The organism is Halobellus captivus, from assembly GCF_003697845.1.
Classification (GTDB): domain Archaea; phylum Halobacteriota; class Halobacteria; order Halobacteriales; family Haloferacaceae; genus Halorubrum; species Halorubrum glutamatedens.
Genome location: NZ_RDQE01000013.1, coordinates 1 through 55712, shown reverse-complemented (window position 1 = coordinate 55712; position 55712 = coordinate 1). Strand labels below are relative to the sequence as shown.

Annotated in this window: 52 protein-coding genes, 2 tRNA genes and 1 pseudogene (1 of these 55 running past the window's edge); 27 read left to right on the top strand and 28 right to left on the bottom strand. The window is 68.9% G+C overall.

The features are described 5' to 3' along the window. From EAO78_RS17940 to EAO78_RS18235, 6 genes are all read right to left on the bottom strand, one after another. Positions 1-149, bottom strand: the 5' portion of a protein-coding gene (locus EAO78_RS17940) for a hypothetical protein (protein WP_162498080.1). Its footprint begins 13 nt before the window's first position; the window shows 149 of its 162 coding nt (coding positions 1-149); it begins with the start codon at positions 147-149; its stop codon lies off the left edge, out of view. Beyond that, positions 146-427, bottom strand: a complete 282-nt coding sequence (locus tag EAO78_RS14620; protein WP_122106573.1) for a hypothetical protein — start codon at positions 425-427, stop codon at positions 146-148. Before EAO78_RS14620 ends, EAO78_RS17940 begins: the two co-directional genes overlap by 4 nt. Further along, complete coding sequence (locus EAO78_RS14615; RefSeq protein WP_238987715.1) at positions 424-876, bottom strand: hypothetical protein; 453 nt, start codon at positions 874-876, stop codon at positions 424-426. The genes EAO78_RS14620 and EAO78_RS14615 overlap by 4 nt, the downstream gene beginning before the upstream one ends. Positions 877-878: 2 nt before the next feature. After that, positions 879-2999 (bottom strand): minichromosome maintenance protein MCM, encoded by a 2121-nt coding sequence (locus EAO78_RS14610; RefSeq protein WP_122106571.1) that lies wholly within the window; start codon positions 2997-2999, stop codon positions 879-881. A 182-nt stretch (positions 3000-3181) separates the two neighbouring features. Then, entirely contained in the window at positions 3182-3685 is a 504-nt protein-coding gene (locus EAO78_RS14605; protein WP_122106570.1) for a hypothetical protein, read from the bottom strand. Next, positions 3678-3818: a hypothetical protein gene (locus EAO78_RS18235; protein ID WP_203227899.1), complete on the bottom strand. Its 141-nt coding sequence runs from the start codon at positions 3816-3818 to the stop codon at positions 3678-3680. The genes EAO78_RS14605 and EAO78_RS18235 overlap by 8 nt, the downstream gene beginning before the upstream one ends. A gap of 125 nt (positions 3819-3943) precedes the next feature. On the opposite strand from EAO78_RS18235, the gene EAO78_RS14600 reads away from it, so the two are divergent. Further along, a tRNA-Val gene (locus EAO78_RS14600) sits at positions 3944-4017 on the top strand. Positions 4018-4534: 517 nt separating this feature from the next. Here EAO78_RS14600 and metX read toward each other — a convergent pair. Both metX and EAO78_RS14590 read right to left on the bottom strand, forming a co-directional pair. Further along, a complete protein-coding gene (metX, locus tag EAO78_RS14595; protein WP_122106569.1) occupies positions 4535-5827 on the bottom strand; it encodes a homoserine O-acetyltransferase MetX in 1293 nt (430 codons plus the stop codon). 2 nt (positions 5828-5829) lie between these two features. Next, complete coding sequence (locus tag EAO78_RS14590) at positions 5830-7179, bottom strand: O-acetylhomoserine aminocarboxypropyltransferase/cysteine synthase family protein (protein ID WP_122106568.1); 1350 nt, start codon at positions 7177-7179, stop codon at positions 5830-5832. A 190-nt stretch (positions 7180-7369) separates the two neighbouring features. Here EAO78_RS14590 and EAO78_RS14585 point away from each other — a divergent pair, with 190 nt between their 5' ends. Further along, positions 7370-9622: a beta-glucosidase family protein gene (locus tag EAO78_RS14585; RefSeq protein ID WP_122106567.1), complete on the top strand. Its 2253-nt coding sequence runs from the start codon at positions 7370-7372 to the stop codon at positions 9620-9622. A gap of 108 nt (positions 9623-9730) precedes the next feature. Beyond that, entirely contained in the window at positions 9731-11152 is a 1422-nt protein-coding gene (locus EAO78_RS14580) for a DHH family phosphoesterase (protein ID WP_122106566.1), read from the top strand. A gap of 13 nt (positions 11153-11165) precedes the next feature. Here the strand turns inward: EAO78_RS14580 and EAO78_RS14575 are convergent, their stop codons facing one another. Then, the gene (locus EAO78_RS14575; RefSeq protein WP_122106565.1) at positions 11166-11729 is read right to left on the bottom strand and encodes a HalX domain-containing protein; all 564 of its coding nucleotides are present in this window, start codon (positions 11727-11729) and stop codon (positions 11166-11168) included. Positions 11730-11908: 179 nt separating this feature from the next. Here EAO78_RS14575 and EAO78_RS14570 point away from each other — a divergent pair, with 179 nt between their 5' ends. Further along, the gene (locus tag EAO78_RS14570; protein WP_122106564.1) at positions 11909-12637 is read left to right on the top strand and encodes an RAD55 family ATPase; all 729 of its coding nucleotides are present in this window, start codon (positions 11909-11911) and stop codon (positions 12635-12637) included. A 1-nt stretch (position 12638) separates the two neighbouring features. On the opposite strand, the gene EAO78_RS14565 is transcribed toward EAO78_RS14570, so the two are convergent. Then, positions 12639-12980 carry a helix-turn-helix domain-containing protein gene (locus EAO78_RS14565; protein ID WP_122106563.1) on the bottom strand — a complete coding sequence of 114 codons (342 nt, stop codon included), beginning with the start codon at positions 12978-12980 and terminating at the stop codon, positions 12639-12641. 214 nt (positions 12981-13194) lie between these two features. Here EAO78_RS14565 and EAO78_RS14560 point away from each other — a divergent pair, with 214 nt between their 5' ends. From EAO78_RS14560 to EAO78_RS14545, 4 genes and pseudogenes are all read left to right on the top strand, one after another. Next, positions 13195-13533: a hypothetical protein gene (locus EAO78_RS14560; RefSeq protein WP_122106562.1), complete on the top strand. Its 339-nt coding sequence runs from the start codon at positions 13195-13197 to the stop codon at positions 13531-13533. Between the two features lie 198 nt (positions 13534-13731). Next, positions 13732-14331, top strand: a complete 600-nt coding sequence (locus EAO78_RS14555) for an archaellin/type IV pilin N-terminal domain-containing protein (protein WP_122106561.1) — start codon at positions 13732-13734, stop codon at positions 14329-14331. A gap of 2 nt (positions 14332-14333) precedes the next feature. Then, positions 14334-15020 (top strand): annotated as a pseudogene (locus EAO78_RS18750) (archaellin/type IV pilin N-terminal domain-containing protein); the annotation flags it as partial. 328 nt (positions 15021-15348) lie between these two features. Further along, positions 15349-15975 carry a DUF7500 family protein gene (locus EAO78_RS14545; RefSeq protein ID WP_122106559.1) on the top strand — a complete coding sequence of 209 codons (627 nt, stop codon included), beginning with the start codon at positions 15349-15351 and terminating at the stop codon, positions 15973-15975. Between the two features lie 422 nt (positions 15976-16397). Here the strand turns inward: EAO78_RS14545 and EAO78_RS14540 are convergent, their stop codons facing one another. Beyond that, entirely contained in the window at positions 16398-16880 is a 483-nt protein-coding gene (locus tag EAO78_RS14540) for a zinc ribbon domain-containing protein (protein ID WP_122106558.1), read from the bottom strand. A gap of 231 nt (positions 16881-17111) precedes the next feature. On the opposite strand from EAO78_RS14540, the gene EAO78_RS14535 reads away from it, so the two are divergent. The 10 genes from EAO78_RS14535 to flaJ all read left to right on the top strand — a co-directional run bounded on the left by EAO78_RS14535 (position 17112) and on the right by flaJ (position 28872). Then, a complete protein-coding gene (locus EAO78_RS14535) occupies positions 17112-19520 on the top strand; it encodes a BGTF surface domain-containing protein (protein WP_122106557.1) in 2409 nt (802 codons plus the stop codon). Between the two features lie 89 nt (positions 19521-19609). Beyond that, positions 19610-19966: a chemotaxis protein CheY gene (cheY, locus tag EAO78_RS14530; protein WP_122106556.1), complete on the top strand. Its 357-nt coding sequence runs from the start codon at positions 19610-19612 to the stop codon at positions 19964-19966. After that, complete coding sequence (locus tag EAO78_RS14525; protein ID WP_122106555.1) at positions 19966-21165, top strand: chemotaxis protein CheC; 1200 nt, start codon at positions 19966-19968, stop codon at positions 21163-21165. The genes cheY and EAO78_RS14525 overlap by 1 nt, the downstream gene beginning before the upstream one ends. Continuing rightward, on the top strand, positions 21162-21713 hold the full coding sequence (locus tag EAO78_RS14520) for a chemotaxis protein CheD (protein ID WP_122106554.1): 552 nt from the start codon (positions 21162-21164) through the stop codon (positions 21711-21713). Before EAO78_RS14525 ends, EAO78_RS14520 begins: the two co-directional genes overlap by 4 nt. Before the next feature lie 98 nt (positions 21714-21811). Continuing rightward, the gene (locus EAO78_RS14515) at positions 21812-23677 is read left to right on the top strand and encodes a FlaD/FlaE family flagellar protein (protein ID WP_122106553.1); all 1866 of its coding nucleotides are present in this window, start codon (positions 21812-21814) and stop codon (positions 23675-23677) included. Next, positions 23667-24134 carry an archaellum stator protein ArlF gene (gene arlF / locus EAO78_RS14510; protein ID WP_122106552.1) on the top strand — a complete coding sequence of 156 codons (468 nt, stop codon included), beginning with the start codon at positions 23667-23669 and terminating at the stop codon, positions 24132-24134. Before EAO78_RS14515 ends, arlF begins: the two co-directional genes overlap by 11 nt. Continuing rightward, positions 24135-24629, top strand: a complete 495-nt coding sequence (gene arlG, locus EAO78_RS14505; protein ID WP_122106551.1) for an archaellum stator protein ArlG — start codon at positions 24135-24137, stop codon at positions 24627-24629. Continuing rightward, positions 24630-25382 (top strand): archaellum protein ArlH, encoded by a 753-nt coding sequence (gene arlH, locus EAO78_RS14500; protein WP_122106550.1) that lies wholly within the window; start codon positions 24630-24632, stop codon positions 25380-25382. Positions 25383-25457: 75 nt separating this feature from the next. Continuing rightward, positions 25458-27131 (top strand): type II/IV secretion system ATPase subunit, encoded by a 1674-nt coding sequence (locus EAO78_RS14495; protein ID WP_122106549.1) that lies wholly within the window; start codon positions 25458-25460, stop codon positions 27129-27131. A 4-nt stretch (positions 27132-27135) separates the two neighbouring features. Then, complete coding sequence (gene flaJ / locus EAO78_RS14490) at positions 27136-28872, top strand: archaellar assembly protein FlaJ (protein ID WP_122106548.1); 1737 nt, start codon at positions 27136-27138, stop codon at positions 28870-28872. A gap of 374 nt (positions 28873-29246) precedes the next feature. Here flaJ and EAO78_RS14485 read toward each other — a convergent pair whose 3' ends face one another. Beyond that, positions 29247-30170, bottom strand: a complete 924-nt coding sequence (locus tag EAO78_RS14485) for an NAD-dependent epimerase/dehydratase family protein (RefSeq protein ID WP_122106547.1) — start codon at positions 30168-30170, stop codon at positions 29247-29249. Positions 30171-30296: 126 nt separating this feature from the next. Between EAO78_RS14485 and htpX the strand changes: the two genes are divergently transcribed. After that, positions 30297-31172: a zinc metalloprotease HtpX gene (gene htpX, locus EAO78_RS14480; RefSeq protein ID WP_122106546.1), complete on the top strand. Its 876-nt coding sequence runs from the start codon at positions 30297-30299 to the stop codon at positions 31170-31172. A gap of 577 nt (positions 31173-31749) precedes the next feature. Here htpX and EAO78_RS14475 read toward each other — a convergent pair. Continuing rightward, complete coding sequence (locus tag EAO78_RS14475) at positions 31750-33396, bottom strand: alpha-amylase family protein (protein ID WP_122106545.1); 1647 nt, start codon at positions 33394-33396, stop codon at positions 31750-31752. Positions 33397-33504: 108 nt separating this feature from the next. Between EAO78_RS14475 and EAO78_RS14470 the strand changes: the two genes are divergently transcribed. Next, complete coding sequence (locus EAO78_RS14470) at positions 33505-33816, top strand: hypothetical protein (protein ID WP_122106544.1); 312 nt, start codon at positions 33505-33507, stop codon at positions 33814-33816. Between the two features lie 87 nt (positions 33817-33903). Here EAO78_RS14470 and EAO78_RS14465 read toward each other — a convergent pair. Then, a tRNA-Ser gene (locus tag EAO78_RS14465) sits at positions 33904-33988 on the bottom strand. Between the two features lie 343 nt (positions 33989-34331). Here EAO78_RS14465 and EAO78_RS14460 point away from each other — a divergent pair. Then, positions 34332-35294 carry an AAA family ATPase gene (locus EAO78_RS14460; protein ID WP_122106543.1) on the top strand — a complete coding sequence of 321 codons (963 nt, stop codon included), beginning with the start codon at positions 34332-34334 and terminating at the stop codon, positions 35292-35294. Positions 35295-35317: 23 nt separating this feature from the next. Here the strand turns inward: EAO78_RS14460 and pyrE are convergent, their stop codons facing one another. The 9 genes from pyrE to EAO78_RS14415 all read right to left on the bottom strand — a co-directional run bounded on the left by pyrE (position 35318) and on the right by EAO78_RS14415 (position 46326). Beyond that, entirely contained in the window at positions 35318-35875 is a 558-nt protein-coding gene (gene pyrE, locus EAO78_RS14455) for an orotate phosphoribosyltransferase (protein WP_122106542.1), read from the bottom strand. Positions 35876-35949: 74 nt separating this feature from the next. Then, complete coding sequence (locus tag EAO78_RS14450) at positions 35950-39162, bottom strand: PAS domain-containing protein (protein WP_122106541.1); 3213 nt, start codon at positions 39160-39162, stop codon at positions 35950-35952. Between the two features lie 233 nt (positions 39163-39395). After that, complete coding sequence (gene kdgK1 / locus EAO78_RS14445) at positions 39396-40361, bottom strand: bifunctional 2-dehydro-3-deoxygluconokinase/2-dehydro-3-deoxygalactonokinase (protein ID WP_203227904.1); 966 nt, start codon at positions 40359-40361, stop codon at positions 39396-39398. A 104-nt stretch (positions 40362-40465) separates the two neighbouring features. Further along, on the bottom strand, positions 40466-41047 hold the full coding sequence (locus EAO78_RS14440) for a DUF7519 family protein (protein ID WP_238987714.1): 582 nt from the start codon (positions 41045-41047) through the stop codon (positions 40466-40468). Further along, positions 41044-42501, bottom strand: coding sequence for a DUF58 domain-containing protein (locus EAO78_RS14435; protein WP_122106540.1), 1458 nt, complete (start codon positions 42499-42501; stop codon positions 41044-41046). Before EAO78_RS14435 ends, EAO78_RS14440 begins: the two co-directional genes overlap by 4 nt. Beyond that, positions 42498-43112, bottom strand: a complete 615-nt coding sequence (locus EAO78_RS14430) for a DUF7269 family protein (protein WP_122106539.1) — start codon at positions 43110-43112, stop codon at positions 42498-42500. The genes EAO78_RS14435 and EAO78_RS14430 overlap by 4 nt, the downstream gene beginning before the upstream one ends. After that, the gene (locus tag EAO78_RS14425; RefSeq protein WP_122106538.1) at positions 43112-44068 is read right to left on the bottom strand and encodes a DUF4129 domain-containing protein; all 957 of its coding nucleotides are present in this window, start codon (positions 44066-44068) and stop codon (positions 43112-43114) included. Before EAO78_RS14425 ends, EAO78_RS14430 begins: the two co-directional genes overlap by 1 nt. 92 nt (positions 44069-44160) lie before the next feature. Beyond that, complete coding sequence (locus EAO78_RS14420; protein ID WP_122106537.1) at positions 44161-45207, bottom strand: MBL fold metallo-hydrolase; 1047 nt, start codon at positions 45205-45207, stop codon at positions 44161-44163. Between the two features lie 96 nt (positions 45208-45303). Further along, positions 45304-46326, bottom strand: a complete 1023-nt coding sequence (locus EAO78_RS14415) for a two-component system sensor histidine kinase NtrB (protein WP_122106536.1) — start codon at positions 46324-46326, stop codon at positions 45304-45306. Positions 46327-46506: 180 nt separating this feature from the next. Here EAO78_RS14415 and EAO78_RS14405 point away from each other — a divergent pair, with 180 nt between their 5' ends. Further along, a complete protein-coding gene (locus EAO78_RS14405; RefSeq protein WP_122106534.1) occupies positions 46507-46884 on the top strand; it encodes a hypothetical protein in 378 nt (125 codons plus the stop codon). A 31-nt stretch (positions 46885-46915) separates the two neighbouring features. Here EAO78_RS14405 and EAO78_RS14400 read toward each other — a convergent pair whose 3' ends face one another. Next, positions 46916-48781, bottom strand: coding sequence for an acetyl-CoA carboxylase biotin carboxylase subunit (locus EAO78_RS14400; RefSeq protein ID WP_122106533.1), 1866 nt, complete (start codon positions 48779-48781; stop codon positions 46916-46918). A gap of 66 nt (positions 48782-48847) precedes the next feature. Beyond that, entirely contained in the window at positions 48848-50077 is a 1230-nt protein-coding gene (locus EAO78_RS14395) for an RNA-guided endonuclease InsQ/TnpB family protein (RefSeq protein WP_122106532.1), read from the bottom strand. 332 nt (positions 50078-50409) lie between these two features. Between EAO78_RS14395 and EAO78_RS14390 the strand changes: the two genes are divergently transcribed. After that, positions 50410-50634 (top strand): hypothetical protein, encoded by a 225-nt coding sequence (locus tag EAO78_RS14390; protein WP_122106531.1) that lies wholly within the window; start codon positions 50410-50412, stop codon positions 50632-50634. A 36-nt stretch (positions 50635-50670) separates the two neighbouring features. Here the strand turns inward: EAO78_RS14390 and EAO78_RS14385 are convergent, their stop codons facing one another. Then, a complete protein-coding gene (locus tag EAO78_RS14385) occupies positions 50671-51006 on the bottom strand; it encodes a hypothetical protein (protein ID WP_238987713.1) in 336 nt (111 codons plus the stop codon). Between the two features lies 1 nt (position 51007). Then, positions 51008-52552, bottom strand: a complete 1545-nt coding sequence (locus EAO78_RS14380) for an acyl-CoA carboxylase subunit beta (RefSeq protein WP_122106625.1) — start codon at positions 52550-52552, stop codon at positions 51008-51010. Between the two features lie 328 nt (positions 52553-52880). Here EAO78_RS14380 and EAO78_RS14375 point away from each other — a divergent pair, with 328 nt between their 5' ends. From EAO78_RS14375 to EAO78_RS14360, 4 genes are all read left to right on the top strand, one after another. Next, a complete protein-coding gene (locus tag EAO78_RS14375; RefSeq protein ID WP_122106530.1) occupies positions 52881-53519 on the top strand; it encodes a 50S ribosomal protein L1 in 639 nt (212 codons plus the stop codon). Further along, positions 53516-54556, top strand: coding sequence for a 50S ribosomal protein L10 (locus EAO78_RS14370; RefSeq protein WP_122106529.1), 1041 nt, complete (start codon positions 53516-53518; stop codon positions 54554-54556). Before EAO78_RS14375 ends, EAO78_RS14370 begins: the two co-directional genes overlap by 4 nt. Before the next feature lie 15 nt (positions 54557-54571). Then, positions 54572-54901 carry a 50S ribosomal protein P1 gene (gene rpl12p / locus EAO78_RS14365; RefSeq protein ID WP_122106528.1) on the top strand — a complete coding sequence of 110 codons (330 nt, stop codon included), beginning with the start codon at positions 54572-54574 and terminating at the stop codon, positions 54899-54901. 131 nt (positions 54902-55032) lie between these two features. Then, the gene (locus tag EAO78_RS14360) at positions 55033-55224 is read left to right on the top strand and encodes a hypothetical protein (protein WP_122106527.1); all 192 of its coding nucleotides are present in this window, start codon (positions 55033-55035) and stop codon (positions 55222-55224) included. Between the two features lie 25 nt (positions 55225-55249). Here the strand turns inward: EAO78_RS14360 and EAO78_RS14355 are convergent, their stop codons facing one another. Continuing rightward, complete coding sequence (locus EAO78_RS14355; protein WP_122106526.1) at positions 55250-55579, bottom strand: ATP-binding protein; 330 nt, start codon at positions 55577-55579, stop codon at positions 55250-55252. Positions 55580-55712 lie beyond the last annotated feature (133 nt).

The window sequence follows — 55712 nt, the reverse complement described above, 5'->3', positions numbered from 1 at the left end:
CCCGGTTCATTTCCGCCGAACCACTGGATCTCTTCCCGGCCGAAGAAGTACGCACCACACTTCGGGCACTGCTTCCTGTGAGGGTTGATCTTGTCACTACCCGACCGCTGCCAGCCGCAATCAGAGCAGATCTGAACGTCGGTCGTCATGGAGCCGGCACCTCGCACTCAGGACACTCGTCGGGGAGATCTGCCGGTGGTCCGTGAGCGTAGTGGCCGCAACCGTACTGACGCCCCATCTGCCGCTTGAACGGGTACTCGTCGAGGAGATCGAGGACCTTCGACGGCTCTCCCTCCTCGAAACACACCGAGTGAACGAACGTCTCGTCGTCCGCGCTCTTGTAGTGCCCCGGTTCGGTCGGGTCGATCGGACCCCCGCACTCGGCACACTCTTCGCGTTCAAGTCCTCCGTCGGATTGATCACTCATCGGCTCGCCCCCACGGACGCGCCACGCTGTCGACTCCACGAGACTTCCTCGCCATCCTCGTCGAGGAGCACGGCGGCCGACTCGCTGTCGCGGTCGGCGGCAGCCTCTCGACGTTCGGCGGACGTCATCCCGGCCTGCGGCAGCCCCTCGCCGTGTTCCTCCAGGTGCGCCTTCCGCTCACGGATCGCGCGCTCGACACGGTCGCGAGGCTCCCGGCCCTCCTTGTTCGCGAGCGCTCGCTCGACGGCGAGCCAGAACCCACACAGTTCGATGGTTTCGAGCCCGCGGATCCGCGCGAGCATGAGCTCGCCCCTCGTGCCATCGCCATCGTCGACGACGCGTTCGTTCGCGAGGAACCGCGCCGGGTTCTCGCCGTACTCTGCGGCCGGCCCGGGGAACGGGTTCGGCGTCGTGGCCGCCTGCTCGTTGTGTTGGCTCGTGGCAGGCATGGTCACGCCCTCCCGAGCCACTTGAGCGTCCCATCGGTCGGCTCGTACAGCGACCCGATCTCTTCTTTGATCTTCCGGAGCGTCTTCTCTGCCCGGTTGCGGTCGATCCCCTCGGCCTCTGCCTCCCCGAGGACGTCCTCGACAGCGGTGCCGTTGGTGTCGCCCGAAGCACACTGCTCTTCGACGATGTCCTCGAGCACGGTGATACGGTCACGCTGGGTCTTCGACGTCCCCGACTCCCGCATGTCGGCGTCGAACTCACCGTCCTCGTTCATCCCGAAGTCCCGCATCGACCGCATCGTCAGCGAGAGCGCCGTCCTGAAGTGCCGCTCCTCGATCGTCTCGGAGAACTCCAGTTTCGCGGCTGCCTCGGCGAGCCGGAGCTGTGCCTCCAGGTCGCGCCACGTCGCCGGGACGGGCGCGTCCTCGCCCATGTGCTTCGTCTTGAAGTCAGAGAACTCGTCGGCGATCCGTTGCTCCAGCTCCTCGCTCGCGATGACGGGTGACGGCTGATCGCTCGCGAGTGCCAGCCACTTCCGGAGGAGTTCGCTGCGTACGGGCGGGTCGTACTTGTCGGTCTCCCCCGGCTCGATCGTCTCGGGGGCGACGTCGAGGCGCTTCTTGTGTTCGCGACGGCCGACGATGTCCCGAGCGACCTGTTTGACGGTGTCGACCTCGTCCGTCTCGGTGACAGTGAACCCGAGGTCGAACCGTGAGATGAGCGTCGAGCCGAGCTCGACCTGCTCGACCACCGGCTCGTACGGGTCGAACCGACCATACTTCGGGTTGGCTGCGGCGACGACGCCGACGCGCGTCTGGAGCGTCGCGTTGATCCCGGCCTTCGAGACGTTGATCTTCCCGTTCGCCATCGGCTCCAGCATCGCCGACCGGACGTCCGGCGGCATGTCGTCGAGCTCGTCGATCCGGACGATCCCGCCGTTCGCCTTCACGAACGCACCCGCTTTGAGTGTCCACTCACCATCGGAGAAGTCGTCGCGGACGGCCGAGGCGGTGATGCCGGCCTCGCGAGCGCCCTTCCCTGAGACACCGACGGCCCGCGGCGCGTTCGACTCGGCCTGGTTGATCAGCGCGGACTTCCCCGTCGACGGATCACCCACGAGGAGCATGCTGATTGAGCCACGCTCGACGCTCCCGTCCTTCCCCTCGACCCAGTCGCCGCCGACCACGGTGAGGACGATCGCCCACTTCATGTGGTCGTACTGCTCGCCGAACACACCGGGCGCGATCGACTGGGCAGCGACCTCGAGAGGATCGCCCAGCTCGCCGTCGACGATGTCGGCGATCTCCTCGCGCTCGCTCGGCGAGACCTCGACCGTCGTCTGATCCGACTCTTGGATCTCGATGGCGTGGCCGTTCAGATACGGCTCGAACGTCGACTTCTTCTCGTTGCCTTTGGTGCGCTGCTCGAGGTGGAGGTGTCCAGTGATAGCGACGCGGTCTCCCGTCGTCACCTCGCCGGCGAGGTCATCCTCGACGAAGATGTCGATCGTCTGCCCGTCACCGCCAGCGACCTCCGGCGGCTCCGAGAGACGGATCTTCTGGGCGTCGATGAACTCCGACTCCTCGAAATTGACGCGGAACGGCCCTTGCCGCTCACATCCCTGACACTCGTGTGGTTCCTGGTAGCCACGATCCGTCTGCGGGACGTAGGTCTTCGTCCCGCAGCGCTTGCACTCGAACGCGGTCTCTGTCACCTTCGGGTGGACGTCGCTCGCCGCGACGATCTCACCCTCGACGCTGATGTACGGCTCGTCGCGGTGAATCTTGGTCGGACTGAAGTGCCCTGGATAGTGCGTGTACTCAGCCGGGAGGTTCGCCACGCGCACGTGAGCTCGATCGAGAGACACGTCGGCCGGGAGGTCGTACTGCCGGAGCGCCTCCTCGAAGTACTCACGTGTCTGCTCGGGCTCCGCGAGGTAGTCCTCGGCGATCGTGTGGTCGAACTCGTAGAGCTCGTCGTAGTCGATGACGAGCGACCGCTGCTCATTCGGGTAGCGCTGGGCGAGCGTCCCGAGCTCGTCACGGCACCGCTCCCGCATGAATCGGATCAGCGTCTCGGTCAGTGTCTCGGTCTCCTTGCGTCGGTCGTGGGTGGTGGACATCGTGTGGTCTTTTTCCCGAGAACAAACGCCACCGCGGCGTTGTCCGCGACCGTCGACGTCGGCCAAACGTCGGCCTAAACGACGGCCTCTCGGCTAGCGGACAGTTGTTTACAGACTGATCTACAACGGGATCTTCATCCAGTACAACGGAGGTGGGATACCGCGGGCGAACGAGGGCATGCTCAGGCCACCCCCTCCCCGTCGGGTTTTGTTCTCGGGAAAAAGACCTCGCCGCGCTTGGCTTCGACAGCGTCGACGGCGAGGTGGTAGTTGCCGCTCGAGGGGTCGCGAGCGGTGAACCCCGGGATCGTCCCGCCGGTCTTCTCGTCTGCGTCGAGTCCCGCTGCGAGCCGGATGAGCTTGTAGCAGTGCTTCGATCCGGGCTTCCCGTCGAACACCTCGTACATCACGTCGTCGTAGTCCAACTTCGCGCGTCCGTTGCGGTCGGTCGCCTTCCGAAACGCGTGCTCGCGGACCATGCCGACCTTCTCGTTGATCGACAGCGATTCGTACGGACGATCCTCGTCGATCTCCGAGAGCCGGAGCTTCACCGCGGTGAGGTCTTCCTGGAGCTCTCCACGCGACGCTTCGAGCTGATCTATCCGCTCTTCGAAGTCGTTGACACGAGCGAGCGCTCTCTGGGCGACGGCGAGGGCGTCACGCGCGGAGATGTCGTCTTCAGACATCGCGGATCACCGTCCCGTCGCGAGCGTCCGACGCACACGTCGGACGCTCGCGACCGTCCTCGAGGCGGATGACGTGGTCGGCCTCGTCGCGACAGCCGAGCGCTCCGCAGAACGGCCCGGACGCGACCGCCATCAGGCCGTCACCCCGTGTCTCGAGACGCCGGTAGCAGGCTGATCGGACGGCGTTCGGGCGGTCTTACGAGTTCTGTCGACGTTGAGTAGAAACCGTTTTCCGCTCGCGGCGGCTTCCCTCGACGGGGGCTCGTGGTCTAGCTGGTTATGACGCGGCCTTTACAAGGCTGAGGTCGGCGGTTCGAACCCGCCCGAGCCCACTGTCGCTGTCGCGAGCGATCCGCGAGCGACGGCGACGTGATGCGAGGGCGGGTTCGAAGCAGGGAACGAAGCGAGCGGAGTGAGTGAGGTTCGAACCCGCCCGAGCCCATCTCTGGGACGCGATCGCTTCGAGTGTACTCCGGCCGTTTAATAATCGTCGCTGGCGCGGAGAACACCTCCAAAGCCCCAGCCGCGAGGAGCGCGCACGCTCGCTGTGCGCTTCAGTCGCTCACTTCGTTCGCTCCTTCCAGTGCTTGCGTCGCCTGCGCGCTCCTCGCGGCTGCCCCTTTGAATCCCACCCAACTGCACAGCCCCGCACCTCACACCTCCCCAACCTCGCGGCTCGTTGCTCGCGGTTTCACCGCTCGCAACCGAGGTGCTCGTTCCACTCGCACCTCCCTCGCCGCGTCCCTCGCGTTCTGCTCGCACCCTTGCGGGCGCTCGCAGGCGCGCCACCGCGAGACGTCGATCGTTACGATGGTTTCACCACCGAATCCGACTCGCCATCTGCCAGCGTTACCCGCCGAACAGGCTGGAGTGGACGGGGGCGTGGTCCGGGTCGCGGTCGGGTTCGTCTCGCGGGGAGCCGTCGCCACCCTGGTCGTCGACCGCGTGCCCCTCGACCCCGTCCGCGAGGAAGTCGCGCAGCGGGGGGCCGACGTGTTCGGGCTCGACGAGGAACGCGTCGTGCCCGTGGTCGGAGTCGATCACGTGGTGGGCGACGGGGACGTCGCGCTCGCGGAAGGCGGTCGCGACGGAGGCGGCCTGCTCGACGGTGAAGTGCCAGTCGCCGGTGAAGCTCACCACGAGCGCCTCGCCCTCGAAGGCGGCGAGCGCGTCGGCATCGGAGCCGTAGCCGGCGGCGAGGTCGTACTCGTCCATCGCGCGCGTGAGGTAGAGGTAGCTGTTGGCGTCGAACCGCTCCGCGAACCCCTCCGCCTGATAGTCGAGATACGACTCCACCTCGCGGTACGGGAAGAAGGCGGCCGCGGGATCGGCCGCCAGTCCGAGGTCACCCTCCTCCCGGCTCAGCGAGTCCCGGCCGGCCGAACGTCGGCCGAACTTCCGCTCCATCGACGCCTTCGAGAGGTACATCACGTGGCCGATCTGCCGGGCCATCGCGAGCCCGGTGTCGGGCGACTCGCGACCCTCGCCGTAGTAGTCGCCGCCGTTCCAGTTCGGGTCCGACCGGATCGCCCGGCGGGCGATGGCGTCGAGCGCGAGACACTGCGCGTCGAGCCTGGCCGCGGCGGCGACGGGAACGATACGGTCGACGTCGTCGGGGTAGCGTTTCGCCCACTCGAGGACGTTCATCCCGCCGACGCTCCCGCCGACGACCGCCCGGAGCCGGCCGACGCCGAGGTGGTCGAGCAGGCGGCGCTGTGCGCGCGTCCAGTCCTCGACTTGAACCGGCGGGAACGCCGTCCCCCAGCGGTCGTGGTCGGGCTCGTCGCCGGGGAGGTTCAGATCGGCCGGGCGCTCGCTGGCCGGCCCCGAGGTGCCGTAACAGGAACCGGGAACGTTCGCACAGACGACGTAGTACTCGGTCGTGTCTATCGCCTTTCCCGGGCCGACCACGTCGTCCCACCACGCGCGCGCCTGTCCGGCCTGTCCCGCGTCCGCGTCGCGCTCGGGCGTCCGGGCGACGTTCTGGCTGCCGGTGAGCGCGTGACACACGAGGACGACGTTGTCGCCGTCGAACTCGCCGTACGTCTCGTAGCCGACGTGCAGCTCGGGGATCGACTGCCCGCACTCGAAGGTGAACTCCCCGAGGGTCGCGACGCCGGCGTCGGTGGGCGTGGCCGCCATCCTCACTCCCTCCCCGTTCCGTCGTCCGTCCCCGAGGCGTTCACCGCCCCCGACAGCGCCGCGTCGAGGTCGGCGATCACGTCGTCCGGGTCCTCGATGCCGACCGAGAGCCGGACCATGTCCTCCCGGACGCCCGCCGCCGCCCGCGCCTCCGCGTCGAGCTGTGCGTGGGTGGTGGAGGCGGGATGGATGACGAGCGTCTTCGCGTCGCCGATGTTCGCGAGGAAGCTCGCGAGGTCGACCGACTCACAGAGCGTCTTCGCGGCCGCGTAACCCCCCGCGGCCCCGAAGGTGATCATCCCGCCGTAGCCGGACCCGGGGTCGTCGCCGTCGTCGGGGTCGTCCCCGCCGTCGAGGTACTCGTTCGCGTTCGCGTGAGTCGGGTGCTCCTCGAACCCTGGATACGTCACCCAGTCGACCCGGTCGTCCTCGCGAAGGAACTCGGCGACTCGTCGGGCGTTCTCGCAGTGGCGCTCCATCCGGAGCGGGAGCGTTCCCACGCCCTGGAGGGTCTGCCAGGCGTCGAAGGGGGACTGCTGGCTCCCCGTCGGACGGACCGCCCGCTGGCGGACGACGTTCGCGAACGCGGCGTCGCCGAACCGCTCCACGAAGTCGATCGGGAACGCCGGCGACTCGCCCGAGAGTTCCGCGTACTCCGCCTCGGGGTGGTCCCACGGGAAGGTGCCGCCGTCGACGACGACCCCGCCGACGGTGGTGCCGTTGCCGGTGATCCACTTGGTCGTCGACTCCCAGACGACGTCCGCGCCGTGCTCGATCGGCCGACAGAGGTGCGGCGTCGCGAACGTGTTGTCGACGACGAGCGGGACCGCGTTCGCGTGGGCGATCCCCGCGAGACGCTCGAAGTCGGGCGTGACGAGGGAGGGGTTCGCGATCGTCTCCACGTGGACGAAGGCGGTGTCGTCGTCGATGGCGTCGTCGTACGCCTCGTAGTCGGTCGTGCCGACGAGGCGGGCCTCGACCCCGCGGCGGTTCGCGACGCTCGTGAGGTGGGTCGCGGTGCCGCCGTACATCTCCTCGCTGGCGACGACGTTGTCGCCCGCGCTCGCGAGAACCGTCGTGATCGCGTCGAACGCCCCCATTCCGGAGGCGGTCGCGACCGCTCCCGACCCGCCCTCCAGGTCGGCGAGGCGGTCCTCGAGCGCGCGCACGGTCGGGTTCGAGACGCGGGAGTAGACGTCCCCGTCCGCCCGGAGCGCGTACAGATCGGCCGCCGAGTCGGCGTCCTCGAACTCGTAGGACGTCGTCTGATGGATCGGCGTCGCGCGAGCCCCGGTCGCCGGATCGGCGGACGATCCGGCGTGGAGACTCCGGGTGTCGAACCCACGTGTCATGTATGTAGCGCATATATCTTTAGGCGTCTATAACTGTCAGTTACGGCAAGGTCTGCCGGACCCGGCCGCGGTCGGGGTCGAGCGCGGTTCGCGTTCTGGTGGCTACGGTCTGCTGGCCGCGTTCCGCCGGCCACGAGCTTCCGTCCGCCGTCGACCGAACGCCTTTGGGCCGGGCGACCGACGGTCAGTCATGACCGAGGACACGCCGGTTCGCGGGCTGGTCGAGGCGCTCACGCTCGAGGAGACCGTCCGTCTCGTCTCCGGAACGACGGACCCGACCGGGCGCGCGACGGGATACCTCGCGGGCGTCGAACGGCTCGACGTCCCCCCGCTTTGCATGGTCGACGGGCCGCTCGGCGTCCGGATCCCCGACGAATCGGCGACCGCGTTCCCCGCTCCGATCGCGCTGGCAGCGACGTTCGACGACGAGTTGGCCCGCGAACACGGAGCCGCGCTCGGTCGCGAGGCCCGGGCGGCCGGGGCCGACGCCCTGCTCGCGCCGGGGACGAACCTGATCCGCGTCCCGCAGGGCGGGCGGAACTTCGAGTACTTCTCCGAGGACCCCGTGTCGTCCGCCGCGACCGCCGCGAGCGTCGTCGAGGGGATCGAGTCCGAGGGCGTGATCGCGACGCCGAAACACTACGTCGCGAACGCCCAGGAGACGGACCGTGCGACGGTCAGCGCCGAGATCGACGAGCGGGCGCTCCGTGAGCTGTACCTCCCGTCGTTCCGCGCCGCGGTCGCGGCCGGTGCCGGGTCGGTGATGTCGGCGTACAACCGCGTGAACGGGACCCGGATGAGCGACCACCGGCGACTGCTGACGGACGTGTTGAAGCGGGAGTGGGGGTTCGACGGCTACGTCGTCTCCGACTGGTACGGGACCGAGGGCGCGGTCGACGCCGCGGCCGCCGGCCTCGACGTCGAGATGCCGGGCGTCCCGATGGGGGGGACGTCGGATGCGATGGCGGACGACGGCGATGACGACGCCCCCGCCTCCGACGACCCGATCCCACCCGAGATCGCTCGCGGGATGCCCGACTCGGAGACGTGCGAGCCGTTCGACGAGACGCTCCCGGCGGCGGTCCGGGACGGGTCGCTCCCGCGGGAGCGGCTCGACGACATGGCAACGCGCGTCCTCCGGACGATGGACCGGGCCGGGGTGTTGGACGGCGACCGCTCTCCCGTCGAGGTCGACGCGAAGGCCCACCGCCGGACCGCGTTCGAGGTGGCGACGCGCGGGTCCGTCCTGCTGAAGAACGAGGGATCCCTCCCGCTTCCGGCCGACGCCGACGTCGCGCTCGTCGGCCCCACGGTGGACGAGCCGGTCCTCGGCGGGGGCGGTTCCTCGGAGACGACACCCGAGACGAGCACCGCGCCGCGGGAGGGCCTCGAGGCGCGCGCCGACGGAGCCGTGACCGTCGTCCCGGGTCACCCGCCGATCGAGGGCGTCTCGATGCTCGACCTCGTGACGGGCGGAGAGGAGGAGACGGGAGAGAGCGCCGACGGGATCGACCCCGTCGGCGTGACCGATACCGACGATGTGGCCGATCCCGTCGACGCGACGGATACCGAGGACGACTCCACGACCGACGACCTCGACGACGATATCGACTCGGCGGTCGCGGCCGCCGAGGCCGCGGACGTCGCCGTCGTCGTCGTCCGCGACACCACGACGGAGGCGCTCGACCGGGACGAGCTCGGCCTCCCCGGCAGCCAGGACGAACTGATCGAGGCGGTCGCCGCGGCCGCGGACCGGACCGTCGTCGCGATCGCCGCGAGCGGCCCGGTGGAACTCCCGTGGGGCGGCGCGGTCGACGCGGTCCTCCTCAACTGGTACCCCGGGCAGGTCCACGGCGACGCGCTCGCGGCGCTCCTGTACGGGGACGTCGACCCGGGCGGTCGGCTCCCGGTCACGTTCGCGCCGCAGTCGGCGTATCCGACGGCCGACCGCCGGCGCTTCCCCGGCGTCGACGGGCGCGTCAGCCACGACGAGGGCGTCCTCGTCGGCTACCGCTGGTTCGACGCCCGCGACCCCGAGCCCACCTACCCGTTCGGCCACGGCCGCTCGTACGCGGAGTTCGAGTATCGCGACGCGAGCTTCGAGGTCGTCCAGGAGGGCGATGGCGGCGATGAGCGTTTCGACGACGTCGCCGTCACGGTCACCGTCGCGAACGTCGCAGACCGCGACGGCCGCGAGGTGGTCCAGACGTACGTCCGTCCGCCGGACGTCGCGGGCGTCGACCGCCCCGTCCGCGAGTTCGCCGGAGCCGAGAGCGTCGCCGTCGCCGCCGGCGAGAGCGAAACCGTCACCGTGCGGCTCGACGACCTCGCGTTCTCCCGGTACGACCCCGAGGACGGCTGGACCGTCGACGCCGGGGAGTACGCCGTCGAGGTCGGACGTTCCGCACGGGACGCCCGGCTCGAGCTGACGGTGGAACGGTGAGGTCCCTGACGGTGGAACGGTGAGATTCGAGGAACCCGGGACGGATCGACACGGTAACGCGTCGAGCGAAACGTGCGTTTATCCCCCATGACGACCCATCGGCCGGTAATGGCAGCCGCCGACATTCCGGTTCCCGCTCTCGGCGAACGGGCCCGCGCCTGCGCCGACCGGCTACGTGAGGCCGACCGCGTCCTGCTCGCTTCACACATCGACGCCGACGGGCTCACGAGCGCCGCCGTCGCGTCGTCGGCGCTCGCGCGGGCCGGGATCGACCACGAGGTCGTCTTCGAGAAGGGGCTCGACGCCGAGTCGGTCGCGGGGATCGCCGCCCGCGAGTTCGAGGTCGTGCTCTTCACCGACTTCGGCTCCGGACAGCTCGACGTGATCGCCGACCACGAGGCCCGCGGCGACTTCGTTCCCGTGATCGCCGACCATCACCGGCCCGCCGACGACGACACGGAGTTCCATCTCAACCCGCTTCTCGAGGGGATAGACGGCGCGAGCGAGCTCTCGGGGGCGGGCGCGAGCTACGTCCTCGCCCGGGCGCTCGAGGACGCCGACGGCGACAACCGCGACCTGGCGGGGCTGGCGGTCGTCGGCGCGGTCGGCGACATGCAGGACGGCGGGGGCGGGCTCGTCGGCGCGAACGAGGCGATCGTCGCCGACGGCGTCGACGCGGGCGTCCTGGAGGAGCGCACCGACCTCGACCTCTACGGCCGACAGACGCGTCCGCTCCCGAAGCTGCTGGAGTACGCCTCGGACGTTCAGATCCCGGGGATATCCAACGACGAGGCGGGCGCGATCGGGTTCCTTCGGGACCTCGACGTCGAGGTGAAACGCGACGGAGAGTGGCGGCGCTGGGTCGATCTCGACGGCGACGAGCGCCGGACGCTCGTCTCCGCGCTGATGCAGCGTGCCGTCGCCTCGGGCGTTCCGGCCGACCGGATCGAGACGCTCGTCGGCACCTCCTACACGCTGCTCGGAGAGGAATCTGGCACCGAGCTTCGGGACGTCAGCGAGTTCTCGACGCTGCTCAACGCGACCGCCCGGTACGAGCGTGCGGACGTGGGGCTGGCGGTCTGTCTCGGCGACCGCGACGCGGCGCTCGCGGAGGCACGACGGCTGCTTCGGAACCACAGACGGAACCTCTCGGAGGGACTCCAGTGGGTGAAATCCGAGGGCGTGACCCACGAGGAGCACCTCCAGTGGTTCGACGCCGGCTCGCGGATCCGCGAGACCATCGTCGGGATCGTGGCCGGAATGGCCGCCGGGTCGCCAGCCGTCGACCGCTCGAAGCCCGTCGTCGCGTTCGCGGAGAAGAACGCGGAGGAGCTGAAGGTCTCCTCGCGCGGGACCGGGCGGCTGGTTCGACAGGGACTCGACCTCTCGGCCGTGATGCGGGAGGCGAGCCGGTCCGTGGGCGGCGACGGCGGCGGCCACGACGTCGCCGCCGGCGCGACGATCCCGATCGACGAACGCGACGCGTTCCTCGCGGCGGCGGACGCGCTGGTCGGCGATCAGCTCTCGTGAAGCAGGGGGGACGTCAAGCTTCGCCGATGTCCCGGAACATCGCGCGGTAGTCGTCCGTCGAGAGCGACTCGGCGATGGCGTCCATGTCGGCGTTGAGCTCGTCGAGCCGGGAGACGAGTTCGTCGAACGCCTCGTTCCCGTCGAGCTGGGCGGTCGGTTTCTGTGCTTTGAGGACCGCACGTTTGCTCGCCAGGGCCGCGGCCTCCTGGAGGAGGTCGTCGTACTCGTCGCGGGTCAGAAGCGTCTCGAGCGCGGCCAGGAGGTTCGCCCGGCTCACCGGCTTCGTCAAGTAGAGGTCGAATCCCATGCCGATGATGTCGAAGTCGGGCTCGACCGCGGTCACCATCGCGACCCGGCAATCGAGGTCGTTCTCTCGGATGTATTCGAGCACGTCGTCGCCGCTCCCGTCGGGGAGCCGCCGGTCGAGCAGGACGGCGTCGACGGTCTCGTCGACGGTGTCCATCGCCTCGGCGGCCGTTTCGGCCACGGTAACGTCGTAGCGCTCCTCGAGGAAGCCGGCGTACAACGCCGAGATGTCCGGCTCGTCCTCCACGACGAGGACCGTCGCTTCGCTCACCGTCGATCACCGTCGAGGGCGACGGGGTACGTTTCACCGGGCATACTGGACGTGGCGGCGTGTCGACGAATAAAGCTATCGCCGTCCCCTCCGTCACGGAGACCGGGTCGTCCTCGCGTTCGGTACGGCGGTTCGAACGGACCGTCTTTTATATGTTCCCGACGCGAAGGCCAAGGCGAATGTCAGAACTCGTCTCTACCGGAGTCGAGGGGCTCGACTCGATCCTCACCGGCGGCATCACGGAGCGATCGACCGTCCTGATCTCCGGGAACCCCGGCACCGGAAAGAGCATTTTCGGGATCCAGTACCTCTACACGGGCGTCACCGACCACGACCAGCGCGGCGTGTACGTCTCCTTCGAGGAGGACGAAGCCGACATCCGCGCCGCCGCCGAGTCGGTCGGGTTCGACGACTTCGGCGAGTTAGTCGACGACGGCGAGATCGTGATCCTCGACAAGCGCCAGATGCTTCGAGAGACGGACTTCTCGACGGCCGTCGACAAGCTGCTCGACACGATCGAGGGCGAGGAGTTCGACCGGCTCGTGCTCGACTCGCTGTCGATGTTCCAGCTGTTCTTCGACGACGAACAGGAGAAACGGACGTACCTGCTGAAGTTCTCGGACATCCTCAAGGCGAACGGGCTCACTTCCCTGCTGATCAACGAGCAGGGCGCGGTGTTTCCCGACACCGAGGTCGGCTTGGAGAACTTCCTCACCGACGGCAACATCTACTTCATCCAGACGCCGACGGACTCGGGGGTCAACCGCTACGTCTGGGTCGCCAAGATGCGCAAACAGGACATCGACACGGACATCTTCCCGATGGACATCGGACAGGGCGGGATCACGGTCCACGAGCGCGCGGGCGGGTTCTCGATGATGAGCCGGTCGGACGAGCCGTCGTTCTGACTCAATCTCCCCTCGCGGAGAGGTCGCGCCACACGTCGTCGAGACGGTTCTTGACCGCGGAGCGCTCCTTGATCTCGACGGTGAGCCCGTCGCGGAAGTCGACGTCGACGCCGTCCACCTTCCGGCGGTACACCTTCACGCGGCGGTGCTCGTCCGAGAGGGGCCGGTCGTGGAGCTCGAGCAAGTCCGCCTCCTCCAGCTCGTTGATCCGCCGGTAACACGTCGCGATGGGGACTTCCAGCTCCTCGCTCAGGTCCTGAGCCGACTTGGCGTCCCCCGTCGCGCTCAGGATGTCCGTGTTGTATTTGTTCCCGAGTACCGTGATCAGGTCGTCCCCCGCCATTATCGTTATCAAATATGAGTCTTTCACGCAAAAAGATATCGGTGCTGGGTTCGATCGCGGGAGCCGATCCCCGTCGAAGGCGCGGGGAATGCGGCTCTGGGCACGTCCCGTTCGCTCGGCTCTCGGTTCCGATCGAGCGTCCGGCATCCGTCCGGAGTATCGGTATTGATACCGCACACCGGAGGTTTATCGTGTCCGGACGGACAGGCCGCGTATGGACCTCATCGAAGGGCTGTACCTCGTGACGACCACCGTGCTCGCGGGGGCGGGCGCGACGCTGTCGGCGTTCGCGGTGACGGCGTACCGCTCCTCGGGACGGACGGCGATGGCGTACCTCGCCGTCGGGTTCGGGCTGGTCGTCGTCGCCGCGCTCGCCACCCCGTTCGCCGCGTTCCGGACCGCGTTCGCGAACCCCCCGGCGCTCCTCCTCGTCAACACCGGCCTGCTCGCGGGATCGATGGCGCTCGTCGCCGGCAGCCTCGCCGTCTATGAGCCAGGCACGCGGGAGTTCGTGATCTCCGAGGTCGACGTGGCCGAGCTTCGCGAGCGGTGACCTCTCGGATCCAGATCTGATAGCCAGGTCGGCTCGTCGTTGTTGAATTCTGTAACTAACTAGTAGAATTAATCCCGAAAAACGCATGACAGCAGTCGTTTATCAACATAGATAACCCGCCCCGTGTCTTTAATAGGGAATTCCCGCTCCGTAGCGATAACGCCCGTCGGGCAGGCCGCGGGCCCACACAACAAACCAATGTTCGAAACCATATTCGACGAGGAAGAGCGCGGTCAAGTGGGGATCGGGACGCTCATCGTGTTCATCGCGATGGTACTGGTGGCGGCGATCGCCGCCGGCGTCCTGATCAACACGGCCGGCTTCCTCCAGACGCAGGCGGAGGCGACGGGACAGGAGAGTACGAGTCAAGTGAGCGATCGACTTCAGGTCGTCAGTACCTCCGGCGAGGTGAACACGGCGAACTACGACGAGATCGAAGCGGTCAACTTCGTCGTGGCGCTCGCACCCGGGTCGAGCCCGGTCGACCTCCAACAGACGACGGCCGAATTCATCGGCCAGGGCGGACAGGCGACGTTCGATCTCCACGAGACGGACGTGAGTGAAGTCACGACGGACGACATCATCGGCACCGACAGCGGACACATTCTCACCGACAACAGCGACCGCGTCAACGTTCGAATCCTTCTCGACGGTAATACGGGAGACATCGACTACAACGTCCTCAGCGAAGGTGAGCGACTGACGGTGACGTTCACGACGGCTGCGGGCGCGACGACGACGAAGGAGATCCGTGTCCCGACGACCATCACGAGCGAAGACAACTCGGTGAGGCTGTAACGATGTTCGAATTCATCACTAACCCCGAGGATCGCGGTCAAGTGGGGATCGGGACGCTCATCGTGTTCATCGCGATGGTGCTGGTGGCAGCGATCGCCGCTGGCGTGCTGATCAACACGGCCGGTTTCCTCCAATCACAGGCGGAAGCGACCGGGCAGGAGAGCACGGACCTCGTGTCCGAGCGAATTGAAGTCGGGAGCACGGTCGGTATCGTCGCTTCGGGAGCCGACACGCTCAACGAGATCCGCGTCTCAGTCTCTGGAGCACCTGGATCTGACAACATCGACTTAACTGAAACGACCATTCAGGCAGTGGGCCCGGGTGGACAGGAGAATCTCGTCTTCAAGGCGGGTGGAACTCTTGATGAGTCGACATCCATCCCGAGTGGAGACGATGAGATCGATGCGCAAACCCAAGTTGACCCGGGAGATACGACCGTTGATGTGGCCGTGAGCACCCTCTCGGGAACTGAAACCGACTACGAGATCGAATTCGAAGACGCTGATGGAACGACTACGAGAGCGACTTCCATTACGGCGGATTCCGTCAACAGTGACCTCGATATCTCGACACTCACCATCGATGACGGTGAGACTATCGACGTGACGCTCATTGATACGACGGGACCGACTGAGTACGGTACCGATACTATCGAAGTCATCGATCTGGCCAGTAGTACGAGCGATCTTACCGGTACTGAGTTTGCTGTCCGTGACGACGGTACGCTCCAGGAAACTGCCGTCCTCGACAGCGAGTCGCAGTTCCAGATCCTCTTGAACCCGAACGCGGGCGCGTTCCAAGAGAGCGGTACTGCCTTCGGTGAGGGTGAGCAGGCCACGCTCGACATCGTCTCGCCCGCCGGTGCGACGACGCAGGTTGAACTTCGTGCGCCTGATCTGTTCAACAGCCAGGACGAAGCCGTCAGGCTCTAACGAGCCACGAACCGCCCGCTAACCGCTTTTCCGGCGGATCCGGTCGCCCGGAACACCTATTTTCTCGCGCGACCACGCTTTCCCCATGAGTGACCACGACGCACCGCCGGCCGACCCCGACGACCTCGATTTCACCGACGACGAGAGCGTCGTCGAGATCGGGCAGGGCCGGTACGTCGTTGGGACCGACGGCCGCCCGAACGTCCGGCGGCGATCACGGGCGTCCGCACCGGACCCCGAGCCGGTCAACGGGTCGGGGTTCCAGTCGGCGACGAACCCCAGCCCCGCCGCCGAGCGCGAGCCGGTCGCCGGTGATCGAGGCGGTGCGGGCGGCACGAGTAGTGCGGGTGAAGGCGACGTCGACCGCCGCGCCGTGAGCCGGTGGCTGGCGAACTCTTTCGACGATGACGGCTTCGATTACGGGGTGGACATGACGCTCCACGCGAAGGGCTCGACCGCGCGCAATCGCATGGTCTCGAACGACGTGACCGCCACCTTCGACAACACCCTCTCGTGGTTCGTCGCCAACGCCGGCCCGGGAACGGACCCCGCCGAGGCGCTCGGGCTGCTGCTCGTCGCCGCCGACAGCCCGGTCGACGTGCCGCCGGTGGCGATCAAACGCTTCGCCGCGAGCCAAGGGCTCTCCGCGAACGACTCCATCGCGGACCTGATCCGCGCCGCCGAGGACGCCGGCGGCTTCCGGATCGAGTGAGAGACATATATCGTTTGGAGCCGAAGAGTTCGGTACGTTCGTGACCGCGGACCATGTCTTCAAAGCCCCAGCCGCGACGACTCGCGCGGCTCGCTGTGCTCCTCACTCGGTCGCTATCGCTCCCTCGTTGCGGTGCTTGCTGCGCCGTGCGTCGTCCTCGCGACTGTTCCTTTGAGCCCCACCCAAACCGCACAGCCCCGCACCTCACGCCTCCCCAGACTCATCACCGGACTGCGTCCGGTTTCAAGCGAGAGCTTCGCTCTCCCCCTGTCGAGCGGTCTCCGCTTCCCTTCGACCACTCGACTCCCTCGTGCGGTCGGTTCGCGCCCTGACGGTCGCTCACCGGCGCACGCCACCGCAGTCGAACGAACGGGATCGCAGACGGATCGGCCACGGATCGACGGAGCTCGGCGGTTCCCACGCTACAACACGAAGAACAGCACCGCGCCGAGTACCACGAAGACCGCGTACAGCCCCGCCATCGCCTCCCGTTTGAACGTCCCGCCGACCGGCAGTCCGAGCAGTCGCCGGGTCGGCGGCAGGATCGCGATCCCGCCCAGGAGGAGGAACCACGCGCCGGGGTTCGCGATCTGCGTGAGCGCGATCACGACGGTGGCGTACCCGAGGACGTAGGTCCCGCGCCGCCACAGCTGCTCGCGTTCGGTCAGCTCCTCGGCGGCGACGCCGAAGACGTCGGCGGCGGTGACGTCTCCGGACCCGGTTCCCCCGCCGGTCGACCCGCCGTCGCCCCTGATCCCTCCCGACTGCGCGGCCACCTGCTTCGCCTGGCGCTGTACGTACTGGTCGAGCTCCTCGGCCGCCTCCTCGGTCTGCGGCGCGCCGCACTCCGAGCAGAACCGGGCGGAGTCGTCCATCGACGCCTCACAGCGGGGACAGGACTTCATCCTCATCGAAACGGCACCGCGAGCGGGCTTAACTCTTCGGTCCGCTACCCGATCCGACGCGGATCTCGACGTCCGGATAGCCACACACAGGCCCTCTAAAGAAAAATATCGATAGTTCCGAATATTTTCTACATTGATAATCAGGGGCGCACGTTTTAGTCGGCGTGCGATGGAGTCGAGGCCGAACGACGACGGTCCGTCCCTGGACGGACCTCGCGGACGAGCCACACGATGCCACAGCACTCCCCCTCACCGTCGACGAACGACCCCCTCCTCCCCGCGATCCCCGCCCGCCGAGCGGTCGCGTGTCTCCTCGGCGTCCTCCTCGTCGGGTTCCTCATCGTGAGCACGCTTCCCGCGGTCGGCACGGCGACCGCGGGGGACTCACCCGTCTCCGTCGAGACGGCGGCGATCGACGCCGGACCGGTCGGGGAGGCTCCCGCCGCGGTGAACGCGTCCTTCGGATCCGATACGTACACGACGACCGCCGGCGACCTCGCCGAGGTGACCGTGAGCGTCGAGAACGGACCCAAGTATCTCCTCGTCGGCGGGAACCGCCTCAGCGATTCGGGGGGTCCGGTGGGGTTCGTCGACGTCGTCGAGGTCGACGGCGAGGGCTCGGTCACCCTGACCCTCAACACTCGCGTGGCCGGCACGGGAGTGGACTACGTCTCCGTCACGAGCGAGGAGGGAAGCGCGACGAGCTGTGCGGCGACCGGCTGTTCGCTCGACTTCGTCGACGAGGAGGGCGAGTCAGTCGCGAGCGGTCTCGGAGGACTCCCGTCGAACACGGGCGCGGACGGGACGGTCCGGCCGCTCGCGCCGGAGCGCTATCGGCTCTCGCTCGTCGACAACGCGACCTTCACCGTTGGCGGGGACGGCACCGTCGCCCCAGCGGCCGAATCCGAGCGCTCGGAACTCGTCTTGACCGAGCCGGAGCACCGGGTGGCAGAGGAGGTGGAGGTGTTCACGACGATGCCGGCGGATCCGGACTCGGATCCCGAGGGGATCGAGCCGGTCGGCTCGCTGCGAAGCGACGGGCTCGAGCGCTCGGCCGTCACGAAGGGGGACCGGCTCGTGATCGGCGTCGAGGCGGCCGGGATCTGGGGCGCGCTCTCGCACCTCGCCGACGAGCACGAAGCCGGCACGGTCACCGCCGGCGAGAACGCGACCGGTGCGGTCCTCGGCGACCTGCTCGCCGCGGAGGAGGGGGTGTTCCTGGAGATCGAACAGACGAACCCCGGCCGGAACAGCGCGCCGACGCGGATCGGCCCCGACGAGCTCGAGGACGCCACGCTGATCTTCGAGTCGGCGAGCGAGCTCGAGAGCGCGCCGGACGACCCGACTGCCGGCCGCTTCTACCTCGTGATCGACACGAGCGACGGGAACGCGATCGGCGACCGGCTCGATCCCGGCGAGGAGTACCGCGTCGAGTTCGGCCTCGACGGAGCGGACGGCGAGCGGTATCGGTTCGCCGAGGATCCGGACGCCGTCGACGCCGACGCGCCCTTCGCTGCCGCCTCCGTCGGCGACGACGGGGTGCCCGAGCAGTTCCCGTACCTCTCGACCGACGGGACGGGCGTCTCCGTCGACTCGACGTTCTCGGTCAGCGAGCGATACCTCCGATACGATCACGTCACCGACGACGGCGAGATCCTCGTCGACGGTGACGGAGTCACCGGAACCACGACGCTTCTCCCCGCGACCGAGTTGACCGCCGTGTTCGCCTACGACGGCGGCGAGACGCCGCGGACCGCGGAGTCGACGGTCCGCATCGACGACGACGGGAACTTCAGCATCGATCCCGGGATCGGCGAGGCGCAGCCCGGCGATCGACTGACGGTCGACCTGTACGCCGATTCGGGACCCTACGACAGCCGGACGGCGATCGTGGTCGCGGACGCCGACGAGCCCGACCGGCTCCGGCTCGACGACGAGACGACCGAGCTCAACGTGACCCGCGGCGACACGCTCTCCGAGCTGTCCGTGACGGTTCGCAACGCCGGCGTCGTCGAGAACCGGGAACCGCTGTCGCTCGAGGTCGCCGGCGGGGAGCTATACGAGGAACGGTACGTGACCGTCGCCCCGGACGAGCCACGGAACGAGACGTTCGACGGGACGACGGTCGACCTCGATCCCGGGACGTACTCGTACACGCTGGCGATCGACGGCGACGAGACGACGGGCACGCTCACGGTCGAGCCGGACCCGGCCGTGACTCAGATCGACGACGAGGCGGCCGGAGACGACGAAGCGGACGGAAACGACGGGGACGACGGGAGCGGAACCGAAAACGGAACCGAGGTCTCGAACGGAACGGAACCCGGGAACGAAGCGGGATCGACGAACGGAACGGAAACCGAGGACGACACGGGGAACGGAGGCGACGCCGGGGCTGGAAACGGCACGGACGGTGGAGGCGACACGGAAACCGCGAACGGGACGGACGCCGGAGAGGAAACCGACACCGCGAACGGGACGGAGAGCGGGAACGGGTCCGACCCCGACGGAAACGGCGGTAACGCTCCCGACGAGACCGACACCTCGTCGACGCCGGCGCTCATCCCCGTCGGAACCCGCGAGGCGTTCGGCGGGACGGTCGTCGTGGGCGCGACGTACCTGATCGGCCACTGGGTCTGAGTTCCGATCGCATGCCCGACGGAGAGCGTTCTCAACGGTGAGAACCGCGGGCGAGCGGTTAAGTGGACGCCCGCTCCGGGTTCGTGTATATGGCGAAGCGCGTGCTCATCGCGGACGATTCGGAGTTCATGCGGAACCTGCTCCGTGAGATACTCGAGGGCGAGTTCGAGGTCGTCGGCGAGGCGGAGAACGGGGTGGAGGCGGTGAACATGTACGACGAACACGGACCCGACCTGGTGATGATGGACATCGTGATGCCGATCCGCGACGGGATCGAGGCGACGACGGAGATCAAGGGCGACGACCCGGAGGCGACGGTGATCATGTGCACGAGCGTCGGCCAGGAGGAGAAGATGAAGGCGGCGATCAAGGCCGGCGCGGAGGGGTACATCACGAAGCCGTTCCAGAAGCCGAACGTCCTCGACGCCATCGGGTCGGCGGTCTGATGCGCGTCGACGTTCGAGCGCTCGGCGCGTGTAACCGGCTCGCGGAGCGCGGTGCCGAACGCGCCGCCAACGCGCTGGGCGAGCTGACGGGGTCGGACCTCGCGGTCGAGGTGACGGGCGCGAGCGTCGCCACCGGCGAGGACCTCGCGGAGGCCTTCTCCGGCCGCGAGTCGATCGGCGTGCGCGTCGGACTCGACGGCGGCCTGGAAGGATCGGCCGTGCTCGCGTTCGACGCCGACCAGGTCGACGGGCTGCTCTCGGTGTTGCCCGGCGGCGCGTCGATGGGTCGGAGCGCGGTGACGGAGGTCGGCAACATCGCGCTCGGCGGGTTCCTCGACGGCTGGGCCAACTACCTCGGTCGGGCGATCGACATGACCCCGCCGCGGTACTTCGAGGCCGACGGCGCGGCGGTGCTGCCGGACGGCGCGCTCGCCGGCGATGGCGTCTTCCTCTTCGAGAGCCGGCTCGACGCCACGGCGACCGACCTCGATTTCTCCATCTACATGCTGCCCGACTCCGGGCCGTTTCGCGACCTCGTCGTCGGGAAGACCGCCACGGCGGCGACCGCGGGCGCGGAGGGTGCCGGCGGCTCCGCGGCGGGTGCCACCACCGCGGTCCCGTACGAGTCGCTCTCGACGTTCGCGTCGCTGGCGAAGCGCGGCTCCGCGAACGCCGCCGACAACGTCGGGATGATGACCGGCCTCGAGACCACCGTCGACGTGAGCCGGCTTCGGTTCGTCCCGCTCGCGGACGTGCCGAGCGAGGTGGGAACGGAGCCGCACGCGGGGACCGTCTTCGAGCTCCAGGGACAACCGAGCGGCTACCTCGCGATCCTCTTCTCGGAGGAGTCGGCGGCCGCGGTCGCCGAGGCGATGCTCCCGACCGAGCCGGACGAGCCGCTCGGCGGGACGGCCGAGAACGCGCTCCGTGAACTCGGCAACGTGATGACGAGCGGATTCATCGACGGCTGGGCGAACGTGCTCGGGACGTCCATCTCGCACTCGCCGCCGGAGTTCGTCCACGACATCGGCTCGGCGACGGTCAGCCCGCTCGTCGCCTCGCTGAGCCGCCGCCAGGACTACGGGTTCGTCATCGACGCCGCGATCCGAATGGAGGGGGAACAGGCACGCTGTGACGTGTACGCGCTCCCCGACGAGCGCGAGCTGGCGGCAGCGCTGGAACGCCTCGCCGAGACATGAGCCACCTCACGCCGTCGGGAGACCGGCCCGCCTCGGGTTGGACCGATCCGGATCGATCCGATCCGGCCCGGAATGACGCCCCTCGACGCGTGAAGGTCGGCGTCGGCGACCTCGCCGTCGTGAGCGACGGCGCGACCCTGACGACGAGCGGGCTCGGCTCCTGCGTCGCGGTCGCGCTCGTCGACCCCGAGACCGGGATCCGCGGACTCCTCCACGCCATGCTGCCGTCCGCCGACGGGAGCGTCTCACGATCCCCTCGCCCGGCGAAGTACGTCGACTCGGGGCTCGAAACGCTGGTCGACGAGCTCGCGTCGGCCGGCGCGTCGCCCCGTCGACTCGAGGCGCGGCTCGTCGGCGGCGCGGAGATGCTCGATCTCACGGCCGCGGTCGGCCCGCGAAACGTCGAGCGCGCCCGCGAAAGGCTGGAGGTTGCCGGGATACCCGTCGTCGCCAGCGAGGTCGGCGACGCGGTCGGTCGGACGGTCCGGTTCCTGCCCGGCGGCGACCTCGCCGTCCGGGCGGCCGACGGGTTCGAACGCACCCTGTAGCGTCCGCCGGGGCGGACAGGATCCCGTCGTCAGCCATGTTCTCACGCCTGATATTTTGAGGGGTGGGTTGAAGTGTCGTCTACGGGTTCCTGTGAACAATGGGCCTCGAACTATCGGTGTGGGGCGTCTCGACGGTCGCTTGGACAGTCGCCACGCTGGGGCTCGTCGGTGCGAGCGTTCTCGACCGGTTCCTCGACGACGACGGGGACGACGCGGACGGTGGCGACGACGTCTTCGGTGGCGGTGGAATGGGCAGTGGCGGCGGTATGGGAGGCGGCGGAACGGGCGGCGGAAGTGGTGGGATGGGGGGCGGTGGCGGTATGGGTGGCGGCGGAAGTGGTGGGATGGGGGGCGGTGGCGGTATGGGTGGCGGCGGAAGTGGTGGAATGGGTGGCGGTCTGGACGGTGGAATGGGAGACGGCGGCTTCGACGACTTCGACGGCATGGACGAGTGGGACGACGGCTTCGATGACGGCGGGGGCGGTTCCGACACCGACGAGTTGGAGAAGCGTCTCGACGACCTCGAGGCCGAGGTCGCCACCCTCTCCTCGACGGTGTCGACGGTGCGGTCGGAGAACGAGGAGATCTCCGCCGCGGTCGACGACATCGAGGAGGACGTTCGGAACCTCCTCGACATCTACGAGATGGTCACCCGCGGGATCAACCCCTTCGTCGACGAGTCCAGCGGCTTCAACGGCGGCGGTGCCGCGGACAGTTCCTTCGGCCTCTTCGACGACGACGGCGACGACGAGGCCGACGCGGAACTCGACGACGACGTCGCGAGCGCGGACGCGGACGGCTTCTTCGACGAGGAGCTGCTCGACGAGGACGGACTCGACGACGACGGGCTCGACGACTTCGACGACCTCGCGGAGGCGGACGACGAGGGCGAATCGAACGGCCAACCGGACGACGGCGACCCCGCCGACGCCGCGTCCGAGACCGAACCGGCGGCGGAAGACGACGACATGAACGACGACGGAAAGAGCTTCAGCGAACTCAAAGAGGAGTACGACGCCGGGGAGGCCGACTGGGCCGACGACGCCGGCGACGAGACGGCACCCGAGGAGGGCGCCTTCGAGGACGGAACGGAGCCGTTCGACGACGATGTCGACGGCGATCTCGACGATGGGATCGGGAACGACGCCTTCGATGACGGCCTCGATGACGACGTCGGTGCCGGCGGCGAGGGGTTCGAGGACGACCCCGTCGGAGCGGCTACCGATCCGAAGGGGAACGCCCACGGGGAGCCGGACCCGGCCTCGGCGGCCGGGTCGCGCGGACCGACGCCCGGCGGCGATCCCGCCGAGGCGAACGGGGGCGGCTTCGAGTACGTCGGGCGAGACGACCTCGCGGGCCGGCGCGGCAAGCCATACCTCACCGAGCTGCCCGGCGACTACGTCGGCGACCTGCTCGTGATGGAGTGGCTGGAGTTCCTCGTCGCCGAGAGCGACGTCACCGACGCGGTGCGCGCGGTGAACTACTACGAGCGGATCGAGTGGATCGGCCCCGACGCCGCCGCGCGGCTCCGGGACTTCCTCTCCGGATTCGGGACGATCGACCGCAACGTCGTCGACCGGCCGGGAACCGACCGACTGGTCCGGGAGCATCACACGCGAAGTCTGCGGTACATCACGCAGCTCAACGGCACGGGCGGGCACCTCGTCCTCTTGGACCGGTGGGACGACCTCGCCGGCGGGTCGCTTGTCGGCGGCGAGCCCCCGGCATCCGCTCGAGGCCCCCACGACCGCGGCCACGGCCGACGGAATTCCCGGTCCGACGGGAACGACGAACACGCCCACGAGCGGTCGAACGGGGCGGCTCGGCGGGACGGTCGCGACCGCCGCCCGCGATCCGACGCCGGTAGCGGCCGGAACGGCGACTCGCCCCGTCCGATGAACGACCCCGATCCGCATCCCGACCGCGCCGACCCGGCGGACGGAGGGTGGGGAGATGGGCGTTAGCGTCTCGGCGTCGACGGCCGTCATCGTCGCGGGGATGTTCTTCGCGTTCACCGCCTTCTACCCCGTCGCGGCGAACGGGTTCGAGCGCGTCACCGAGGGCGAACGCGACCTCCACGAGGGGGCGATCGAACGCCAGAACACGGCCGTCACCGTCGAGTCCGCGACGTTCAACGCGAGCGGAAACGACGAGCTCGTCGTGAACGCGACCAACGAGGGGACCGTCGGCCTCGTCGTGAGCGACGCGAGCCTCGTCGTCGACAACGAGTACGTCGACGTCGCGGCCGACGAGTCGTGGACGAGCGTCGACGGCACGGGCGACACCGACCTCTGGCTCGACGGCGAGACGCTCTCGATCGCGATCCCGGACGCGGCGGTCGACGCCGACCTCGCGAACGCGAGCCGCGTCGTCGTCGTCACGGAGTCGGGCGTTCGCGACGCCGCGGAGGTGAGCGCCTGAATGGCGAGCGTTCCGGTCTCCCACCTCATCCTGTTCGTCGCCAGCCTCGTGATCGCCGCCGGCGTCGTCGGCACGGTCACCACCGGCGTCGACCGCGTGAGCGCGGCCGTCGAGGACGGTAGCCTCGACGCGACCCAACAGCTCCGAACGGACGTGACGGTGATCTCCGACCCCAACGGCGGGGTGTACAACGGAACCGAGAACAACGTGACCCTTCTCGTGAAGAACACCGGCACACAGCGGCTCGCTCCGGACGGGTCCGGGCTCGACGTGGTCTTCGACGGCCACTACGTCGCCCCGGACGGAACGGCCGGGGAGCTCGTCTCCGTCGACGGCGCGACCGCCTGGAGCCGCGGCGACGTCCTCGAGCTCACGATCGACCTCGACGCGGTCGACGACGTCGGGAGCCTCGGCGGTGATGGGACCACCGACCACCGGGTGTACCTCACGGTCAACGGGGACGAGGAGACCTTCCGGTTCCGGGTGGAGGCGTAGATGCCCCGCGCCGACAACCTGCTGTCGCTCGGACTGGGCGAGCGCGACCGGCTGAACAAGGAGCTCGGCGGCGGGATCCCCCGCGGGAGCATCGTGCTCATCGAGGGCGATTACGGCGCGGGAAAGAGCGCGATCTCCCAGCGGTTCTCCTACGGGCTCGTCGAGGAGGGGGCGTCGGTGACGCTGATGTCGACGGAGCTCACCGTCCGCGGCTTCATCGACCAGATGCACTCGCTGGAGTACGACGTGGTGAAGCCGCTCTTGAACGAGGAGCTGCTCTTCTTACACGCCGACTTCGACTCCGGGGGGGCGTTCTCCGACGACGACGGCGAGCGAAAGGAGCTGCTCAAGCGGCTGATGAACGCCGACGCGATGTGGCGGTCGGACGTGGTCTTCCTCGACACGTTCGACGCCATCTTCCGGAACGACCCGACGTTCGAGGCGCTCGTCCGGAAGAACGAGGAGCGACAGGCGGCACTCGAGATCATCTCGTTCTTCCGGGAGATCATCTCCCAGGGGAAGGTCGTCGTGCTCACCGTCGACCCCTCGGCGGTCGACGACGACGCGATCGGGCCGTTCCGGTCGATCGCCGACGTCTTCATTCAACTCGAGATGATCGAGGTCGGCAACGATATCCGCCGACAGATCAACGTGAAACGCTTCGCGGGCATGGGCGAACAGGTCGGCGACACCATCGGCTTCTCCGTCCGCTCCGGGACGGGGATCGTCATCGAGAGCCGCAGTGTCGCCTGAGGCGACCGCCGAGGGAACGCCTTCGGCGAGGATCGAGACCACCAGACACGAACGAGACGGCACGAGACACGAACGATGACCGAACACGGCACAGCGAAACCGTCCGACGAGCTCCGGAAGGCCGCCATGCGCCGGCCCCACCTCAGAGAACACCTCAAGGAGTTCAAACAGATCACTGGCGAGTTCCCGCTCTTCATCGAGGAGCCGAAAGACGAGTACGAGTCGGCCCGCCCCAACGTGCTCTACCCGGTCGGCGGGCCGATCTACTGCCACGTGTACGGCGATCTCGGCCAGGAGACGAAGTACTACGCCATCGAGCCGGAGATGTCCGGCCCGCAGGCGACCGTCCTCAACGAGGTGAAGAACAAGCTGCTCGCCGCCAGCGGCGGCCACACCGCGCCGGACTCCGAGGCGGAGTACGACGACCTCATCGAGGAACTGCTCGAGGACGTCACGCACATCCAGAACGGACGGACCGGCTGGAAGGCGACCGCCTCGAAGCTCCTCAACGTCGGCAAGCTCTCCGTCACCGAGGAGACCTACGAGAGCATCCGGTACCGGCTCAATCGCGACATCGTCGGACTCGGGCCGCTCGAGCCCGTGATGCGCGACCCGGCCAACGAGGACATCCACGTGATCGGCCCCCACGAGTGCCACGTCGACCACGGCACGTTCGGCATGCTCGAGACGACCGTCGACTTCGGCACCCCGAAGGAGTTCGACAACTGGCTGCGCAACATGGGCGAGCGGATCGGCGACCCGCTCTCGGACTCCGACCCCATCGTCGACTCGACGCTCCCCGACGGCTCGCGTATCAACATCATCTACTCGGACGACGTCTCGCTCAAGGGGTCCTCGCTCACGATCCGCCAGGGCGAGGAGGTTCCCCTCTCGATCAACCAGATCACGAACTGGGGGACGCTCTCGCCGCAGCTGGCTGCGTATCTCTGGCTCTGTCTGGAGAACGAACAGACCGTCTTCGTCGTCGGGGAGACGGCCTCGGGGAAGACGACGACGCTGAACGCGATCCTCTCGTACATTCCACAGGACTCGAAGATATACACGGCGGAGGACACCGCCGAGGTGATCCCGCCGCACAACACCTGGCAGCAGCTCCTCACTCGGGAGGGAGGCGGGGAGGGGTCCTCGGACGTCGACATGTTCGATCTGGTCGCCGCCGCGTTGCGGTCGCGACCCGACTACATCATCGTGGGCGAGGTCCGCGGTGCGGAGGGTCGCATGGCGTTCCAGGCGGCCCAGACGGGTCACCCGGTCATGTTGACGTTCCACGCCTCCGACATCGTCTCGATGATCCAGCGGTTCACCTCCGAGCCGATCAACGTCCCGGAGACGTTCATGGACAACGCCGACGTGGCGCTGTTCCAGAACCGGGTGAAACAGGGCGACGACGTGCTCCGGCGGGTGACGAGCGTCCAGGAGATCGAGGGCTACTCGAAGGAGATGGATGGCGTCGTCACCCGCGAGGTGTTCAGCTGGGACCCCGTCGAGGACGACATCGTCTTCCAGGGGATGAACAACTCGTACGTGTTGGAGGAGCAGATCGCGACGCTTCTGGGGTACGCGGACACCCGCGACATCTACGACGACCTCGACTTCCGCGCGGAGCTGATAGAGCGGATGATCGGGGAGGGAATCCTGGGCTACCACGAGGTGAACCGGGCGATAGACGCCTTCCAGCGCGACGGCGTCGAGGGGCTTCCCTTCGAGATGCACCGGAACGTCAGGTGAGTCGATGAACGTAAAGGCGGCTGGGGACGGGCTCGCGGTCGCGATGCGGCTGACCGAGGAGGTGCTCGACTCCTACGGGAAGCTCGACATCTCCAAGCGGCAGTACGTCGGGTACGTGCTCGTCCCGGCGATCCTGGTGTTCGTGGCTACCGTGATCGGAGCGTTCGTCCTTCCGTTACCCGTCGCCGCACGGGTACCGATCCCGATGTTCGGCGCGCTCACGCTGATCTCGGCGGTCGTCTATCCCAAGATCTACCTCAGCGGCGTCGAGAACCGGATCGACAACCAGCTCCACCTCGTGATGACGCACATGACCGTGCTGTCGACGACGAACATCGACCGCATGGAGGTGTTCCGAACGCTGGCGAAGGAGGAGGAGTACGGGGCCGCAGCCGAGGAGATCGGCCGGGTCGTCCACCTCGTGGACACCTGGAACCAGAGCCTCGACGACGCGTGTCGCCGGCGCGCCAAGGAGGTCCCCTCCGACGCGATGGCCGACTTCTTCGACCGGCTCGGCTACACCCTCGGGGCCGGCCAGTCGCTCGAGGACTTCCTCGTCTCCGAACAGGACGTGATGTTGGCGAAGTACGAGACGCTCTACGAGTCGTCGCTGTCGAACCTGGAGGTGATGAAGGACCTGTACATGTCGATGATCCTCTCGATGACGTTCGCGCTGGTGTTCGCCATCGTGCTCCCCATCCTGACGGGCAACGACCCGACGGCGACGGTCTCGGCCGTGATCGTCCTCTTCGTCTTCGTTCAGCTCGGCTTCTACGCGATGATCCGGGCGACCTCCCCGTACGACCCGATCTGGTATCACCCCGAGGAGCGCGCGCCCGGCGACCGCAAGCTGTGGGCGTCGCTCGGGGTCGGTGCCGGGCTCTCGCTTCTGCTCATCGGATTCACGGCGGCCGGGATGTTCGGGTACGGCCCGGGACTGCCCGGCCTCCTCTTCTTCCTCGACGACGTCCGGCTCCCGCTGTACCTCGCGGTCCCGATCACCCCGCTCTTTCTCACCGGGGTCGTCCTCCGGGCCGAGGAGGGCGCGATCACCGCCCGCGACGGGGAGTTCCCCTCGTTCGTCCGGGCGCTCGGCGCGACCGAGAGCGCGAAGCAGTCGACGACCTCGGACGTGTTGACGACGCTTCGCGACAAGGACTTCGGCGCGCTCTCGCCGTCGATCGAGCGGCTCTACCGCCGGCTCAACATGCGTATCAGCACGGAGGGCGCGTGGCGCGCCTTCTCGCGTGACACCCGGTCGTACCTCATCCAGAAGTTCTCCGAGATGTACCTCGTCGGGCGGCGGATGGGCGGCGACCCGAAGCTGCTCGGCGAGCTGATCTCGACGAACATGAACACCGTCAACCAGCTCCGCGAGCAGCGTCGGCAGTCGGCGGTGACGTTCATCGGGCTCCTCTACGGGATCACGGCCGCGGCGACGTTCGCCTTCTTCATCGGGCTGGAGATCGTCGCCATCCTCGCCGAGTTGACCGCCGACTTCGAGATCGACCAGATGGACATCGGCCAGATCGTCTACCCCGGCGCGTACGACATCCCGCTCATCGAGTATCTGCTGCTCACGGTGGTGCTTTTCAACGCCGCGCTCTCCTCGCAGATGATCCGGAAGATCGACGGCGGCAACCCCGCGAACGGCTACATCCACTTCGTGTTGTTGACGTGGCTCGGCGCGGCCACCGCGATCGCAACCCGGACGCTCGTGAACGCGATCCTCTCGATCTAACACGCTCGGGTCCCGTGAGACGACGTTTCGATCGTCTCAAAGTTCCCGATCTCTCGACCGTACGTCGTTGCTAGCGCGGAGCCCACCGCCAAAGCCCCAGTCGCGAGGACTCGTGTGACTCGCTGTGCGCTTCGGTCGCTCGCGGTGCTCTCCCTCAGTGCTTGCTTCGTCGGACTTCGCCCTCGTGACTGCCCCTTTGCGTCCCACCCGACCGCCCCGCAACCGCACCTCACGCCTCCCCAGCCTCGTTGCTCGCGCTTTCGCGCTCGCAACTCCCTCGCGTGCCGGTCGCGGGCCGCTGGCCCGCTCCCGGGCGCGCCGACCGTAGTATGGCCGACCCCGGCACGGAATCGTCTCGAAGCAGCGTTTTCCGCCTACACGTCGAACAGCGCTGGCTCCGCCACGTCCGCGTCGGCCGCCTCTCGCCACGAGCGGTCCGGCTCCCAGCCGAACAGCCGATTCGCCTTCGCGATCGCGTACGCGCCCCGGTCGTCGCCCTCGGCGACGTCGACGTCCGCGGGGAGCCCGCCGTACGCCTCCCGCAGGAGGTCGAGCAGGGGGCGGCCGAGCGCGTTGTCGGCGGCGACGCAGTTGACCGCCTCGTGGGTCCCCGGCTCGACGGCTGGGTCCTCGCCGAGGAGGTCGGCGACCACGACGGCGACGAGGTCGGCCACGTCCCGGACGTCGACGTACGACCAGAAGTTGCCCGCGCCGGCCGAGAGCTCCTCGACGTACCCCTCCTCCCGGCAGGCGTACGCGCCGGGGTACTGGATCCACGAGGGGCGGATCGAGACCGTCGAGACCCCGTGCCGCCTGGCGACCGCCGCCGCCGTCTCCTCGGCGGTCACCTTCGAGAGCCCGTAGGGGTCCTCGGGTCGCAGCGGGTGGTCCTCGGTCACGGGGAGCTCGTCCGGCAGCGGCGTCGGGTCGGCGAAGAAGAAGCCGTACGCGCCGTCGCTCGACGCCTGGACGACCGGCGCGTCCGCACGGCCCGCCGCCGTCAGGACGTTGTGGGCGGCGAGCGCGTTCGTCTCGAAGACGCGCCCCTCCGGGTGGGTGCCCGCGACGGGGATCGCGGCCCAGTGGACGACCGCGTCCGGGTCGACCGCGCTCACGACGTCGAGCGCCTCGCCGCGATCCGCGAGGTCGGCCGCCCGGAACGAGACGTTCGGCGCGGGGTCGACGCCGAGTCCGGGGTGCTCGCGGTCGACGACGACGACCTCGTGGTCGCCGGCGAGCCGGTCCACCACCCACGTTCCCGACGCCCCGCGTCCGCCCGTGACCAGGACCGTTGCCATGGCGGAATCTCGATCGAGGCGGACTAAAGGACGACGGTGTCCGGGGCAACCGAACCGGGAGCGATCCGGCGGCCGGAACCGCTCGCCTCCGGTAGGCTTTACCGGACCGAACGGCTACGTTCGAGCATGGATTGGAACACGGACTGGGGACTGCGTGGACGGATGGCGTTCACGATGTTCCTCCTGTTCGCCCTCTATCTCGTGTTCGTCGGGTTCCTCACCCTCTACTTCGAGAATGGGCTGTTCCCGTTGATCATGCTCGGCGGGTTCGCGATCGCGCAGTACTTCTTCAGCGACAAGCTCGCCCTCCGGGGGATGGGCGCGCGCGAGGTGAGCGCCGAGGAGTATCCCGAGCTCCACCGCCGGATCGAGCGACTGAGCCAGCAGGCCGACCTCCCGAAGCCGAAGGTCGCCGTCTCCGACACGCAGGTGCCGAACGCGTTCGCGACCGGCCGGAACAAGAAGAACGCGACGGTCGCGGTGACGACGGGACTGCTTCGCACCCTCGACTCCGACGAACTCGACGGCGTGCTCGCCCACGAGCTCGCCCACGTGAAGAACCGCGACGTGATGGTGATGACCATCGCGTCGTTCCTCTCGACCATCGCCTTCTTCATCGTGCGGTGGGGGTGGCTCTTCGGCGGGAACAACCGACAGGGCGGCGCGCCCGTGATCGTCGCCATCGCGGTGTCGATCGTCGTCTGGATCGTCTCGTTCCTGCTCATCCGTGCACTCTCGCGGTACCGCGAGTACTCCGCGGACCGCGGCGCGGCGGTCATCACCGGCCAGCCCGGCGCGCTGGCGTCCGCACTGATCAGCATCGACGGTCGGATGGACCGCGTCCCGGATCAGGACCTCCGTGACGGCAGCGCCGAGATGAACGCCTTCTTCATCATCCCGATCCGCGCGGGGTTCCTGAGCCGGGTCGCCTCCACGCACCCGCCGACGGAGAAGCGGATCGAGCGGCTCCGCGACCTCGAACGCGAGATGGAGACCGCCTGAGACGGGTCCGTCGAGCCGGGTCAGATCTCGTTTCGTCCGCGACCGCGTGGCCGTTTTCGAGAGGCTCGCGAGCGGTTCGTTCCCGGGCGCACTTCGACGAATCGTCAGTCAGAGTCCGCCTGCACATCCACCTTTTTCATCGTCGGGTTCTCTCGCTCACTACGTTCGCTTCGAGAACCCCTCCTCGAAAAACCTGGAGGGAAAGAGCCGACTCCGCCGTCTTCGACGGCTCCGTCGGTGAAACGCCTCGCCGTGCTCGTCGTCTGCTGGCGTCGTCTCCGGTCGATCTGTGAATCCGCTCTTCAACCCGCACAGCCCCGCACCTCACGCCTCCCCAGCCTCGCCGTTCGCGCGTTTCACGCGCTCACGGCGTCCCTCGCGGGCTGTTCGTGTCCTCCCGGGCGTTCGGAGGCGCAGGGCGAGAGCAGAGCTCTCGCTTGAAGCCGGCGCGAAGCGCCGGCGACGCCACCGTGATGCGGACTCGTTCGTTGCTTAGGCTGTACTGACCGTCCCCGGGTGACTTCCGAGGCGTACGGACGGTCGTCTGACGCTCGACCCCTCGAACGGGTCTCCCAGCTTACCGCTTCTCCCCGCGCAGCCAGACGTACTCGTGAGCGTCCAGCATGACGGTGACGCCGCCGTCCGCGACGCGATAGCTCCCGCCTCCGACGACGCGCTCGGCCGCCTCGGGATCGACGTCGAACCCGAAGACTGCGTCGCGCGGCTCCGCGGCGAAGTTTTGGGCACAGAGGAGGACATCCCCCTCGTGATCGAAGCGGTGCGCCCACATCTCCTTGGGTTCGGCGTCGACGATCCGGAAGTCGCCGCGGGCGATCTCCGGGCAACCGTCGCGGGCGCGTGAGAGCTCGCGGACCCGCGAGAGGAGCGAGTCGGGGTCGTCGCGCTGGGCCGCGACGTTCACCCGGTCGTACGCGTACGTCCCCTCGTCGACGACCGGGTTGTAACAGTCCGCCTGGTCGGCCGTCGAGAACCCGCCGTTCTCCGAGTCGTCCCACTGCATCGGCGTGCGGACCGCCTCGCGCTCCGGCAGCGAGAGGTCCGCGCCCATGCCGATCTCGTCGCCCGACTGGAGCGCGACGGAGCCGGGAAGCGAGAAGAGCAGGCCGTGGGCCAACGCGATCCGGTCGGGGTCGCCGTCGTACAGGTCCGCGAGCCGGAGCCGGTGGCCCCGCTCGAAGATCCACGAGTCGCCCCGATCGTCGCCGAAGTACTCGCGGGCGTGTTCGAACGCCTCCTCGGGCAGCTTCAGCAGGTTCCACTCGTCGTGGTTCCGCAGGAAGTTCACCCAGCCGCCGACCCCGTGGACGTCGGGGAGGATCTCGTGGGCTCGGTAGAGCGGCCACGCGTCCCGCACCCCGACAGCGTACGTGAGGTGGGCGTTCATCACGAAGTTGAACTGGAGGTGGAACGCCTCGCCGTCGCCGAAGTAGTAGTCGAGGTTCGCGGGCTCGTCGTCGGCCTCGGCCAGCAGGACGGCGTCGGACTGCTCGGCCTCGACGACCTCGCGCATCCGCTTGAACAGGTCGATGGGCTCGTCGAGCTCGGTGTCCTCGAGCGTCGTCGCGTTATGCCCCTTGGGCATCAGCATGGGGTGGGCGGCGTCGATCCGGAAGCCGTCCGCGCCCTGATCGAGCCAGAAGCGGAGCACGTCGTACAGCTCCTCGCGGACGGCGGGGTTCGCCACGTTGAGGTCCGGCTGGTGGCCGTAGAACTGGTGGAAGTAGTGCTTCCCGGCGACGTCGTCGTACGACCAGACGCCGTCCTCGTACTCCGGGAAGATGTTGCCGCGGTGGTGGGCGTCCTCGAGGTGGCTCGTCCAGCAGTAGTAGTCGTGATACTCCGACTCGGGGTCCTCTCGGGCGCGCCGGAACCACTCGTGTTCGTCGGACGTGTGGTTGAAGACGAGGTCGGTGAGCACGTAGATTCCGCGTTCGTGTGCGCGCTCGGCGAACTCCCGGAAGTCCTCGAGCGTCCCCAGCCGGTCGTCGACCGCGTAGTAGTCGGCGACGTCGTATCCGTTGTCCCGCAGCGGGCTCGGGTAGAACGGACGGATCCAGACGGCGTCGACGCCGAGGTCGTCGAGGTACGGCAGTCGGTCCATCGCCCCCCGAAAGTCCCCCCATCCGTCGCCGTCGGCGTCGTCGAACGTCTTCACGTCGAGCGAGTAGATCGTCGCGTCCTCGTACCACTCGGGCTCGGTCATGCCGGTCGCTATGGGGGCCGGGGGTGTGATTCCTTTCGATCGCCGCGGTCGCTCGCCGCTCCCTCTCGTCTGACGGGGTTTTTAATCGATGAGCCCCCAGTGTCGGTCGTGAGCGTCGTCGTCGCGGTCAAACCGTCCGCGCGCAAGCGCAACGCGAAGGTGGGGCGGCTCGTCTTCGAGGACGGCTCCCGCCACGCGTTCGAGAGCCGCGCCGCCGCCGAGCGGTGGGCCGACGACCTCTCGACGGGCGACGGCCACGTCTGGGTGGCCGCCGCTCACCCCCGAGACGGCGACGTCGCCGACCTCTATCTGGTCTCGCGGGCGACGAACGCCAAGCTCGAGGCGGCCTACGACAAGCGCCGACGACGGCTCCGCGGCGACGCCGACCGCGAACAGGCGTCGCTCGGGAATCCGCTCTGATCGGGAACCCGCCCCACGCTCGAGGACGAGATCGACACGTAGTCGACGACGACGCGTCTCGCCGTCGACGTGAGGGTCGAGAGAAAGCGCCGAGGCGGAGATTTGAACTCCGGTGTCCGAATGGACAGTAGATTTCGAATCTACCGCCTTGGCCAGGCTAGGCTACCTCGGCTCGTCTCCGGGTTCGACGGTTGCGATGTTATGGGTTTCGATCGTGGTTCGCCGTCTCCGTCGGACCGGTCGTCTTCCGGGCGAAACGGACCGCTCGATCGCGGAGAACACCGTCAGATCTGACCCTTCGAGTCCCACCCGACCGTCCCGCACCTCACGCCTCCCCAGCCTCATCGCTCGTTTGCACTCGCGATTCCCTCGCGCGATCCGCTCGCGCCGCGAGGCGGCGCTCGCGGGCGCGCGTCACCGCAGATGTGCATCTGCAACGGCAGATCCGGAGGATCGACCTCGGATCCCGCGATCTCCCGGACAATCCTTTTGTCGTCTCCCCCGCTGGCGGTGGTATGGACGTCCCCGACGCGGCCGACGCCTGTGCCCGCGTGATCGACGAGATCGGGTCAGCGGTCGTCGCCGACCGCGAGTTCCTCGAACGGGTCACGCTCGGGATCATCGCCCGCGGCCACGTGCTCTTAGAGGACGTGCCCGGAACCGGTAAGACCCTCTCGGCGCGGTCGTTCGCGACCGCGCTCGGCTTGGAGTTCTCGCGGGTCCAGTTCACGCCGGACCTCCTCCCCTCCGACGTGACCGGCACGAACGTCTTCGACGAGCGGGACGGCACCTTCACCTTCTCGCCGGGGCCGATCTTCGCGAACGTCGTGCTCGCCGACGAGATCAACCGCGCCCCGCCGAAGACCCAGGCGGCGTTACTGGAGGCGATGGAGGAGGGACAGGTCACCGTCGACGGCGAGACCCACGACCTCCCGACGCCCTTCTACGTCATCGCGACGCAGAACCCCGTCGAGAGCGAGGGCGCGTTCCCGCTTCCGGAGGCGCAACTCGACCGGTTCATGATCAAGACGTCGCTCGGCTACCCCGACGAGGCCGGCGAGGCCGAGATCCTCCGCCGGCGTGCCGGCCGCACCGACCGGAGCCCGACCGCCGAACGGGTGCTCGATCCCGCGGACGTGGCCGACCTCCGGGCGGTCCCGGAGACGGTCCGCGTCGACGACGACCTCCTCGCGTACATGGCGTCCGTCGTCCACCGGACCCGCGAGGACCGCCGGGTCGAGGTGGGCGTCTCCCCCCGCGGGACCCAGCGGCTCTTCGAGGCCGCCCGCGCGAACGCGACCGTCGCCGGCCGGGACTTTCTCACTCCCGACGACGTGAAACGCGTCGCGGAGCCGACGCTCGCGCATCGGCTCGTGTTGACGCCGGACGCGACCGTCAATGACGTGTCGAAGGCGGACGTGATCGCCGACGCGCTCGACCGCGTCGCGGTCCCGACGGTGGAGTCGCCGGAGGCGTGAGAGCGACCTGCGGGGAACGGGCACTACGCCCCGTCGTCCGCGCCGCGGTCCGCGAGCAGCTCCGACGCGGTCAACAGCGCCTCCAGCTCCACGTCGTGGTCGGCCAGGAGCTCCGCAGCACCCTCCTCGCGGTCGACGACGACGAGCACCCGGTTCACGGTCGCGCCCGCCTCCCGGAGCGCCTCGACCGCGTCGACGGCCGATCGTCCGGTCGTCGCGATGTCCTCCAGGACGACGACCTCCTCGCCCGCCTCGAGCCGGCCCTCGATCCGGTTGCCGGTGCCGTACTCCTTGGCCTGCTTGCGCGCGATGACGTAGGGTCGGCCGAGCGTCTCCGCGGTCACCGCCACGAGCGGGACCGCGCCGAGCGCGACGCCCGCCAGCTTCGCGTCCGTGTCGGCGAGCCGGTCGGCGAACGCGTCGGCGATCCGCCCCAGGCAGTCGGGGTCGGTCTCGAAGAGGTACTTGTCGACGTAGTAGTCACTCGTGCCGCCGTGTGAGAGTTCGAACTCGCCGAACTTCACGGCGTCGGCCGCGCGCAACGCCGCGATCAGCCCGTCCCGTCGGTCGTCGTCGGTCATGTCCGATCCGGATCGCGGAGCGACCATAAACCGGTCGGAACCGCGGGGGCCGCGGGCCCTCGTGACGCGTGGCGTCACTCCGCCCCGTCGGCGGCGGGCAGACGGAGGTGGACCGCCGTCCCCGCTCCGTCGATCCCCGGTCCGAACCGGACGGTCCCCCCGTACGACTCGACGACCCAGGCGACGATCCACAGCCCGAGTCCGGAGTTGTGTCGGAGCTGGGTCACCTCCGTGTCGCCCGCGACGACCTCGCGGATCGCCTCCGGAATCCCCGGGCCGTCGTCCGAGACGGTCACCGTGACGCCCGCGCCGTCCGGGTCGGGCTCGGCCGCGATCGACACCCGCGGTGACCCCGACCCGGCGTGGACGATCGCGTTCTCGACGAGGTGGTCGAGGACCCGCTCGAACCGGTCGTCGGCGCGGACCGCGATCGAGGGAGGAACCGCCACGTCGATCCGCGCCTCCGGCCGGTCGTCCCGCCAGCGGTCGGCAACCGTCCGTGCGACCGGTGCGACCGAGACGGGTTCGGGATCGCTCTCGACGCCCTCGTCGACGATCTCCTTGATCTCGCGGGCCCCGTCGCCCAGGGCGACGAGCCGCTCCGCGGTCGCCTCGATCCGGGCGGCGTAGTCGCGGACGCGGTCGTCGCCCGTCATTCCCTGTATCTCGCTCGCGAACCCGAAGACGACGTTCAGCTCGTTCCGGAGGTTGTGTCTGAGAATTCGATTGACGATGGTGAGATACCGTTCCCGGTGTTTGCGCTCGGTGATGTCGGTGTAGATCCCGAACGCATGCGTTCCCTCCGGCGTCTCGTAGGTGAACCCGCGGAAGAGGAACTCCCGAGGACCGTCGACGGTTCGTCGTCGGACCTCGTCGGTGACGAATCCCTCCTCGCGGACCCGTCGATCGAGCGAAGGCTCGCCCCGGATCGCCGACTCGTCGAGCGGGTCGTATCGGAGGTCAAGCGTCGTGACCGGCTCGCCCCGGATCGCCGACTCGTCGTAGCCGAACCGTTCGGCGAACGCCGGGTTGATCGCCCGGACGATCGTATCATCACCTCGATGAATCACCTCGATGGCCGGGTCGGGGAGCCGCTCGAACAGCCGATCGAACCGGTCGCGTTCCTGCGAGAGCTCGCTTCGGGCCCGATACAGGTCGGTCGTGTCGGCGAGCGATCCGACGACGCCGGCCGAGTCGTCCCCGAGCCCGGAGAGTCGGAGCTCGCCGCGACGACGCGTGGCCTCCTCCCGTCCGCCCTCGACCCGTTCTCCGTCGCGTTCGATCCACAGATCGACGCTCGCCGTTCTCTCGTCCGCTCCGGAGACGACGGAGGCGAGCGCTTCCGCCACGGCGTCGGCGCTCGCGTCCGGGAGGCGTGCCGAGAGCGGCCGGTCGACGAGCGACTCCCGATCGACTCCCAGCCACGCCGCGAACGGCTCCGTCGCGTACGTGACCCGCCCGTCGACGTCGAGAACGCACACCATGTCGTCGACGTTCTCGAGCGCCAGCTCGTACGTGCGGAGGCGTCGCTGTCGCTCCACCCGCTCGAACGCCGCCGCCCCGTTCGTTGCCAGCAGCTTGACGATGGAGACGTCCGACTCATCGAAGGCGTCCGGCTCCGCCGACGCCACGGAGAAGACGCCGTGCTCCCCGAGCGGAACGGCGATCACCGACCGGACGCCCCCGTACTCTCGTCCGTCATCCCGCGAGGAGACGTCCGGCGTGATCACCGGTTCGCCCGTTGCGAAGGCCTCGCCGACGACGCCGTCTCCGGGATCCCGCGGCGGTCGAACCCCCAGACGGTCCGCGGCCCCGTCGCTCAGCGCGACGACCTCGAGCGCGTCGATCCCGGGATCGTACAATCTGACGCCGTTTATTTCGTATCCGAGAACGTCCTCGGCGGCGTCGACGAGCCGCTCCGCGATCCCCTCCACATCCGACGCGCGCTGGAGCCCCTCCGTCGTCCCGAGGAGACGCTCGAGTCGCTGCTCGCGACGCTTCCGGTCGGTCACGTCCGTGAAGAAGACGGAGAGCCCCTCCTCGGAGGGGTACGCCCGCGCCTTCGTCCAGAGGTCGAGCGGCTCGTAGTGCTGCTCGAAGACGACCGGCTGCTGCGTCTCCATCGCCTCGCGATAGGCGGACTCGTAGGCCTCCTCGAGTGCGTCGGGGAACTCGCTCCAGACGTTGGTGCCGACGAGATCGTCGGCGTCACGCTCGAGGAGCATCGCCGCCTTCGCGTTGACGTAGGTGAACTCCCAGTCGTCGTCGAGCGCGAAGAACGCGTCGTCGATCCGCTCGAGGGTGTTCTCGAGCCGTTTCCGCGCCGACTGAAGCCGGTCTCTGGCCCGCTGGCGTTCGAATTCCTGTCCGAGCCACTCGGCGAGCAGCTCGACGAACAGTCGTTCGTCCGGCGTGAACGCCCGATCGCGCGTCTCCTCGTCGGCGAAACACAGGGTCCCGAGGACCTCGTTGTCGACGACGACGCGCCCGCCGATGTACGTCTCCAGTCCGAACACCTCGTGGGCCGGATCGCCCGCCCATCCGTCGGCATCGGCCTTCGAGAACGCGGTGACCCCGCCGTCCTCTATCGTCCGGCGACAGTACGTCGTCTCCAGCGGGACGGTGCCGTCCGGACCGACCGCCCCGGCCTCGACGAGGGACCGAAGCAGGTCGTCGGCACCCAGCTGGCGGGTGAGCTCGAACTCGTCGTCATCGATCCGCGACGTGAACCCGATCGTCAGGTCGAGCCGGTCGCGGCCGAGCTCGAGCAACCGATCGATCTTCGCTTCGACCTCCAACGAGCGGTCCGCGGTGATCCGGAGGAACCGCTCCAGGAACTCGTCGTTGGTCCCCTCGTTCTTTTCGGCGGCCTCGGTGAGGCGAACCGCCCGCTCCGCAAGGGTCTCTTCGTCCGCCGCCAGACGACGGCCGGAGACGTACTCGATCCCGCGTCGTCCCACGTCGATCGCGGCGTCGACGTCGTCGTCCGCGGTGTACGCGAGGATCGGCGTCTCCGGGAACCGGTCGCTGACCCGTCGGAGTCGTTCTCCCCGGTCGGTGCGTTCTCCACGCTCGGTTCGCTCCTCCCGCCCGTCGCGATGTCTCTCGTCCGGACGGTCGTCGTCGGACTCGGTCGGGTCCCCGTCGAGACGGAGCAGGACCACGACGACGTCGTCGCCGGCGTCGGCCTCCGGGACCCGGCTGACGGTTCGCGTCCCCTCGGGAAGCACGCTCCACGACGCGTTCGGCACGCTCCCGACGTGGAGGGGTCGTCCCTCAGCGGTCATCCATCCGTCGCCCTGCGCTCCGCTCCGTCGTCGGACGGTCCGTGGCGGAGCTGTAGTCCCGCCGTCCGATCGTGGACGGGCCGATCGTTCTTCCGGTCACGTGTCGATCTTCCGCCAGTCGGATATTAACGGTTTCCCGTCGATTGTCGGATCCGATATTCGACCGCCCGATCCGCCGCGAACTCGACCGCCCGATAGCGGGACGATGGACGGTGCTTACGCCGTCGGAAACGTCACCGGTCTATCCCGGCGTCGCCCTCGAGGACGCGGTCGACCTCCTCGGACGTCACGACCGCGATGTCGCCGCCGACGGTGCGTTTGAGCGCCGCGGTCGCGGCCGCGCGCTCGAGGGCCGCGGGCACGTCGCCCCCGTCGATCCGCTCGGCGAGGAAGCCGGCGACGAACGCGTCGCCGGTGCCGATCGCGTCGAACGTCTCCGCCTCGAAGACGCCCTGCTCGTGGACCGATCCGTCCCGGAGCGCGACCGCACCGCCAGTTCCGCGCGTGACGACCACGCACTCGAGGTCGTGCTCGGAGGCGAGGCCGTGGGCGATCTCGACCGCGTCGCCCTCGCGGTCGAGCACCTCGTGGGCGTCCCGCTGTGGCACGAACAGCACGTCGACGTCCGCGAACAGCGTCTCGTAGGCCCGTCGCGCAGTCGCCGGGTCCCACAGCTTCGAGCGGTAGTTCAGATCGAACGTCCGGGTGACGCCCGCGTCGCCCGCCGCCCGCAACAGCGACCGCGTCGTCTCCCGCGTCGTCTCCGAGAGGGCCGGCGTGATCCCCGTCGTGTGGAAGTAGTCGGCCGACTCGAGCGCGGCCGTCGGCAGCTCCCCGGGCTCGACGGTCGTTATCGCGGCGTTCGAGCGGTCGTAGATCACGTCCGTTCCCCGTGGCTCGCCGCCGTGTTCGAGGTAGTAGGTCCCGACGCGGCCGGCGTCGGCGTCGGTCCACGCCACGCCGGTGCGGACGCCGTGGCTCCGGAGCTCGCTCACGATCCGGCGGCCGAGCGGCGACTCCGGGAGCTTCGAGAACCAGACCGCGTCGGCGCCGAGCCGCGCCGCACCGACCGCGACGTTGCTCTCCGCGCCGCCGGCCTGGACGTCGAGCTCGCGGGTCCGCTCCAGTCGCTCGCCCCGCGGCGGGGAGAGCCGGAGCATCGTCTCGCCGAACGTCACGAGGTCCGTCACGCCGACCACCCCGTCGGCGCGGTCGCGTCGGTGTCCATGCCCGCCCGTCGACCGCCGGGTACAAAAGCGACGCCGATCCGAGGTCGCCGTGGTCGGCCGTCGGTCCGTCCCGCTCACCGGAACGCCGACGCCAGGACGACACCGCCGAAGCACAACAGCGCGAGCGCGGCGATCGGCTGGCCGCCGGCCGCGACGACGTACGTCCCGTAGACGACCACTGCGGAGAGCGTTCCCACGAGCAGGGACGTGCCGGCGTGGACCGCCACGTTTCGACGGGTTCGGGCCTCCCTTCCAACCTGGCGGCCGATCGAGAGCCCGTGGTCGGCGACGTCCCACGCGACCGCGAGCGCCACGCCGGCCACGAGGAGCGGCTCCGCGCCGCCGCCGAACTCCGCCGCGAGCGCGATCCCGCCGATCCCCGCGGCGGCCCCCCACGACAGGACGCGCGCGGAGCCGAGAAGCGACCCGGCCGCGAGACAGACGATCGACGCCCCGACGACCGCGCCGCCCGTCGGCGCGGCGACGACCGCGGCGGCCGTCGCGACCGTCGCGGCGACGAGACTCGCCACGACCGCGAGGAGCGGCGGACGCGTGTCGCGCTCGCGGTCCTCGTCCGCCCCGGAACCGCGGCCCTCGCTCGTCTCCGGTCCACGCTCCCCGCCCGGTTCGATCCCGCGGCTCCCGTTCGCGCTCATCGCGACCACCGTCCGTTCGCGCCCGCGACCGCCGCCGCGAACGAGCGGTCACCCCACTCGACCACGCGGATCCCCGCGCCCCGCAGCGTCCGGATCCGCTCCCGGCGCTCGACCGCGGCCAGCCTGCGACCGGGCGTGGCCGTCGACCGCGACGCCGACGCGGTCGGATCCGGCGAGAGAACGGTGACGAGGTGGCCGTACGCGTCGAGCCGGCGCGCCGTGTCGACGGGAACGTCGTCGACGAGCGGGGTGAAGAACAGGACCTGGGCGTCGCCCGGAAGCCGCCGTCGGAACCGACGGCGCCACAGGGTTCGGTAGAACCGGTCCTCGGACGGCGTCGGCGCGAGCGCGGGGTTCGTCGCCAGCGTCTCGCGACCGCGCACGGCGTGGTCGGTCCCCGCGCCCGGCGGCAGCCAGCAGTCGCGCGGCGACATCGCCGCGATCCCGACCCGGTCGCCGCCGGCCAGCAGCGCGGTGAACACGGCCCCCGCGGCCTCGACGCTCGCCTCCACCGCGGTGTCGGCATCGGGCCTCGCGGCGACGTACGCAGGCTCGCGGGCGTCGACGAGCAGGACGACCGTCGCGGCCCGCTCCTCGCGGAGCTCCAGCGTCGCCAGCTCGCCGGTTCGCGCCCGCCGATTCCAGTCGACCCGCTTGAGCGGGTCGCCCCGGCGGTACTCGCGGGTCGCGTAGAACTCGACGCCGGACCCGCCCACGTCGGTCGGGACGCGACCGTGCGAGACCGTCGTCAACCCCCGAAGCGGGAGCTCGCCGCCCGCGGCCAGCTCCGGGGTACACGTCAGCCGGGTCGGCGTCTCGAGCTCCGTCAGGCGCTCGCGGGAGCCGGCGGCGTTGCGGACCACGGCCCGGATCGTCCCCCACTCGTGGTCCCCGCGGCTCGCGCGGACCGCGTACGAGAACGTCACGCTCGCGCCCGATCGGAGCGCGGTGGCGACCCGCGCAGGACCGGCTACGACCTCGAGTCCCGGCGGCACCCCGTCGACGAGCCGCAGGTCGAGACACGGCGCGTCGCCGACGTTTCGCGCGCGCACCGTCACCGTCACGGCGTCGCCGGGGTCCGGCGTCCGGTCGCTCACCTCGCGCTCGACCGCGAGTTCCGCCTCGTCCGCCTCGCCGAGGCGCGCGTACAACCCGTACCCGACCGCCGCGGCCCCGACGAGAACCGTCCCCGGCTGCCTGAGCGCGATGCCGATCCCGACCAGCGTGAGCGCGACGCCCGTGACCCCGACCCACCGCCCCGTGTCGAACGCGCGGAGCGCCCGGCGTTCTGTCGGCGAGTCGCGGGCGGCGTCCCCGCCGTCTTCACGGTCGGTGGCGGCGGGGCTCGTGCCGTCATCGGTCGACGCCGGATCGCCGTCCCCTCCGACCACCTCGTCCGGTTCCGACGCCGCGGTCGTCGCCGGATCGACTCGATCCCGTTCGGCCGCCGTCATTCGCTCCCTCCCGTTCCGTCGTCGGTTTCGCTCCGCCCGGGGACTCGCTGCCCGCCGGCGTCGATCCCGGTCGTCGCCCGTTCGAGGGCGTCGACGGCGGCGGTCACGCCGATCCGGAACGTCGACCTTCCGGGCAACCCGCCCCGTATCTGATCGCGGAGCGGGTAGCTGGCCGACCGCGAGAGGAACGCCGCGGCGGTGCGGTCGTCGGTCCAGGTCCCCTCCTCAACGAGTTCGGCGGCGCGTTCGCGCGAGCAGTTCCGCTCCCGGGCGACCGTCCGGACCGCGGCCGCCCGCACCCGCGATCGCACGTCGTCACGGGCGGCGCGACCGCGACGCCGACGGGCGGACGCGGCGCGAGCGACCGTCGCGTCGAAGTCCGCGCCGGGGACCGCCGCCCGCTCCCGTCGCTCGGGCTCGCCGAGGTCGGTCGACCGTCGCTCCCGACCGCGGCGCGCGCTCGCGTACCGAACGCCCTGGATGACGCCGAGCAGGCCGATCAGCGTGACGACGACCCACGAGAAGTCGAGCGTGCTCGCGAGCCCCCGGTCGACGGCGACGAGGAAGCCGGCGGCGACCGCCGCGATCCCGACGGCCGCGAGCGGGCGCACTACGGCTCACCCCCGTGTTCCGCCTCGATGCGACGGAGCGCGGCCGCGGCCCGTCGCTCCCGGTCGTCGGTCGGGTCCGCGCCGCCGTACCGCACCCGCTCGAACACCTCGGTGAGCTCCGAGACGGGCTCCTCGTCGACGCCGGCCTCGACCGCGGCGGCCGCGAACTCCGTCGGCGTCGCGGAGGCGGGACGGTCGATCTCGAGCGCCTCGGTCATCCCGCGCCACGCCCGGTACACCCCGTTGTCGCCGGCGTCGCCCTCGATCCCGTCGGCCGCCTCCCCCGCGGCTCGTGCGACCGCGGCGAGGTCCGGATCCGTCCGGTCCGGCTCGGGCTCCGCGGGTCCGCGGCTCCCGGGAGACGCTTCGTCGTCGTCGCCGGCGGCCGCCACCAACACGAGGAGGCTGACGAGGATCGCGAGGACGACGACGGCGAGGAACACCGCCTCGGGCGTCGAGACGTTCCCGGAGCCGCCAGCGAGCCCCGATCCCCCGCCGCCGCCCGCCGGGAGCAACCCCTCCTCCTCGCCCGCGAGCCCGAGGTCGAGCTCCCCGACCGTCTCTGGGTCCCGACAGCTCGAGAGGCCGTACCACACCACGCCGACCGGGAACCCGACCGTACCCGCGACGACGGCCGCGGCGAACCGCGATCCGGTATCGCGGTACGCGAGCGCGCCGATCACGAACAGGCCCGCCGCGAGGAGCAACAGCGCCGACGGACTCCGGAGGACGGGATAACAGATCGGCGGCAACGCCAGGACCGTCGGCCCGCCCGACGTCTCCGAGGGGCTGACCTCGCCGGGGTCGTCCGTCGGGCCGGCGCCGCCCTCGACGCCGCCGCTGAACCCGCCGCCCCCGTCGACGGCGACCGCGGAGTCCAGGGTCGCGGCCGCGATGCCGAGGGCGACGACCGCGAGGAGGGCGAGGAGGGCGGTCGAGAGAGTCTCCCGCTTCACGACGGTAGATGCGCGCTCGAGCGGGAATAGCTTTCGGCGAGGGCGGCGGGCCTCCAGGTCGGCGGAGGGGCGGGATCATCCGGGCGGTCGGGTCATCGACTCGCCGCGTCGAGCGCCGTCGTCGGGAACAGATCGGCCACGATCGGGTCCGGGTCGAGGAGGCGGTAGGCGGTCCCGTCGCGCTCGAGAACGCCCGCACGCTCGAGGTGGTCGAGGTGTGCGAACGCCTCCCCGGGCCCGTGAAGCGTGTGGATCTCCTCGAGGTCGCCGAACAGCTCCGCCGACACCTCCCAGGCGGTGGCCGGTCCGGACTCCAGGACGTCGAGCACCCGCCGGGTGCGGTCGCGGTGGTGGTCGAGGATCTCCGCGGCCCGCCGGCTCGGCTCGTCGATCCGCTCGCGGTGGCCGGGGTGTGCGGCGTCCCAGTCCCGCTCGACGATCCGGACGAGGCTGCCGGCGTAGGCGGCGAGCGGCTCCTCGACCCGGACGTCCGCCCCGCCGACGTTCGGCGTGTATCGCGGGAGCAGCGCGTCGCCGGTGAACGCCTCCGCCGGCGGGTCCTCGCCCGCTCGGTCGCCCCCGCGGACGGGATCGTGTCCCGGAACCGTCCGCGGGTCGAACGCGAACGCGCAGAGCCCCGCGGTGTGTCCGGGCAGGTGGACCGCCTCCAGTTCCACCCCGCCGAGGTCGATCGTCTCGCCGTCGACGATCGGCGTCACGTCGGCCTCGCGGCCGTAGATGTCGGTTCCCTCCCGTTCGAAGAACGTCGTCAACCGCTCGCGCGCGTCCGTCGGCAGCCCCCATCGGTCGAACGTCTCACGCTGGGCCGCGGGGTCCATCGCGAAGGGACGCTCCCGGCCGTCGACGAGCGGGGCGTCCGCCTCGTGGACGTACACGGTCGCGTCGCCCGCCGCCTGGATCTCGCCGGCCAGCCCGGCGTGATCGGGATGCCAGTGTGTGAGCACCACCGCGTCGACGTCGGCGAACTCGACGCCGTGTTCCGAGAGTCCCTCCCGCAGGTCCGCGCGCGCCGACGGGACCGCGACGGCGGTGTCGACGAGCGTCGTCCGGTCCGCCTCGATGAGGTAGGCGTCGTTCTCGCCCTCGAAGACGGTGTTCCCGAGTTGGATCCGTTTCACGTCCGTCGATCGAGGGGCCCCCTATTCAGGATTGCTACCGCGGGGGCGATCGCCGGGAGCCACCGCGAACCGTTCCCCCGTCCGCCGGCCTTCGATTCACTCCGCGGGCTCGACGCCCCGGACCTCGAAGCGTGCGCCGCCCTCGGTTCCTTCGGTCACGTGAACCCTCCAACCGTGCGCCTCGGCGACCTGTTCGACGATGCCCAGGCCGAATCCGGTTCCCCCCTCCACGGTGGTGTAGCCGCTCTCGAAGACCGCCTCACGATGGTCCTCCGGGATCCCGGGGCCGTCGTCCGCGAGGTAGAACCCGCCGTCGGCGAGAGCGCCCACGGTGACGGTCACCTCGTCGCCGCCGTGTTCGATCGCGTTTCGGATCAGGTTCTCCAGGAGTCCCACGAGCCGGCTCTCGTCGGCCGAAAACGCGAGGTCGCCGTCGACTCGCAGCGTCGCGTCCCGGGTCGCGACGTTCCGCCATGCCGCTCGGACGAGCGCGTCGAGTTCGACCCGCTCCGCCTCGTCCAGCTCGTCGCCCGCCCGCGCCAGCGACAGGAGGTCGTCGACGAGCGACCGCATCCGGTCGTGTGCGCGCTCGATGTCGTCGATCTGTGATGAGTCACACTCCTCGCGGAGGAGTTCGAGCCGCCCGGTCGCGACGTTGAGCGGGTTCCGGAGGTCGTGTGAGACGATGCTCGCGAACTCGTCGAGCCGCTCGTTCTTCCGCCGGAGTTCCTCCTCGTTCCGTTTCCGGTCGGTGATGTCGCGGATGACGCCGACGCGGTCGATGCCGTCGTCCTCGGGGACCCGGGCGAACCGCATCTCCACGGGGAACGTCTCGCCGGCGGCAGTTTGAAAGTCGTACTCGATCACCCCGACGTCGCGGTCGCCCGCGTCGACCTCCTCGCGTGCCCGACGCGCCTTCCTCGCCGCTTCGTCGGTTGCCCACTCGTAGATGTGGGTCCCGAGGAGTTCCTCGCGACCGGTGTTCTTCATCTCGGCGTACCGGTCGTTGACGTAGACGATGACCCCTTCCGGGTCGACGGCGTAGACGCCGTCGTCGAGCGATTCCAGGACGGTCTCGTACCGCCGTAGGTCCGTCTCCTCGCGTGATCGATCGGTCATTCCCGGTTCGATCCGTACTGTGGCCCTACGGGATATAAAAGGTCGTCCGGGCGGCCCTCGACGGGATCCGGTCGATCTTCCGTCGCGTCCGCGTCGGTCGACTTCGACGCGGTCGGGTTCGCGTGGTCGACCCTCCACCGATCCGCGACGTCCTTTTGGCCGTCCGGTCGAACGCCCGACATGGAGTATCAACCCGGGGTCTGCAACATCGGGCCGGCCCAGCGGCGGCGACGGCTCCTGCTCGGCGTCGTCTCGCTTCTGGCCGCGGCCGCCCTCGTCGCCGCGATCCTCGCGGTCGGGTGGCCGCGCTGGACGCTGGTTCTCACGACGTTCCCGCTGTACGGGGCGGCGATGGGATACTTCCAGCATCGCGAGCGGTTCTGCGTCGGCTTCGCCGGCATGGGCGTCTTCGACGCGGGCGACGGAACGGAACGGGTCGACGACCCGGAGGCGCTCGCCGCCGACCGGCGGCGAGCGGTTCGGTTGAACGTCAAGTCGCTGGCCGTCGGCGGCCTCCTCGCGGTGGCGATCTACGGGGTCGCGGTCGTGGCGCCCTGAGTCGCCGTCGCACGGGTCGTGGCCGTGCCGATCACTCGAGGACGACCAGCACGTCGCCCATGTCGACGCCGTCTCCCTCCCCGACGTGAACGCTCGCGACGGTGCCGCCGCGCTCGGCGACCACGTCGTTCTCCATCTTCATCGCCTCGAGGACGCAGACCACGTCGCCGGCGGCGACCTCGTCGCCCTCCGCGACGTCGACCGAGAGGATCGTCCCCTGCATCTCCGCTTTCACCGCCTCGCCGCCCTCCGCGACGTCGACGCCGCCGGAGTCGTCGTCGCCCGTGTCGGTCGCCTGCGGGGGTCGCTCTCGGCGGTCGCCGCCGGATCCACCGGACCCGCCCGCTGACGTCGGGATCGCCGGCGCGCCGCGCTCCTCGAGGTCGACCTGGAACCGCTTGCCGTTCACTTCGACGGTGAACTCCCGTTGGGTCACCTCCCCGTCGCCGTCCTCGTCGTCGCTCGAGGATCCGGAGGACGCCGTTCCCCACCGCTCCTGTGCGTCGGCGATCCGGTCCGGATCGACCTCCTCGTCGAGGTACTTCGTCGTGTGCGTGCCCGCGAGGAACCGGTCGTCGGAGAGCATGAGCCGGTGGAACGGGACGATCGTGACGACGCCGTCGACGTCGTACTCGGCGAGCGCGCGCCGCGAACGGGCGAGACACTCCTCGCGGTTCCGCCCCCACACGATCAGCTTCGCGATCATCGAGTCGTAGTCGGTGACGAGCTCGTCGTCCTGCCGCAGCGCGTCGTCGACGCGGACCCCGATCCCGCCCGGCGGGTCGTACGTGTCGAGTCGCCCCTCGCTCGCGGGCTGGAACCCCTCGGCGGCGTTCTCGGCGTTGATCCGGAACTCGATCGCGTGGCCCGAGAGCTCGACGTCGTCCTGGGCGATCGAGAGCCCCTCGCCGCTCGCGATCCGGAGCTGTTCCTTCACGATGTCGATTCCCGTCAACGCCTCGGTTACGGTGTGTTCGACCTGGATCCGGGTATTGACCTCGAGGAAGTAGAAGGGCGTGTCGGGGCCGAGCGGCTCGGCCGGGTCGCGGTCGGGGTCCTCCTCGACGAGGAACTCGACGGTCCCGGCGTTGGCGTAGTCGGCGGCGGCGACGCCGCGGCGGGCCGCCTCGCCGATCCGCTCGCGCAACCCGTCGGAGAGCGCGGGGGAGGGGCCCTCCTCTATCACCTTCTGGTGGCGGCGCTGGAGCGAGCAGTCGCGCTCCCCGAGGTGGACGACGCCGGCGTCGTCCGCGACGACCTGGACCTCGACGTGCCGCGGCGTCTCGAGGTACCGCTCGAGGTAGACGGAGTCGTTCGAGAAGTACGCCTCTCCCTCGCGTTTGGCCGACTCGAGGGCCTCCTCCGCCTCGTCGGCCGCCTCGACGATCTTCATGCCGCGACCGCCGCCGCCGCCCTCGGCCTTGATCGCGACCGGGTAGCCGTGCTCCGCGCCGAACTCGCGGACGGCCCCGGGGTCGGTGACGGGCTCCGTCGTCCCCGGAACGATCGGTACCTCGGCGTCGGCCATCGCCCGGCGGGCGTGCGTCTTCTCGCCGAGCCGCTCCATCGCGTCGCTCGAGGGACCGATCCAGGTCACCCCGTCGGCCGCCTCGACGCGCGCCGCGAAGTCGGCGTTCTCGGCGAGGAAGCCGTAGCCGGGGTGGATCGCGTCGGCGTCGGCCGCGCGCGCGGCGTCCACGACCGCCTCGCCGTCGAGGTAGGAGTCGGCCGCGCGGGCCGGCCCCACGTTGTACGCCTCGTCGGCGTAGCGGACGTGGCCGGCGTGTCTGTCCGCGTCGCTGTAGACGGCGACCGTCTCGACGCCCAGCTCCTCGCAGGCGCGCATCACGCGGACGGCGATCTCGCCGCGGTTCGCGACCAGTACCTTGTCGAACATGCTGTCGGCCCGTTCTCGGAATACGCACCTCATTCTGTCGGTCCGGGACGGGTGAACTACCCCACCCTACTCGCTCACGGCTGACGCCGTTCGCTCCTTGAGGGTGGGGCTTCCTGTTTCCACGACGCACTTTACAGATACAGGCGTATCCGCAGGGAGCGCAGTCTCCACAGGCGTTGATTCGGAGTGTCCCACTCCTACTTCGTCAAGACCGCGAGAAAGGATATTCCACGACGCATTCGCGTCTCTGTCTGCCTCAAACCCACACGACGGACACGAATGCTCACGCACCCACAACGGTTTGTCAGTCTCCGTTCCGCACGACGCACACTCTTTGGTCGTGCCTCGGGGGTCTACGGCGATGAAGTGCGTGCCTTCGCGTTCGCACTTGTATTCGAGCATTCGCAGGAACGTTCTCCACGAGGCTCCGGCTCGGTTCCGAGAGTTGCCGGGGAGTTCAACCAACCCCTTCGCATCCAAGTCCTCAACGGCCACAAGGTCGTACTCACGGGCATAGTAGTTCGATAATTTGTGGAAGAAGTCTCGGCGCTTCCGTTTCAGGTCGGCGTGACGTTGGGCAACGGTCTTACGTTGTTCTTCCCAGTTGTTCGAGCCGTGTTCCTTCCGAGAGAGTTCGCGTTGGGCACGTTCCAATCGTTCGCGCTCGTCGGAGAAATTTGGTGACTCGACAGCGGTTCCGTCCGTATCATGTGCGTACTTCAGGGTACCAACGTCAATTCCGACGATTCGCTCTGGATTCTCCGACTTCTCGGGAGTGCCTTCGTCCACGTCGATGCCGAACGCAGCGAACCACTCGCCCGTAGGTTCTTGTTTGACCGTGACCTGTTTGATAGTCGCGTTCTCGGGGATGTCTCGGTGAAGGTGAATCGGTATTTCACCGATTTTGCTCAACCACAGGACAGGCCGACCACTCGTGTTCTTGAGTTTGAAGCCGGACTGGTTGTAGGTGAGCGACCGATACTCCCGAGGCGGTTTCCACTTGAGCATTCCCACGGCGCGTCCGTCCTCTTTCTGTGCTTTGAGCGTGGAGAGGTTGTCGTAGACGCGCTTGACGACCATCTGCAACACTTTCGAGTGAATGTCGTTCAGGTCGTCCCACCACGATTTGAGGTCGGGGAGCGTTCCCTGTACCTTGTAGCGGGCTGGAATCTCGTCGGTCCCGTTGAGTTTGTAGAGGACGTGGTTGTAGAGTTGTCTACAAGTATCGACGTGATGTAGAAGCGTCTCGGAGAAGGCTTCCGGTGGGTTGAGTCGATACTTGTAGTTGTAGTACATCTATGACTCTCGTTCCTCGATAAGTTCGTCCAGTTTCTCTTGGACGAATGAAGAGAGATTCAGGTGATTGTCCTGAATCCACTCCTCTTGGTCGTCGCGGATGGAGATGTTTTTGCGAGTCGTCACAACACATTATACACAAGATACATAAATAAGAGTTGTGATTGTGTGGGCCTGTGGGTCGGTTGTCGCGGAGTGTTTGGGAGGCGATGACGGCGCTGCATCCCCTCCCTACTGCGCTACTCGGTCGCTTTGCTCCCTGCGTTGCTCCGTGAGGAAGGGGACTTAGCGCCTGAATACAGTTAAGGGGTACCGAGCCCGGATCGTCGGGTATGCTCTCGGCAGGGAACCCCTACGTGTTGCCGTCGGTGCTCGTCGGCGCGGCCGTCTACCTCGGGCTCTCGGCGCTGACCGACGCCTCCGTACTGGTCCGGGTCGCCGTCCTCGTCCTCATCGCCGGCGTCGTCCCGATCGTCGTGAACCGCGTCGTCGGGGTACTCCGCGGCGGGAACGCGGCCGAGCCCGATATCGATCCCGATCCCGACCCGGAGGAGTGAACGACCGGGCGCGGGACGGGCGACCGGCTCTCGGGCTCAGAACCGGTCGAGCCGGCCGGCAGCCGTCCACGGGTCGGCGGGCGCGGTCTCGGGAACGCGAGCGCGACGGCCCCGAACCGACTCCAATCGCCCGGCGAATCCCCAACGGTCGCCGCGCCAGCCGAGGTCGGCGTGGTCGGCCGCGGCGGCCGCAGCCGCCGCCTCGCGGTCCCGGAGGTGCGCCGCGACCGCGACCGCGATGGCGGCCGCCTCCGCGTCGTCGGCGTCGTCGGGGATCCGCAGGTCCCCCGACGCGATCGGGGCGTCCGGCCCGGGCGTGTCGTCTCCTTCCCCCGACGTGTCGGCCTCCTCCGCGGGCGAGTCCGTCGCCATCTCAGATCGGGATGTTGCCGTGTTTCTTGTCGGGCCCTTGCGCGAGCTTTCCGGTCAGCATCTCCAGGTCGTCGATCAGGCGGGCGCGGGTCTCCGTCGGCTCGATCACGTCGTCGACGAAGCCGCGGTCGGCCGCGGTGTAGGGGTTCGCGAACTCCTCGCGGTACTCGTCGATGAGCTCCCGTCTGTGCGCCTCGGTGTCCTCGGCGGCCTCGAGCTCCTCGCGGTAGAGGACGTTCACGGCTCCCTTCGGGCCCATCACCGCGATCTCCGCGGTCGGCCACGCGTAGTTGACGTCGCCGCCGATGTGCTTCGAGGACATCACGCAGTAGGCCCCGCCGTACGCCTTCCGGGTGATGACCGTCAGGAGGGGGACGGTCGCCTCCGAGAAGGCGTACAGCAGCTTCGCGCCGTGCCGGATGATCCCGTCGTGCTCCTGGTCGGTCCCGGGCATGAATCCCGGCACGTCCTCGAAGGTGAGGATCGGGACGTTGAACGCGTCACAGAAGCGGACGAACCGCGCGGCCTTCTGGCTCGATTCGATGTCGAGCGTGCCGGCGTTCACGCGGGGGTTGTTGGCGACGATCCCCACCGAGCGACCGTCGAGGCGGGCGAAGCCGACGACGACGTTCTTCGCGAAGTTCTCCTGGACCTCGAAGAAGGAGCCCTCGTCGACGACGCCGTCTATCACGTCGTGCATGTCGTAGGGCTTCCGGGGGGCGTCGGGGACCACCTCGGTCAGCGACTCGTCGGCGCGCTCGGGGTCGTCCCACGGCTCGACGCGCGGGGGATCCTCGACGTTGTTCTGCGGGAGGTACGAGAGCAGCCGGGCGATCCCGTCGAGGGCGTCCTCCTCGCTCTCCTCGGCGAAGTGGGCGACCCCGGACGTCGAAGTGTGGGTGACCGCGCCGCCGAGCTCCTCGAAGCTCACCTCCTCGCCGGTGACCGTCTCGATCACGTCCGGTCCGGTGATGAACATGTGGGAGGTGTCCTTCACCATGAACGTGAAGTCCGTGATGGCCGGCGAGTACACCGCGCCGCCGGCACACGGCCCCATGATCGCCGAGATCTGTGGGATCACGCCCGACGCCTCCGTGTTCCGTCGGAATATCTCCGCGAAGCCGCCGAGGGAGGCGACCCCCTCCTGGATCCGCGCGCCCGCGGAGTCGTTGAGCCCGACGACGGGCGCGCCCACGTCCATCGCCTTGTCCATCACCTTGCACACCTTCTCGGCGAACACCTCGCCGAGCGACCCGCCGAAGACGGTGAAGTCGTGGGCGAACACGAACGTCTTCCGACCGTTCACCTCGCCGTACCCCGTCACCACGCCGTCGCCCGGGAGTCGCTGTTCCTCCATCCCGAACGTGTGGTTCCGGTGGGTGCGGAACCGGTCGAACTCGTGAAACGTGCCGTCGTCGAGGAAGCAGTCGATCCGCTCGCGGGCGGTCATCTTCCCCTTCTCGTGTTGGGCGGCGATCCGCTCGTCGCCGCCGCCCTTCGCGGCCCGCTCGCGGCGGTCCCGGAGGTCCTCGATGCGGTCGTCCATCGTCACGCCGGACCACCCTGAGTCATTGGGTTACGCGTCGGCGAGCGTCGTCAAAAGGGTTCCCCTATCCGACGATATCGGGGTTCGACACGCGTCGTACACGGGTCGACCTCGGCCGGTTCCGCCTCGGGTCCGCGCCGCTCCGCACCGGATTCACGTCGGATCCGCAGTGGAACCGCGCCGCTCCGCCGCGTCGAGGGCTGTCGCCGATTCACACGCGGAACGCCGCTTCGACGGTTTTAAGCGTCCGATGGGCCACTCTCCGATGAGACAGGCTTCGCCTGTTTCACTGACCCGTAGGAGCGACCTGCGTACTACGGAGGTGAAAATGGCAGACACAATACAAGAGGCCGTGACCCTCGCACTCGATGAGGCCCCCGAGCGGAACTTCCGCGAGACGGTGGACCTCGCCGTCAACCTGCGAGACCTCGACCTCAACGATCCGTCGAATCGCGTCGACGAGTCCGTCGTGCTGCCGGCTGGAACTGGACAGGAGACACGCATCGTCGTCTTCGCGGAGGGCGAAACCGCCGTCCGCGCCGCCGAAGTCGCCGACGAGGTCCTCGACGGCGAGGACCTCGCGGACCTCGGAGACGACGACGACCGCGCGAAGGACCTGGCCGACGATACCGACTTCTTCGTCGCGGAGGCCAACCTGATGCAGGACATCGGTCGGTACCTCGGTACCGTCCTCGGTCCGCGCGGCAAGATGCCGACTCCACTACAGCCGGACGACGACGTCGTCGAGACAGTAAACCGGATGAAGAACACGGTGCAGCTCCGTTCCCGTGACCGCCGCACGTTCCACACGCGCGTCGGCGCGGAGGACATGTCCTCGGAGGACATCTCGAGCAACATCGACGTCATCATCCGCCGACTCGAGGCCGACCTCGAGAAGGGTCCGCTCAACATCGACGGGATCTACGTGAAGACCACGATGGGTCCCGCGAAGGAGGTGCCCGTATGAGCACCGTCCGCAAGACCGAGACGATCCCGCAGTGGAAACGCGAGGAGGTCGACGAGCTCGTCGAGTTCATCGACTCGTTCAACTCCGTCGGGATCGTCGGCGTCGCCGGCATCCCGAGCCGCCAGCTCCAGGCCATGCGCCGCGAGCTTCACGGCTCCGCGGACGTCCGGATGAGCCGCAACACGCTCACGATCCGCGCGCTGGAGGAGGTCGACGAGGGCGTCGAGGAGCTGACCGGGTACGTCTCCGGTCAGGTCGCGCTCATCGGGACCAACGACAACCCCTTCGGGCTCTACAAGCAGCTCGAGGCCTCGAAGACGCCGGCCCCGATCAACGCGGGCGAAGTCGCCCCGAACGACGTCGTCATCCCCGAGGGTGACACCGGCGTCGATCCGGGACCGTTCGTCGGCGAGCTCCAGACCGTGGGCGCGTCCGCGCGCATCATGGACGGGTCGATCAAGGTCACCGAGGACTCGAAGGTTCTCGAGGAGGGCGAGGTCGTCGACGACGACCTCGCGAACGTCCTGACCGAGCTCGGCATCGAGCCGAAGGAGGTCGGGCTCGACCTGAAGGGCGTCTACTCCGAGGGCGTCCTCTTCGAGCCGGACGAGCTCGCCATCGACGTGGACGAGTACCGCGCGGACGTCCAGTCCGCCGCGGCCGCCGCGCGCAACCTCTCCGTCAACGCCGCCTACCCGACGGCCGCCACCGCCGGCACCCTTCTCGCGAAGGCCTCCGGCGAGGCGAAGTCGGTCGGGCTGTTCGCGGAGATCGAGAGCCCGGACGTCGTGCCCGACCTCATCGGGAAGGCCGACGCCCAGCTCCGCGCGCTCGCCGCGCAGATCGACGACGAGGAGGCGCTCCCCGAGGAGCTCCAGGGCGTCGAGGCCGCCCCGGCACCGGAGCCGGCGGCCGACGACGACGAGGAAGAACAGGCGGACGAAGACACGGAAGACGCCGAGGATTCCACCGACGACGACGCCGACGAGGACGACGGCGACGACGGCGGCGAGGGTCTCGGCGCGATGTTCGGATAACACGAGGTTACACCAATGGAATACGTTTACGCTGCGCTCATCCTGAACGAGACTGGCGAAGAGATCAACGAGGACAACGTCACCGGCGTGCTGGAAGCCGCCGGCGTCGACGTCGAGGAATCCCGCGTCAAGGCGCTCGTCGCCGCGCTGGAGGACGTCGACATCGAGGAGGCCATCGAGACGGCCGCCGCGGCTCCCGCCGCGGGCGCGGCCGCCGGCGGCTCCGCGGACGAGGCCGAGGAGGCCGAAGCCGACGACGAGGAGGAGGAGGCCGAGGAGGCCGAAGCCGACGACGACGAGGACGAAGGCGACGGCGGCGAGGGTCTCGGCGAGCTGTTCGGCTGAACCCGGCACCCACCGCGTCGGACGCCGGGGCGATATCGCCCCGCAGTACCGCGTTTTTTGAACCGCTCCGTTTCGACGAGTGATAGCGCCGCCCGCGGTCTTTTATATCGGTCCGACGAACCGGCTGTCGAATGAAGATCGTCGACGGCGACAAGGCGGAGTGCGATAGGTGCGAGTCGGTCTTCCCGCTCGAGGCGGTGTCGCTCCTCGAGAAGGAGACCAACCGGGACTACGAGCGGGTGTTGTGTGAGACGTGTCTCGGATTGGTCGGGGTCCCCAGGGGATACGCGCTTCGCCGCGACATCACGCATCTCGGCGGGTGATCGGGTCGGCGCGGTCGATTTCGGCTCACTCGACGGCGTCGTCCGCGACGAACTCGACGCCCGTGATCTCGAACCGCGCGCCGCCGGCCTCGCCCTCCGTGGCCCTGATCTCCCAGCCGTGTGACTCGACGATCCGCTCGACGATCCGCAGGCCGAAGCCGGTCCCGTCGCGTCGGGTCGAATGGCCGGCGTCGAAGACCTTGTCGCGGTTCTCGGGAGCGATCCCGGCGCCGTCGTCCTCGAGATAGATCCCCGTCCCGTCCGCGAGAACGCCCGCGGAGACCGTCACGCCGTTGCCGCCGTGTTCGGCGCTGTCGTCGGGCTCCGCCCGGCTGCCAGTGGAACCGTGTTCCACGCTGTCGTCGGGCTCCGCCCGGCTGCTCGTCGAGCCATAGTGATAGCCGAAAAATTTGTAATGTTAGAGTGTGAGTACGAACTATGCCTGGACCGTCGAAAGATCACCTCGAACATCTGAGTGAAGAGGAACT

Bases quoted from the DNA above. Each gene is read 5' to 3' on its own strand.
- EAO78_RS14360 (WP_122106527.1), top strand. From the start codon at position 55,033: ATGAAGATCGTCGACGGCGACAAGGCGGAGTGCGATAGGTGCGAGTCG.
- EAO78_RS14435 (WP_122106540.1), bottom strand. From the start codon at position 42,501: ATGACGGCGGCCGAACGGGATCGAGTCGATCCGGCGACGACCGCGGCG.
- EAO78_RS14520 (WP_122106554.1), top strand. From the start codon at position 21,162: ATGAGCCACCTCACGCCGTCGGGAGACCGGCCCGCCTCGGGTTGGACC.
- EAO78_RS14460 (WP_122106543.1), top strand. From the start codon at position 34,332: ATGGACGTCCCCGACGCGGCCGACGCCTGTGCCCGCGTGATCGACGAG.
- EAO78_RS14385 (WP_238987713.1), bottom strand. From the start codon at position 51,006: ATGGCGACGGACTCGCCCGCGGAGGAGGCCGACACGTCGGGGGAAGGA.
- EAO78_RS14395 (WP_122106532.1), bottom strand. From the start codon at position 50,077: ATGTACTACAACTACAAGTATCGACTCAACCCACCGGAAGCCTTCTCC.
- EAO78_RS14495 (WP_122106549.1), top strand. From the start codon at position 25,458: ATGACCGAACACGGCACAGCGAAACCGTCCGACGAGCTCCGGAAGGCC.
- rpl12p (WP_122106528.1), top strand. From the start codon at position 54,572: ATGGAATACGTTTACGCTGCGCTCATCCTGAACGAGACTGGCGAAGAG.
- EAO78_RS14405 (WP_122106534.1), top strand. From the start codon at position 46,507: ATGGAGTATCAACCCGGGGTCTGCAACATCGGGCCGGCCCAGCGGCGG.
- EAO78_RS14545 (WP_122106559.1), top strand. From the start codon at position 15,349: ATGAGTGACCACGACGCACCGCCGGCCGACCCCGACGACCTCGATTTC.
- EAO78_RS14415 (WP_122106536.1), bottom strand. From the start codon at position 46,326: ATGACCGATCGATCACGCGAGGAGACGGACCTACGGCGGTACGAGACC.
- arlH (WP_122106550.1), top strand. From the start codon at position 24,630: ATGCCCCGCGCCGACAACCTGCTGTCGCTCGGACTGGGCGAGCGCGAC.
- EAO78_RS14380 (WP_122106625.1), bottom strand. From the start codon at position 52,552: ATGGACGACCGCATCGAGGACCTCCGGGACCGCCGCGAGCGGGCCGCG.
- EAO78_RS14370 (WP_122106529.1), top strand. From the start codon at position 53,516: ATGAGCACCGTCCGCAAGACCGAGACGATCCCGCAGTGGAAACGCGAG.
- EAO78_RS14515 (WP_122106553.1), top strand. From the start codon at position 21,812: ATGGGCCTCGAACTATCGGTGTGGGGCGTCTCGACGGTCGCTTGGACA.
- EAO78_RS14440 (WP_238987714.1), bottom strand. From the start codon at position 41,047: ATGAGCGCGAACGGGAGCCGCGGGATCGAACCGGGCGGGGAGCGTGGA.
- EAO78_RS14585 (WP_122106567.1), top strand. From the start codon at position 7,370: ATGACCGAGGACACGCCGGTTCGCGGGCTGGTCGAGGCGCTCACGCTC.
- EAO78_RS14605 (WP_122106570.1), bottom strand. From the start codon at position 3,685: ATGTCTGAAGACGACATCTCCGCGCGTGACGCCCTCGCCGTCGCCCAG.
- flaJ (WP_122106548.1), top strand. From the start codon at position 27,136: ATGAACGTAAAGGCGGCTGGGGACGGGCTCGCGGTCGCGATGCGGCTG.
- EAO78_RS14570 (WP_122106564.1), top strand. From the start codon at position 11,909: ATGTCAGAACTCGTCTCTACCGGAGTCGAGGGGCTCGACTCGATCCTC.
- EAO78_RS14555 (WP_122106561.1), top strand. From the start codon at position 13,732: ATGTTCGAAACCATATTCGACGAGGAAGAGCGCGGTCAAGTGGGGATC.
- arlF (WP_122106552.1), top strand. From the start codon at position 23,667: ATGGGCGTTAGCGTCTCGGCGTCGACGGCCGTCATCGTCGCGGGGATG.
- arlG (WP_122106551.1), top strand. From the start codon at position 24,135: ATGGCGAGCGTTCCGGTCTCCCACCTCATCCTGTTCGTCGCCAGCCTC.
- EAO78_RS18235 (WP_203227899.1), bottom strand. From the start codon at position 3,818: ATGGCGGTCGCGTCCGGGCCGTTCTGCGGAGCGCTCGGCTGTCGCGAC.
- pyrE (WP_122106542.1), bottom strand. From the start codon at position 35,875: ATGACCGACGACGACCGACGGGACGGGCTGATCGCGGCGTTGCGCGCG.
- htpX (WP_122106546.1), top strand. From the start codon at position 30,297: ATGGATTGGAACACGGACTGGGGACTGCGTGGACGGATGGCGTTCACG.
- EAO78_RS14390 (WP_122106531.1), top strand. From the start codon at position 50,410: ATGCTCTCGGCAGGGAACCCCTACGTGTTGCCGTCGGTGCTCGTCGGC.
- EAO78_RS14620 (WP_122106573.1), bottom strand. From the start codon at position 427: ATGAGTGATCAATCCGACGGAGGACTTGAACGCGAAGAGTGTGCCGAG.
- EAO78_RS14615 (WP_238987715.1), bottom strand. From the start codon at position 876: ATGCCTGCCACGAGCCAACACAACGAGCAGGCGGCCACGACGCCGAAC.
- EAO78_RS14610 (WP_122106571.1), bottom strand. From the start codon at position 2,999: ATGTCCACCACCCACGACCGACGCAAGGAGACCGAGACACTGACCGAG.
- EAO78_RS14590 (WP_122106568.1), bottom strand. From the start codon at position 7,179: ATGACACGTGGGTTCGACACCCGGAGTCTCCACGCCGGATCGTCCGCC.
- EAO78_RS14565 (WP_122106563.1), bottom strand. From the start codon at position 12,980: ATGGCGGGGGACGACCTGATCACGGTACTCGGGAACAAATACAACACG.
- EAO78_RS14400 (WP_122106533.1), bottom strand. From the start codon at position 48,781: ATGTTCGACAAGGTACTGGTCGCGAACCGCGGCGAGATCGCCGTCCGC.
- cheY (WP_122106556.1), top strand. From the start codon at position 19,610: ATGGCGAAGCGCGTGCTCATCGCGGACGATTCGGAGTTCATGCGGAAC.
- EAO78_RS14580 (WP_122106566.1), top strand. From the start codon at position 9,731: ATGGCAGCCGCCGACATTCCGGTTCCCGCTCTCGGCGAACGGGCCCGC.
- EAO78_RS14540 (WP_122106558.1), bottom strand. From the start codon at position 16,880: ATGAAGTCCTGTCCCCGCTGTGAGGCGTCGATGGACGACTCCGCCCGG.
- EAO78_RS14560 (WP_122106562.1), top strand. From the start codon at position 13,195: ATGGACCTCATCGAAGGGCTGTACCTCGTGACGACCACCGTGCTCGCG.
- EAO78_RS14375 (WP_122106530.1), top strand. From the start codon at position 52,881: ATGGCAGACACAATACAAGAGGCCGTGACCCTCGCACTCGATGAGGCC.
- EAO78_RS14535 (WP_122106557.1), top strand. From the start codon at position 17,112: ATGCCACAGCACTCCCCCTCACCGTCGACGAACGACCCCCTCCTCCCC.
- metX (WP_122106569.1), bottom strand. From the start codon at position 5,827: ATGGCGGCCACGCCCACCGACGCCGGCGTCGCGACCCTCGGGGAGTTC.
- EAO78_RS14475 (WP_122106545.1), bottom strand. From the start codon at position 33,396: ATGACCGAGCCCGAGTGGTACGAGGACGCGACGATCTACTCGCTCGAC.
- EAO78_RS14525 (WP_122106555.1), top strand. From the start codon at position 19,966: ATGCGCGTCGACGTTCGAGCGCTCGGCGCGTGTAACCGGCTCGCGGAG.
- EAO78_RS14485 (WP_122106547.1), bottom strand. From the start codon at position 30,170: ATGGCAACGGTCCTGGTCACGGGCGGACGCGGGGCGTCGGGAACGTGG.
- EAO78_RS14450 (WP_122106541.1), bottom strand. From the start codon at position 39,162: ATGACCGCTGAGGGACGACCCCTCCACGTCGGGAGCGTGCCGAACGCG.